This window comes from Amycolatopsis thailandensis, assembly GCF_042723255.1.
Classification (GTDB): domain Bacteria; phylum Actinomycetota; class Actinomycetes; order Mycobacteriales; family Pseudonocardiaceae; genus Amycolatopsis; species Amycolatopsis thailandensis.
Genome location: NZ_JBHXJK010000003.1, coordinates 27,663 through 80,877, shown reverse-complemented (window position 1 = coordinate 80,877; position 53,215 = coordinate 27,663). Strand labels below are relative to the sequence as shown.

The following is a 53,215-nucleotide window of genomic DNA, read 5'->3' as shown; positions in this document are numbered from 1 at the left end:
GCACATGCGGTTCGAGGTCACTGACCAACCCTTCCCGCTCGCGCAGGACCGGTCATGATCCTTCACCCGCTCTTCCACTGGTCCCCCACCGAACGCCGACCTCGGATCCAACGTCGCGGGCTGGTCCTGCGATCCCGCCCTGTCACGCACACCTTCCGCGCGGACTACCTCTGCTTCTCGACGAGCCCGTCGCAGGCGTGGGCGCTGTCGGCCGGCGTGTTCGGCGAGCGCGGGCAGGAGTGGGACTGCTGGCAGATGAGCCTCGACCGGCTCGATGAGGTCGAGGTCCGCGAGTTCTTCGGGAACCGCATCGAGGAGATCCGGGTCCGGAACGCGGTCCCGAAGTCCCGGCTGTGGCTGGTCGGCAGCCGCACCGTTCCGATCCGAGGGAGGCGCTGGTGAACCTTGACGAACTAATCGCGTGGCTGCGGAGGCAGATCGACGACGACGAGGAGATCGCTCGCGCAGCTGGAGCATCCCGCTGGCGGGCCTCGTCGGAGGAGACCGGCGACGGCCACAACGTCTACTTCGCGTTGAGCGCCGAGGACGAAGCCGACTCGTTCGCTAGTACCTACGGCGCGGAAGCGGACAAGGCCGAGCACATCGTCCGCCACGAACCAGTGCGTGTGCTGGCCGACGTCGCCGCCAAACGCCGAATCCTCGACGAGGTGGTCCCGAAGATCAACGCGATGGACGACAAGATCGAGGACGAGTGGGGCGACGGTGGCGAGGGTCCGCACGATGAAGCGTGGCTTCTGGCTCGCCTGCTCGCCCTGCCGTATGCCGATCGCCCCGGCTACTGCGAGGCGTGGCACCTGTGACGCGGGCTGGGCATCCCCGTACGCACGGGCACCACATCAACTCGTTGACCTGCGGGCAATACAAGCACCACATCTGCCATGGCTACTCAGGCGGCTACGACACCTACGTCTGCGGCTGCTGCTGCCACGACCTCGAAACCGACCCGGGATCCGTCACCGACGCCGACCGCGCCTGGATCGAACAGGTCAGGTCGCCGTCCCCGCAGCCGAGCGAAGGGAAAGTTCGATGACCCGGATGCGGCGCCTCGGACTACGCAAGCCACCGGCCGTCGAGGTGACAACTTGGGACTGGCGGAAGCGCGACTACCACCTCATCCCCCGCCCCGGCGGGCTGACCGCCATCGTCAGCTACTGGACCGACGGCGGCTGGGGCTCACCCCAGTTCGCTGGCCAGAACCCGACCGTCGGCGACTACGTGATCTTGCGGACCAAGGCCGAACACGGCACGCGCTACCGGATCACCTCGATCGAGGCACCGTCGCCCACGAACTCACCAACGCCAGGAAGGAATCAGATCATGACCGAACCCGATGGGCAGGAGTGCCGCCAGGTCGATGTCGAGGAAGGACAGGGCCGGTGAGGCACTCCAGACCAGAGTTCAAGGCGATCGCCGACCAGCACACGATCTTGCGGACGCAGGTCGGGTCCGGGGTGCACGGCACCGCGATCGCCGGAACCGACGACCGCGATGAGATGGGGATCTGTGTCGAGCCACCCGAGTATGTGATCGGGTTGAAGCCGTTCGAGCAGTACATCTTCCGGACCGCGACCGAACGCACCGGGGACCCGAACGAGCCGTCGACCGCCGACGACCTTGACCTGGTCGTGTACTCGCTGCGGAAGTGGCTGCGGCTGGCGCTCGCCGGGAACCCGACCGTGCTGATCCCCCTGTTCGTGCCGGACCGCGAGGTCGTGACCACGAGTCCGCTCGGTTGCTGGCTGCGCGCGAACCCGGACCTCATCGTGTCCCGGCTCGCTGGTGAGCGGTTCATCGGCTACCTGCGGTCGCAGCGCACCCGCATGCTCGAAGGCAAGGTCACCGGCCGTGTCTCGCGCCCCGCGCTGATCGAGCGCTTCGGGTTCGACACCAAGTACGCCGGCCACATGGTGCGACTCGGCGTGCAGGGCGTGGAGCTGCTGGAGACCGGGCGGATCACGCTGCCGATGCCGGAGCCGTGGCTGTCGTGGATCCGGGAGCTGCGGCAGGGGCAGCGGACGCAGGGCGAGGCGATCGACGCGGCGGCTGATCTGGAGGCGCAGCTGCTGCGACTGTTGGAGCACTCTGATCTGCCGGAGGTGCCGCAGTGGGAGCGGGCGAACGCGTTCTTGACTGAGGCCTACGGCTCGACGTGGGGTGCGTTGAAGCGCGGTGTGTTGTGACCGGGCCGTCTGGACCGCTGGATCCGAAGGCGTTCGGGCGGCGAGTCGCGGAGGCCCGCAAGGCGACCGGGATGAGCCAGGGCCAGCTCGCTGCTCGACTGGCCCGGAGTCGTGCGGCGATAACGAACATCGAGCGCGGGCGAGCACTGACGTCGATGACGTTGCTCACCGAGCTTGCGGTGGCGCTGAAGGTTTCCATCGATTGGCTGGTAGCGGGTGTGATCGTCGAGCCGCCGAACGAACTGCTGCTCAAGCTGCGTGAGATCCGGGGTCGATGGCAAGCCCTCCTCGACGCTAACCGCGAACTGGGGTGGCCCGAACTCGCCGACGTGGTCCGGCTACCACACGACTTCGTCCGCGACCTCGACTCACTGCTTGGCGTGACCACAAGCCACCCATCTACCGAGAGGACATGACGATGCCAAGCCGGGAAACCCGCATCACGATTACCTTCGGCGATCCGAACCGAAACGAGCCCGAGGCAACAACCTGGGACCTCATCCGAGGTGCTTTCGCTGCGCTCGTCGTCCTCGCCGCGTTCGGGATCGCCTGCTCACCGCCGCAGGACGAAGCCCTGTTCGGTACGTGGGCGGCGACGTTCATCTCGATGCTCGGTCTTGGGCTGGTGCTGCTGCTGATCGAGCTGTGGCTACTGCGGCGGCGGACTCGTCGGATGCAGTCCGAACGTGACGACCACGACGACTGAACATTGATCATCTGAAAGGAGTTCGTCTTGAGGTTCTTCACCATCGACTACCGCAAGGACCGCGGTGGACGACGTGGCACTCTCGTGAACCGCGGGCTGTTCCTGCACCAGACGCCGCGGCTGACGCCGTGGTGCCGGCTGTTCGGGCATCGCCCGGTCGTCGACGGCTACGACAGCACGTACGGCGCGAAGTCGGCGCGTTGGGTGGCTTGCCGTCGGTGCGGCGTCCGCCCGAATCCGCAAGGTCGGCTCGACGGCGACCTGGTGCTCGGGCAGGCCTACACCGGCCCCTACGGTCCGCCGCGCCCTGCGAAGAACGAGAAGAGCCTGGCGCCGATGCCGAAGTCGGACGGCGCGCATAGCCTGCCGGGGCCGTGGCCTGCGCACCCGACTGGCGAGGTCGGCGGACAGGTCGTTGTCGGCCACCAGATTAACGCGTTCGCTGCCGAGGTGACAGTCGGCTGCGCCGGGTCGGAGAACACCTTGTCGGCGCACGTCGGGATCCACCCTCTGTTCGGGCTGTACCTGCACACCGCGGGCCACGGCCAGTGGCTCCAGCGGCGGCTGAACGCGATCGGCTACGAGGACCGAGTCATTGGCGTGTCGATCGGCGGAGGACATCTGCGGTGGCAGGTGTGGACCACCGCGAACGCATGGTCCAGCAGCACGCCGCGCTGGCGCGACGGCTCTCTCAACCTCAGCATTCTCGACCGCGCGCTCGGCCCGAAGCGGTACAGCTACGAGGACGTCCAGACGGTGACCGGGCTGCTGCGGCTGCCGCACGGCGACGAACACCTGCTCACCCTCACACTGAAGCGGCAGACGCACGGGCGGACGCGTGGGCGGAAGACGTCGAGCTGGATCGTGGGGTGGAGCTGCCGGGACGGAATCCCCTACCGCGCGGGCGACAGGGTCGTCATGTCGTCCGCCGTCGACGTTCGAGACGAAGCCGTCGAGGACCGGGGATGGCCGGCGGAAGCGCTCGCCGCCATCGCGTACCGGATCACGAAGGACCGGACCCGGTACGGCTTCGGTCCGATCCCGGACATGCTCGTGCCTGGCGCCTGACCAGCCTGCCGGTTGCCGATATCGAACATGCGTTCTAGTGTGCCAGGCCGGAGGCCACCGCCCGAGTCTCCGGCCCAGCCACGCCAGGAGCAGCCATGCACGACGACCAGCCCACCGTGTGGAAGATCGCCATCCGCGATGATATCCGCGCCCACATGTGCACCTACCCATCCCCGCAATGGGCATCGACCGAAGCAGAGAAGGACTGGGTACTCGAACACCTCCTGCACCGACCACGAGAGGACTACACCGTCGAAGCGGTACCAGGCCCGATCCTGGACGCCATCCCGCGCGAGCAGGACCGGTTCGCCCGGGTCCGCAAACAACTCTGGCGCGAGAGCTTCGAACGCCGCTTTCCCGATCGCCCACTGCCGAAGAAGCTGCTCGACGAGAACAGCTGACCGCGGTTCGTGTAACACCCTGATGGGTCACGGCGACGTGGTCGGGAGACGTCGAAGGAGTACCTCGTGACCCGTCCCCAGGCGCCGCTCGGAGTTCTCCTCCTGCGGCTGATCATCCCGTTCGCCGTGCTCTTGGGCTACTGGCTGTTCCGGCTCCCACGCCTCACCGGCGAGCACGCCGGCGACAGCGCCACCGCGGTCGAATGGGTGCTCGCGATCGCCGGCACTCTCGTCGGGATCGGCGTCATGGTCGATGCGGGCTGGAAGCTGTTCAACAGGCTCGCGCCGCACCCCGACGAGGACCTGGTCGACGAAGCGGACGAACCCAAGCACCGCCGCGCGAGCTAGCGTTCACGCGGCCGCCGCCTGCCGATCCAGCACCTTAAGCACATCGGCGAGCCGGTACCGCCCGTCCTCCCGCGCCGTGATCTGCCCGCGATACCGCCACTTCCGGACGCGGCCCGCCCGAACCGGCGTCCCCCAGGTCCGGGTTTCGGTCTCGATCTCCCCTGGCGTCATCCACGTTGCCTCGACGTACCGGCGCGCCTCAGCGACCGCGTCGGCCCGGTTCAGCCACTCGCCGCACATTCCGCACTGCGCAGACACCCGGTCGAACTCGCACGAGACCGGGGAGCTGCAGCATGGGCACAAGCCGAGCGGTACGTGCGGCGGCTGCTCGACCATCGTCCAGGCGCGCTCCTCGAGAAGGTATGCGTAGTCGGAGCCGGTCCAGCGCCACCGTGCGAGCTCCTGCTGAAGTTCGAGGGCGTCGAGGTTGATCGGCGGCGAGCTGGCGAATCCGGTCTTCGTGCCGATCGCGCCGGGATGGCTAGTGACTGCCTGGCGGGCGACGACGTGACTCAAGAGATCGAGGATGTCGGTCATGCGGATGGCTCCTCTACCGGCTGCCAACGGATCTTGAGGCCAGGGTAAACGCGGTCGTCGAGATCCGATTGTTTACATCTGTGCGCGCTCGGTGTCGCGCGACTCTGTGGACGTTAGGCCAGGTGGGTCCGGTTTTTGTGGCAAACAACCTGTGGCAACTGCGGACCGTTATTGAACAGATGTTTGCGTGACCCATCGTGATCGCTTATGTTCCAAGGCAGGGGCCGATCTGTGTCTTGTGGACGATCGGTCTCGTGGGTTTGGGGGTCCTGGCGGCCCGGTTGAGCACGGCTGAGGCGCTCCACTGTCATGCGTCTCCCGCACAGGTCGTGCTCCCGGGTCGTTCGGGGTGGGAGGTGGATGTTGTGGGGGATGTACCGCAGACCCACTCGAACCCGGCTGAGCTGGCGGAGAAGCGCGCCGAGGCGTACCGGCTGAAGTTGCGTGGCCTGTCGGATCGGGCGGCCGCGGCCGAGATGGGTGTGTCGCACACGACGATCCAGAACTGGGTGAGGCAGGAAGCCGACGACATTGTGCTGCCGCTGGCCGCTGAGTTGCGGAAGGTGCAGCTGGAGCGGCTCGGCGAGATGCGACAGGCCGCGATCGAGGTGCTGGAGCGGTTCCACCTGACCGTGTCGCACGGGAAGGTCATCAAGGACGACTACGGGGATCCGCTGGAGGACGACGGCCCGAAGCTGCAGGCGATCGACCGGTTGCTCCGGATCGAGGAGCGGATCGCGAAGCTGATGGGTCTGGACGCGCCGACGAAGGCCGAGATCGAGGCGCGCGTGGAACCACAGCCCGCTGAGCTGCAGAAGATGCTCCGGCAGGCGCGGGAGCGGGTTGAGCAGGACGAGGCGACGCTGCGGGGGTGATCCTGGTGGCTTTCGCGATGCCGGCGAAGCTGAAGGCGTACTGGCTGGGTGAGGGTTTGGCGCGGTGGGCGTCGACGGCGACGCCGTACCGGTCGTTGGTGGCGGCGTTGCGATCGGAAGGCGTACCGGGGCGCATGGTGCATGGGGCGGCGGCGAACTTGTATCACGCGCATTTCGGGCGGTGGCCTGGTCGGCATGAGGGTGCGGAGCCGGGTCCGTGGGACAAGATCGCGGACCGGCATGCGAAGGCGAGAGGGCGGAAGTGAACGATGCATGATCCACTAGTTGTCGCCTTCGAGATCCGTCGCCCATGGCCGCGCCGCTCACCCTCCTACGACGATGACCGCTCGCGGGATGGGCGCCGCTGGCGGATCTCAAGGGGCGCGTTCTGGACGCTGGCCGGGCGCGGCTGGTACTTCCCGTCGATCATTACGGTCTGGCATCGCGAGCCTGGCGGCCGCGACTCGGGTGAGGTCTGCAAGCACTACCGACACATCGAGCGCCCCGACGGCCGGACCATCAAGACGACGCGCACGTGGCGTTGGCACCTGCACCACTGGCGTATCCAGATCCTGCCGCTACAGACGTTCCGTCGATGGGCGTTGACCCGCTGCGCATGGTGCGGCGGCCGTAGCCGCAAGGGCGATCGAGTCGATGTCTCGCACCAATGGGACGGCAGGCGCGGGCCGTGGTGGCGCGGCGAGCTCGGCCTGTACCACTCTGGCTGCTCCAGCGTCGAGCGGGCGCACATGCTGTGCTACTGCGCCGACCCGCTGTTTGACCACGACGGCTTCGGCCGCTGCGCGTGCTGTGGCGGACTGCGAGCGTGGCACCAGGAGCCGACCGACGCGCACCGGATGCTCCGCACGCTCGCAAAGGGCCAGCGGATCCCGGCGGCGATGTTGCCGCACCTCGAAAAGATCTGGGCCGACCTGCGCGCTGAGCGCGAGACCAACGCGAACTGATCGCGTGGCAGCACGCGCGGGGAGGCGATGTGAAGCTCTTCGGGGTGCTGGCGGACACGCAGGGCTGCGGTTGGTACCGGATGATCATGCCGTTCACGGAGGTCGCGCGCCGGAACCCAGGCTGGCGGCTTTACCTCGACGGGCTGATGCCGGACCGGGTCGACGGGATCGATGTGCTGGTCGCGCAGCGCACCTGCCTGCCGGAGCCCTCGGCGACGTTCCAGCGGCACTGCCGCGAAGGCGCGGTCCGGACGGTGCTGGAGCTCGACGACGACCTGTGGTCGCTGGATCCGGCGAACCGGGCGGCGGTGAAGTTCTACACGCCGGAGCTACTGGAGAACCTGCGCCGGAACGTCGAGCTCGCGGACGTGGTCACGACGACGACGGAGCCGCTCGCCGAGGTGCTGCGGCAGATGAACCCGAACGTAGTCGTGTTGCCGAACATGATCCCGAAGTGGCTGCTACACCACGATCGGCCGGTCACGAACGGGCGCGTCACGCTCGGCTGGGCGGGCGGCCCGGGGCATTCGCGGGACTTCGGCGAGATGGCCGCGCCGGTGCGTCGGCTGTTGCAGCATCCGCGGTTCCGGGACGAGGCCGAGTTCCACATGATCGGCGGTCCGGATTGGACGGACCGTGTGTCGTCGCCGCGGTCGACGACCCGGCATACCGGCTGGTTCCCGAACGTCGAGGACCTGTATCGGGCGCTCGACTTCGACCTCGGCCTGGCGCCGCTGCGCCCGACGCCGTTCAACGACGCCAAGAGCGACGTGAAGTTGCTCGAGTACGCGGCGCTCGGCATTCCGGCGATCGCGTCGGACACCGGGCCGTATCAGCGGGCCGAGGCTGCCGGGGCGCTGGCGCTGCTGTGCCGGACCGCGCGTGACTGGGCCGCCGCGCTGGAAGCGCTCGTCAACGACGCCGAGGCGCGCGACCGGATGGGCAAGGAAGCACGTGAGTGGGCGGCGACCCGCTCGATCGAGACCAACGCGCACTTGTGGGAATCCGCCTACGGCGCGAAGTGAAGTGAGGGAGTCAGGTCCCATGAGCATGATCTGGGCATTGAGTGATCTTTCCGAGGCGGAGCGGCAGGTGCTGGCGCAGGCGGCTCGCGTCGAGGTCGAGAAGGCCGAGGACTCGGACGCGGCGAAGCGTTGGGAGGACATCGCTGTCTCGATTGAGAACGGCGGCAAGGAGCCGCACAGCGTCAAGCCTGGTACCTACACGCCGCTGGACGGTGGTCCGCGATGACGGACTACACGCCGCGCGCCGCGTCCTCCCTTCTGTCCAGCGCTCTCGCTCGCCTCGACGTCATCCAGCCCGAGGGACTGCGCGATCCGGTGCGGGACATCCTGCGGGCGGGTATCGAAGTCTGCGTGTCGTCGCGGTCGCTGCTCGGGAAGCCGATCCAGTACACGATCAACTTGGCTCAGGCGATCATCGACGCTCCCCTCGGCGTCGAGCCGCGTAAGCCCACGTCGCTCAGCGACGGCCCGCAGTGAACCCCGTGGTGATCGTGCCGTGGGGCAGCGACGGCGGGCCCCGTGAGCGGGTGTGGAACTTCCTGCGGCCACGCTGGGAAGCGACTGGTCTGGATTTGATCGTCGCTGCGGACCCGCTGTTTGGGGAACCGATGGCGGACTTGACAGCCGACAGCGAGCGAGGCCCGATCAAGACCGTGAAGCACCCGTTTTCCGTAGCGCGGGCGATCAACCGCGCGGCCAGGCTCGCTCCCCCGGAGTACGACGCCTTCGTGCTTTTCGGCGCCGACCACGTTCCGGATTCTGCGGTGCTGGACCATGCACAGGCGATGCTCGGCCAGTACGAGTGGTTGCCGCTGTACCGCCGGATCGCGTACGCCTCGGAGCAGTCGACCGCCGAGTGGCTCCGCACGAAGCCGATCGACCTGATCGGCACCTGGTTCAAGGAGCCGCAGCTGTGCCCCGGTGTTCTTGCGGTCCGGCGGGAGTTGTTCGAACGGGTAGGTGGCATGGACGAGCGCTACGAGGGCTGGGGCTACGAGGACAACGCCTTCTACGAGACGCTCTGCCGGGCGGCCGCGCCTGGTCCGGTGACCAGCGCGGTGCTGCGCGAGCTGTGGCACCCGCGAGACCACAGGGACCTGAACAGCCCGAACCGGGCGCTCTACCTCGGAGGCTCGCGTGGCTGAGTACCGGCTGTTCGACCCGGCGGATCCGCCGGCGTGGCTGGATCCGGAGTGGTGGCGGGACACCCCGAACTGTGATCACCTCGGTCATCCGGCTGGTGTGCATCGCGCGCGGCTTGAGCACGTTGCGCGGCTGGCCGCCGACGTTGCCCGGCGGGAGCGGCTGGACTGGATCACCGACATCGGCGCGGGTGACGGTGCTCTGCTGTCGCTGCTTCCCGCCGCGATGCGGCGCCGGGCCTGCGGTTTTGAGATCATCACCGATTCGGTGAAGGTCGCCACTGCGGTCCGGGGTGTCGAGGTCCGGCAGGCGAATGTGCTTGTCGACGAGATCGCGTGGGGCGCGCCGTCGAACCTGGTGATCGCTACGGAGGTTCTGGAGCACCTGGCGGATCCGCACGGGTTCGTCCGGGACGTGCTGGCCCGGAACGCAGACTGGCTGATCGTCAGCTCGCCGTGGCGGGAGACCGCCGACTACCACGAGGACAACCACGCCTGGGCGTGGGACCGCGTCGGCTACCGGGCGCTGGTCGAACAGGGCGGCTTTGAGGTCGTCAAGCATGTTGACGTCGAGTGGTCGCAGGTGATCACGGCGAAGGTGGTGAGGTCGTGACGGATCCGGAGATCACGGTCGTCATCCCGACGATTCCGCCGCGTAAGGAGCTGCTGCGGCGCGCGGTGGACTCGGTATGGGCGCAAACCTTGCGACCGTACGACGTGCTCGTGCCGAAGGACATCCACCACCGTGGAGCGGCGGCGACCCGGCAGCTCGGCCTGGAGCACGTCAAAAGCGACTGGGTGGCGTTCCTGGACGACGACGACGAGCTGATGCTGAACCACCTGAAGGTCCTCGCCGCGGCCGCGCGGATCTTCAACGCGGACTACGTGTTCAGCTACTTCATGGTCAAAGACGGCACCGGGCGTGAGCGCCCGGAGATCGATCCGCTCGGCCACTTCGGCCGCGCCTTCGATCCGGACCAGCCGACACAGACGACGATCACGACGCTGGTGCGGACCGAGCTCGCTCAGGCGGTCGGGTTTCGGGAGCCGCCGCCCGGCGCGCTGATCAACGGCGAGACGTACGGCGAGGACTTCCAGTTCACCGTCGAGTGCGTGAAGGCGGGCGCGAAGATCGTGCACGTGCCGCGGCGGACCTGGTGGTGGCACCACCACGCCGGAAACACCAGCGGCCGACCAGATCGCTGGTGATTTACACAATCCCCCCGGCAACGGAGGGATTGTGTAAATCGCGGGCGGCCCCCGCCGTGCGGCTATCCGTTACAGGTGGTGACGAAGTGTTCGATCTCGACGCCTACCTCGCGGATCTGCCCGAGGAGTTGCTGCAGCTCTCTGAGGGGCGGCAGCTGCTGACCCGGCTCGACCCGCTGCTGTTCGCGCTCGTCTACCTGCCGCAACACCTGCGCGGTGAGGAGACCGGCGACGAGATCAGCTTCTCCCCCGCGCATCTGGAGTGGTGCGAGCTGGCGAAGCGGTACGTCCGGCCGATCTCCGGCAGCGAGCCCGGCGAGCTCCGGGACGCGATCATCGCGCCCCGCGGGCTCGGCAAGTCGACGTGGTGGTTCCTGATCATCCCGCTGTGGCTGGCGGCTCACGGCCACAGGAAGTTCGTCGCGGCCTTCGCCGCGTCCGGCACCCAAGCCGAGCAGCACCTCGCCACGTTCAAGGCCGAGCTGCAAACCAACGAGCTCATCCGGGCCGACTTCCCTGACCTGTGCGCACCGGCGCGCCGGCCGCGCGGGACGACTGTCGCGGACACCCAGAACCTCTACATCGCGACGTCCGGGTTCATCTTCTCCGCACGCGGCATCGACTCCGAAGTCCTCGGATTGAAGATCGGCCGCCGACGCCCGGACCACATCGTCCTCGACGACATCGAGGGCACCGAAGGCAACTACTCGGTGACCCAGAAGGAACACCGGCTGGCGACGATGCTGTCGGGCATCCTGCCGATGAACAACAAGGCCAGCGTGACGTTGGCCGGGACGGTCGCGATGCCGGGCGCGATCGTCGACGACATCGCGGCGAAGCAGCGTGGTGAGGAGTCGCCCGGCTGGGTCGAGGGCGCGCAGTTCGTCGCCCGCTACTACGACATCATCCAGGTCGGCGCCGACGGCGCAGAGCACAGTCTCTGGCCTGAGCGCTGGTCGATGGTGTGGATCAACAAGGTCCGGCATCACCGCTGGTTCGCGTCGCAGATGCGGAACGACCCTCTCGCCGCCGACAGCGCGTTCTGGTCCGGCGAGGACTTCGTCATCCGGACGGATCTGCCGCTGACGCACCACGTGCTCGCGATCGACCCCGCGGTCACGACGAAGGCCAAGTCGGACTTCACCGCGCTGGCGGTGGTCGGGTACAGCCGCCCGGCGGACGCGTGCCTGATCTGGGACGCCTGGCAGGTGAAAATCCCGCCCGGCGAGAAGCTCCGCGCGCGGGTGCTGCAGATCCTCGATGCGTACCCGGAGATCGCGGGCGTGGTCGTCGAGACGAACCAGGGCGGCGACACCTGGCTCGCGATCCTGCATGACCTGCCGGTGAAGGTCCGGACCGTGCACCACGACGAGCACAAAGAAGTTCGCGCCGGGTCGCTGCTGGCGAAGTACCAGCGCAGCCGGGTCTTCCACGCGAAGCGCCTGCACCAGGCCGAAGCACAGATGATCCGTTTCCCGCTCGGCGCGCACGACGACCTCGTCGACGCGATCGGCACCGGGGTCGAGGTGTTCCTGAAGAGCGACAAGCAGCTGCCCGGCGCCGGCGCCCGGGAGGCCGCCGCATAGAGAGGGGCCGATGTGAGCGACCTTCAGGACGGCCTCAACGAGATGACGAAGGCCGAGCCCGGTTACGGCAAGGCCGTGGCCTATTCGGACGGCCCGATCAGCGAGGTGTTCGCGTCGCGGCGGATCCGTCGACTGCTGCGCGAAAAGGGAGTGAGCTTTCAAACGCCCCTCGGTGATGTCGTGATCGACGCTGTCGCGGACAAGCTGCGGATCGAGGCCATCACCGCGGACACCGAGCCGCGAACGAAGATGATCGCGAACGTCGACGAGGACAACGGGATGGCTCTGGTGCGGCCGGCGGTCATGCGGCGCGCGTTGCAGCTCGGCGACTCGTACCTCATGGGGTGGCCCGTCATGGACAACGAGGGCGAACCAGTGCCGGGGAAGGTCCGGATCTCGGTGCATGACGCCCGAAACATGCGGGTGATCTACGACGAGGACGCGCCGGAGCAGCCGAAGTTCGCAATCCAGAAGTGGCAGATCGACACCACCGAAGGCAAGCGGGTCCGGGTCGATCTGCTCTACGCCGACAAGCTGCGGCACTACATCTCGAAGACCTCGAAGGCCGAACGCGCTGCGGACTTCATGGAGTATGCGGCGGATGGTCGCGAGGCCGAGGAGGATAACCCGTACGGCCAGCTGCCGGTGTTTCACTTCCACGGCACGGGGTTGCCTGGCGAGTACGGGAGGCCGGAGCACAGGTCGTTCTATGGAACGCAGGATAAGTTGATCAAGTTGACGTCGAGCGACATGGCCGGGGTCGACTTCGCGTTCCTGCCGCAGAGGGTGGCGCTGCGCGAGGCTGGGGCGAAGTCGTCCTCGCCTGCCGAGCTGGATGAGGACGAGTTCATGTCCTCTCCGGACGGTCAACGAACGCAGACCCGGGACGGGCAGCAGGTTTCGACGCTGTCGTCCGAGCCTGGTTCGATCTGGGATCTGATCGGTTACAAGGACGTCAAGCAGCTCGATCCCGCCGATCCGGACGTGATTCTCAAGCGGCGTGCCGAGTATCTGCGTGAGGGCGCGGTGGCCTCGAAAACGCCGATGCACCTGTTCGACCGGACCGGGCAGATCCCGTCCGGGGTCGCGCTGACGACAGCGAACGAGCCGCTCGACAACAAGTCCACGTCGCGTCGGACGTTCTTCGACTCGACGTGGCGTGCCTTCTACGCGTTCGTGCTGAAGATCCTCGGCGAGGACAACGCGGTCGTGACGCTCGCGTGGGCGCCGATCGAGTCGACCGATGAGAGCACGAAGCTGGCGCAGGCCAAGCAGAAGCAGGAGGTCGGAGTCGAGTTCGTGCAGACACTGACGGAGCTCGGCTACAAGGCCGAGGACGTGAAGCGCTGGCTGGAAGACGGCGACGGCGGCCTGCCGCAAAAGGTCGCGTTGCTCGCCCAGCTGGGCCAGGCCGTGTCGGCGTTCTCGACCGCGGTCTCCTCAGGCGTGATGGACAGTTCCGTGGTGCAGCAGGTGATCAGCAAGGTGATGGGGGACATCGATGACCAGTCCCCCGCCCCCACCTGAACGGGTCGCCGCGCATGACGCGGCCGCGCTCGCCGCCGAGGCCGCCGCCGTCGCTACGGTCGTCGCGGCCGTCGAGGCCGCGTTCGCCAGCGTGTGGCAGTGGGTGCTCGCCAGCTGGGCGCGGGTGTTCGGCTCGCCGGACACGGTCGGTGAGGGTGAACCTCTGCGTGAGCTGCTCGATGACCTGGCGGGCCGGATCGCCGCGGTCGACGTGGACCGGGTCGACGAGCTGCTCGACGGCGCGAGGCAGGCACGGAAGCTAGGGATCGAGCAAGGCGCCACCGAGGCGGGCATCGACTCCGACGGGGCACCGCTCGATATTGATCCCGCCACACCAGAGGCGATCGACCGCGGTGTCGAGCAGGCGAAGGAGAAGCTGCAGCGCGCCGCCGACGAACTGAAGCACGTCGAGAAAGCGAACCGTCAGGCAGTCCTCGACCGCGCGTCGATCGGGCGGCAAGCCGTGCCCGTGCTGACGCGGACCGCGCGGACGACGTTCAACGCCGAGCTCAACGGCGGCATACTCACGGCCGCGATCGCGGCCGGCGCGCAGGTGCTGTGGATCGCCGAGCGAGACGCCTGCCTGGCGTGCACCGCGTTGTCCGGCCATCTGGTCATCCCGGGCCAGGCATTCCCGGACGGCACACAGTTCGGTCGACAGCGTGGGGCGTTCGCGCCTGTCACGGCGCCGCCGCTGCATCCGCACTGCAGATGCCGGATCTCGCCCTGGAGTGGACACGACTCGACAGCCGCCGCCCGGTCCGCCGCCCTCAACTGGTCCGGGGCGATGGCGGATGCACGGCAGCGCGGCGACCAGGCAGCGATCGTCGGCGCGCGCCGCGGCGCAACAGCGGCGGCGAAGTCTGGAGCGACCGGCTACCCGGAAGCGCTGCGCCGCGAGGCCGAGCGCGCCGTCCTGCGCGGCGACTCAGCCTTCGACACCGAACACGCTCGACTCGGCGCCGCAGACCGACTGCTGATGCGGATCGGCACCGCCAAGAACTCGCATTCCCCATCCGGCTGGCAAGTCCCGGCGGCGGTGAAGGCGAAAACCCGAGGCGCGGTTCGCCGCGGCTCATTCAGCAAGTAGCCCGCGATGGGCTCATCAGTCAGGAGGACGCCTAGATGGCGATCAAGACGCTCAACTTCAGGTTCGCGCGCGTGGCGCGGGATGCTGGTGACGAAGCCGGTATTGGCGGGGGCGGTTCGGCGGGTGACGAAGGCACTGAGCAGGACACCATGACCGGCACTGACGACGGTGACGAAGAGTCCGACGACACCGTCGATGACGAGGACGGCGACGAGGGCGAGCAGGAGCAGCCCAAGCCGAAGCCGTCCACGAAGCCGTGGAAGCCGCCGACGCAAGCCGAGTGGGAGGCCACGCAGGCGAAGCTCTCCAAAACCAATGCCGAGTCCGCCAAGCGCCGCACCGAGCTCAGGACACTCAAGCAGAAGTACGAGACCGACACCGAGCGCGCCGAGCGCGAAGCCGAGGAGCGCGTCTCCGCCCGCTACAAGCCGACCGCCATCAAGGCCAGTGCCCGCTCGGCGCTCCTCGAGGCGAAGGCCAAGCCGGAGCGCGTCGGCGCGCTGGCCGGACTGCTGAAGATGGACGACCTCGACATCAACGAGGACGGTGAGGTAACCGGGCTCGAAGCCGAGGTCGGCCGCGTCGCCAAGGAGTACCCCGAGTTCTTCCTCTCCGAGGAGGAGGAGAAGCCGGCGTCGAAAACGAAGCCCGGCAAGGTCACGCCGAACGGGAAGCCCGCTCCTCCCAAGGAGAAGGCGCCTTGGGACTTGATCGCCGACCGCATCAACGGCTGATTCCATCCACGAACTCCCAGATCTGGACCTGCTGGGAGCTCGCTGGGAACTCGAACACCACCAGGTCCATGCCAGCCCGAGATGGGCATCTGCCGCAGCCCGTGAGGGACACGCGGCGTCCCTGATCATCCACAAGCGAAAGCGAGGCAGCGATGGCTGTCGCATTCACGGGTGCGGGCTGGATCCCGATCGAGACCAACCCCGAAGTCATTCAGAAGGTGCAGCAGGCGTCGGCGGTCGAGCAGTTCGGCCACCACGTCCCGATGGGCAGCAACACCAAGTACACCCCGCGTTCCGGCGGCGTGCACCTGTCTCGTTGGGGTCGGTCGCAGCCCGCTCCGGCGGACAACTCGCCTTCCGACTCGGTGCTGCTGAACTCGGACAAGATCGGCGGCAAGGTCACGATCGCCGAGGAGGACATGGCCGATTCCGCCGCGAACATCGTCAAGACGAAGAGCCTTGACGCTGGTGGCAGCTACGGCAAGCTGTTCGACAACATCTGCCTGGGCATCACGGTCGCGAAGGCCACGTCCGGCTGGGGCTTCGACAGCCTGTACTACCAGCTCACCCAGAACGACACGGTGACCGGCTACACGGCCAACAGCAACCTGACACTGGCCGGGTCCGGCGGGATCACCTACGACCTGCTCAACGCCGCGTTGGGCAAGTACGAGCAGGGCGACTACTTCGACCCCGCCGAGACGATCGTGATCGCCTCCCCCGCGTTCAAGCAGACGCTGCGCGGCATCAAGAACAGCAACGGCGACCCGATCTTCAACGAGTCGTCCAACGGCACCGCAGGCGGTGGCCAGGGCGGCACGATCGAGATCTTCGGGCACCAGGGCCAGTGGTCCATGGGCTGCAAGACCTCGACGACCGGGACCGACTCCCCGACCGGCGCGCCGTTCATCGTGTTCGGCAACCGGCAGTTCCTCCACGTCGGTGACCGGAACCCCCTCGCGGTGAACTTCCAGGACGCCGAGAGCGGCATCGGCGTCGACACCGACGAGAACGTGCTCTACTTCCGGGCCCGTAAGGCATTCGCCGTCGGCGCTCCGGGCGCGTTCTCGATGCTGGTGGCCGGCTGATCCGACGAGCTGTGATGGGGTCGCGCGGCGTGCTGTCGCGCGGCCCTGTCGCCGGAGGGAGCCCGCATGGTCGACACCTGGGCCACTGTCGCCGACGTCCTGAAATTCACCGGTAAGACGGTCGGCGAGGACAAGGTCACGATGGCGCAAGCCAACATCGATCTGGTGGCCGGGAGGCTACCGGCGGACGCTGAGAGAATCGGCGACCGCGATCAGCACTGGCTGAAGCTCGCCGTGGCCTACCAAGCGGCGTGGTTGACCGCGCAGCCGGATGTGTTTGAGCGGCTCGACGTGAGGTCGACCGGCCAGTCCAGCGCATCCGGCGAGGAAGGTTGGCTGCAACTCGCACCGTTCGCGAAGTGGGCGCTGAAACGCGTCTCTTGGCTCGGATCCCGGTCGCTGCGGGTCAAAGCGCCCTACGAGGGCTCCGATGCACAGCGGGTGGTGTACGGCGACGACAACGATCCCGGTACCTGGGTTCCGATCGGAGGCTGACGTGTGGGCGCTCGCGACCTGCCGAGCCTCGATCTATCGAGGCACCATCCCGGATCCCGACTATGCGGACCCAGTACCGAACAACACCACGCCCTTTCATGCCGACGTAATTGCGGCGATCGACGAGCGGAACTCCCGAGTGTGGGATCCGGCAACGCAGACCCCGCGCGTGGTGCGCGTGGTCAAAGGCACGGTTCCGTCCACAACGGACATTCAGACCGGTGACCGGCTTCGGGACGACACCAACGACGTTCTGTACCTGGTGCAGAACGTGACCAGGCCACGAGAAGCGGGCCGGTCACCAGACATCGTGCTCGCCCTGAAGCGGATCGGTGACGACGGGGGGTAGGCCATGGACTACCACCCAGAACCAGGCTGGCACGACAAGCTCGATTCCAGGCACATCCGCCGCTGGTTCGAGGACCTGGTCCTGGAAGTCGGGGTGGACGCCCAGCGCGGCGCACCGGTAGACACCGGCCGCCTGGCGAGGTCCATCGAGGTCGACGTGAACGGTGACGTCGGTCGAATCGGCAGCCCGCTGGAGTACGCGCCGTATGTCGAGGACGGCCACCGGGTCGCATACAAGGACCCGCGCACCGGCGAAACCGTGTTCACCGGCGACGTCGTGCCGCCGCAGCCCTACCTTCGTCCAGCGCTGTACCGGCGGCGCGGCGGCTAGAACCTGAAGGGAAATCAGTCATGGCAGAAGGGTTTTCTGTCGCAGCGGCGAACACACACCTGGACAACCAAGTGACGGCGTACCCCTATTTCAAACTGCATGTCGGCCCGCCAGGTCCGAACGGGACAGCGAACGCGGCCTCGGAGGCGACTCGCAAGAACCCCGCGTTCGCGGCGGCTTCCGGCGCCAGCAAGGCATCCAGCGTGGATGCCGTGTGGACGAACGTCGCCGCCAGCGAGGACTACACGCATTACACCCAGTGGTCTGCGGCGTCGGGCGGGACCTTCGGCGGCTCCGGCGCGGTCACCGCGAACGCGGTCACCACCACCGACAGCTTCACCATCCCCGCAGGGCAGCTCGTCCTCACCGTCCCGGTCGCCAGCTGACCGCCAGTCTCAGCGACCACGGGAGGGGGTGACTCGTGGCCAGCTACTCCGACGACTTCAACCGCGCCGACAGCTCCGACCTCGGCGCCGGGTGGGTCGAGGTTTCCGGCGACTGGTCGATCAGCGCCAGCCAGCTCTCCCCGGGAAACACTGGCGGGACGGTCATCCTCCGCGCCGCGACCGTGATGGGGTCGAACGACCACTCGGCGCAAGTCGCCATCGCCGCCACGACCGCGGCGAGCCAGGGAGTCTGGTGCCGAGGCAACACGAACATCACCAGCGGCTACCTGTGGCGCAACAACGGCACGTCGTGGGATCTGTTCGCCGTCGTCGGCGGCAGCTTCACCATGATCGGCACCTACGTTGCGGCCGCCGCACCGGGTGATGTCGCGAAGGTCCAGGCAGTCGGCTCGACGATCAAGGCGTTTGTGAACGGCGTCGAACGCGTCAGCGTCACCGACACCGGCGTCGCTACCGGCACCAACGTCGGGATCCGCTCCGAAGCTGCCGGGGCGCTCCGCTACGACAACTTCGCCGCAGCCGACGCCGGCGGCGCGGTGACGGGATCCGCGTCCGGAGTCTTAGGCGGGCTCACGGGTGCCGCGTCCGGGGTCCGGAAGGTCTCGGCCACGGCAGCGGCCACGTTCGGCGGGCTGGGCGGCTCGGCGACCGGCATCCGCACCGTGCTCGGCGCAGCCATCCTGAACGGCGGATCTCTGGCGGGCAGCGCCACCGGACGCCGGACGGTCGTCGGCTCGGCGCTCGGCGTCGAAGGTGCTTTGACGGGCCACGCGTCCGGCACGGTCACGGCCGGGAACGATGGGAATGGCCCGTACATCTACGCCTCTGACGAGGCAGTGACGCGGGCGTGGCTGGCCCTGCTCAACGGATTCTCGGCCGGGATGGTCGGGGAAACGCTGCCGCGCAACACCGAGAGCTGGGCGGATTCGGGGTTCGTGACCGTGGCGGTGGCCGGCGGTTCGACGGTGCCGGAGTTCCGGCTGGAGTCGCCGGTGATGGACGTGCGCGGATGGGCGACCACGTCGGGCACGGACGCGCCGCCGTGGAACAAGGCGCGCAACCTCGCGCTGGCCGTGCAGGCGGGAACCTACCGGCAGGAGCCGTGGTTCGTGGAGCTACCCGCGTGCAGTGAGAACGCCGTCGTGAAGACGGCCTACGTCCTCGGGAAACCGAGGCGGGCATATGGCGACTTCGGCGACTACGCCGTGTACGTCCTGGACCTGGTCGTGAACTGGGTTCCGGTGGCCAAGAGCACCCCGTGAGGGGAACCGACAGCAATCCCTTCGGGACGTTCGGTCCCCAATCCATTGTGGAGTGCCATCATGGCCGACACCAGCGGCTTTGTGCCGTCGAACCTTGTGATGGGTCCGGCGCGCCTGTACATCTACCGTTTCGCGTTCGATCCGACCCTGTCCTACGAGCCAGCGCTGACCGACATCAACATCGCACCGGCCGGATCTGCCTGGTACGACACGGGTCTGACGCTCGGCGGGTCGAACGTGTCGATCGAGCCGACGTGGACGCCGCTCACCGCGGACCAGCTTGTCGACAAGCTCGGCGCGCGGCTCACCGACCGCGACATCAAGTGCACGGTGAACTTCGCTGAGATGACCCGCACGAACCTCGCGTACGCGTGGAACATGACGGCCGGACCGAGCGGCGCGGCTTACTTGACGTCGGATCTCAACGCTGGGCAGGATGCCAACCGCGCGCCGTACCGGACGCTGCTGATCGACGGCGCCGGTCCCGACAAGGCCGACGGGACGGCGCAGAAGCGGCGGGCGATCCTGCGGAAGGCATTGCCGTCCGGTAACACCGCGCTGAACTGGGCGAAGGCCGATCAGCAGGTACTCGCCAGCGAGTTCCAGGCGTTCTTCGTGTCCGAGACGGTGTCGCCGATCCGGCTCGTCGACCCGAACGGCTAACACCCCAAGTCGCAGCCCCGTGTCGCAGGAACCTGACGCCCTGCGTCACGGGGCTGCCCCACCCCTTTCCTTTGTCCTGTCAGGAGGACCAATGTCCCGTTCCCGCAACCGTCGTCGCCGTCGCCCGGCAGGCCCACCACCACCTAGTGCGTCACTGGGGATCGTGCTCGACTCGGAAGAGAGCGAAGCCGAAGTCGAACGGATGCTCGCCGATCGAGAACCCTTGTTCACCGTCAGCGGCACGACCTACACCATCCCCAAGCAAGTGCCGGTCGCGTGGACGCTGCAGGCCTTCAACATCGCGATGACGGCTGGGGAAAAAGCTGCGATCACCTGGGCATGTGCGACGGTCCTGGATCCCGAGGCGTGGCTAGCGCTGCAGGAGTGTAGGACCCTCACCGCGAAAAACCTTGAGGCGGTGATGAAGGCCGTGATGGATAAGGTCATCCCGGACGGCATGCCGATCCCAAAAGCCTGAGCGCCGCCTGGCACGACCGACTGTCCACTCTGGTCTGGTTCATCGGTCACATGGATGACGTGCTGTCGGACATGTCGGTCTTCCATGGCGTCGACGACATCCGCCCGCTTCCCGCGTCGGTGTTCTTCCCTCGAATGTTCCGGCTGCCGACGTACCGCGGTGCCGTGGCGCAGGCGCTCGTTCGTGACCTCGACACACCTCCAGTACCGCACCGCGCGGAGCTCCCGCCATCGACGCCGCCGCCCGAGAAGCCCTACGAGGCCGAGCAGATCGCGGCCATGAACCGGTCGCAACTGTGGGGCCCGATGGGCCTGCAACAGCAGACAGGGGTCTTCGACCTCGGATAGGGGGTCGCGGTGGCCGACGACTTCAAGATGGCTGGCGCCTACGTCGAGGTCCACCTGCGGGACCACACCGAAGCTGACGAGAAACGCATCCGGACCCGACTGGAGAACGCGCCAGCTGTCACGGTCAAGACGTACCTCGACGACCCCCGGAACACCAAGTTCGTGAAGGAGCGGATCGGACGCTCCCCTGCCGCGAAGATCCGCACTGACGCCGACGTCGCACTGGCCGACGCGCGGATCCGGGAACTCGCCGCCCGGCGCACCGAGGCCCTCGTCACCATCGATGCCGACATGGGCAAGGCGAAGGCCCGAATCGCCGAACTCGAAAAGCAACGCGGCAATACGAAGCTCGACGTCGACGCCGAGATCTCGAAGGCGAAGGCGAAGATCGATTCGTTGAAGGCCAAGCGTAATCGGCTGGTCCTTGAAGCTGACGTCGACGAAGGCAGCATCCGCAATGCTGCCGACAAGGTCGACTCCGAGATGGAGCGCGTGGCGCGACGCGCGAACGCCAGCTTCGACGCGCTGATGTTCGCCGGTCTCTCGATCGGCCTGCCTGCGGCCGCGGCCGTCGGGGCGGTGGGCGCGACGGCCGCGATCGCGCTCGTGCCAGCCGCTTTGGTGGCGCTCAGTGTCGCGACGTTGAAGAACAACAAGGACATCAAGGCCAGCTGGGAAGACACCACAGACCGGATCGTGACCCGCGCCGGCGACATTGCACGGGTCATGGGCGGTCCGATCCAGAAGGCTGCGACCGACGTCGGCGAGACGTTCACCCGGCTCGAACCGCAGCTCGAGAGGGCGTTCGATGGCGCTGCGCCGTCGGTCGATGAACTGGTCGGCTCGGTCACAGACCTTGCCAGTGAAGCCATGCCTGGTCTTGTGGTCGCAGCCGCGAAGAGCGAGACCGTGCTCAAGGGCGTGCGGGACATGTCCCGGGACACAGGCGCTGGTCTGTCGGACATGTTCTTCGCGATCGGATCGGAATCGAAGGCCGCAGGCACCGGCGTCGCGCAGTTCGGCGACATCACCCGCGACATGCTGGGCTTCGTCGGCGAGTTCTTGGCGAACCTCGCGTCCGGATCGACTGGCACGCTCCCCCAGTTCCGCGGCACCCTGCTGCAGGTCGAGGATGTCGTCCTCTCGCTGACCGGCGAAGGGATGCCGGCGTTGCAGGGCGCGACGTCGGGCTTTCTCGGGACCGTGTCGGGTGGCCTTTCGATCGTGAGCGGCCTCGTCTCGATACTCGGGCACCTTCCGCCGCAGGTCACTGAGCTCGGCGGGGCGATGCTGGCGGTGAACAGTTTCGCGCGCCTGTTTGGTACGTCGCTCGCCGAGACTGGGTTCGGGCTGCGAGCGTTCTCCTCCACGGTCGACGCCGCCGGGAACCGGACGACACCGTTCAAGGAAGCCATGGCCGACGCCGAGCGGAACGGCAGCAGCAAGTTCCGTGCGGGCATGTCGACGCTGGTGTCGTCCGGGATCAACCCACTCGGGATCGCACTGGTCGCCGGCGGCGCGCTGCTGGACCTGTGGGGCAAGAAATCGCAGGAGGCAGCCACCAGAGCAGCGGAGCAGAAGCAGTCGGTGAACGACTTGACGCGGGCTTACATCGCCGACGGCAACGCGGTCGGCGCGAACGTCCGCGCCACCACGCAAAAGGCACTCAGTGATCAGAACGCGTACCGCAACAGCCAGGTATTCGGGCAGTCTCTGACGCAGGTTTCCTCAGCGGCGCTCGGGAACAAGGACGCGCTGAACACCTACAACGCCACCGCCAAGGACTACATCCGCGGTCTGCTGTCCGGATCGGACGCGAACCGCGAAATGATCGGTACGGTCCTGGCGCAGGCCGACGCGTTTGCTAAGCAGGGCGGCAACGCCACGGACGTCGTGGATGGCCTGTCGGCCGTACGGCTGCATTCGCTCAACCTCACCGATGCACAACGTAACTCGCTGATCGCGACGCTCAACGGCATCTCGGCAGTGAACGGTGAGGCGCGGGCGCAGGCAGAGGCCGCACAGAAGGCCAAGGCGCTCGCCGACGCACAGGATCAGGTCGCGTCGATCGTCGCGCGCGGCACCACCCCCGCGATGTACTCGGCTCAGGCCGCGTCGAACGACCTCACCGCCGCATGGGAAGCGCTGAACACGGCGGGCGGCGATGTGGCGGCGAAGGGCAAGGCGCTCATCGACGTGATGCTGAGGCTGTCCGGGCAAACCCCGAGCGTCGAGGAGGCGATGCAGGCCTGGAACGACAGCCTGCGTGGAATTGGCGAGTCCTTCAAGGGCTTGAACCTGAAGGGCCACAGCAAGGATCTGATCGACGCATCCGGAGCGATTAACACCACATCCGAAGCTGGGTCGAAGCTCCAGGACACCGTGCAAACCGCGGCAACGCAGATGGCCAGTTACGGCCAGGCGCTCAAGGACGCAGGTACCCCGGCGGACGAGATCCGCAAGAAGCTTGAGGGGATGGAGGGCGATTTCGCCAAGCAGTTGCGGGCGCTCGGTCTCAACGACAAGCAGATCCAGCAGTTGGTCGAGCACTACGGGCTGATTCCGGACAAGATCCTGACGAACCTGAAGCTCGAAGGGGACGTCGAGGCGCAGAAGCAGCTGACCGACATTGTCGGGAAACTCAAGGACATCCCGCCACAGAAAGGTTTGCGGGTCGAGGCGCTGACCGACACCGCCATCAAGGCGCTGGCGGATCTCGGGTACTCGGTGGTCAAGCTGCCGGATGGAACGTTCCAGGTGTACGCGAATACCGAGCCGGGGCGTACAGCCGCGCAGAAGCTTCTCGGCGACATCGGAAACAGCGACGCGACGACCATGGTCTACGCGAACACCCAGCCCGCGGGTGAGGCGGTCAACAACTGGAAGAACACCACCTCATCCACTGAAGGCCGAACAACCACGTACACGAACGACGACCCGGCAACTGGGGTTGTCCGGCAGTGGAAGGTGACCACAGACGCGACCGGCGCTCGAACGGTCACCTACTCGAACATCGATCCGGCCACCGGCGCTGTGCGGGTGTGGAAGCAGAATGCCGACGGCACATGGGCTGAGACTCATGCCCGCGCAGACGTGGGTGCTGCTGAGGCCTCGCTCAACCATGCCGCACGGGACCGGACCGCTTTTATCCGGACGATCACAGTCGGGACCCCCGGAGGGGGCACGAACGGTGGCAGCCTGACCGGCAGGCCGGTCTGGAACGCACAGGGAAACATCCTGAAGTTCTACGCAGGCGGGGGTTTCGAGGGCTTGACGCCGATGGCGTCGCTGGCGTCGATGGTGCCCTCGGATACGTGGCGGGTCGTGGGCGACAACCCGCGGTTCCCCGAGGCCTACATCCCTATGGACCCGACGTCGAGACGGTCGCAGGCGTTGCTTGACGAGGCGAACACACGCATGGGTCGAACCGCGGCCAGCAGGAACATGACGATCAACAACAACGTCACGATCCACACGCAGGCCTATGAGCCTCAACGCGTCGCGGCCGCCGTCTTCTCCGAGCTCGCCTGGCAGATGAGAGGGGGGTGACCTGGTGCCGACTCGGGTGATCTGGCCGACGTACACGATCGGCACGTGGGCGGCCAATGTGGACGATGACCTCGGTTGCCGCTGGGTGGTCGAGAAGCAGACCCTGAACGACGGCATTGGCCGGAAGACCCACACCTCCGAACGACCGTTCGGGATGGGCGCCTACCGGAGCCGCTCCTACCCCGCGGCGCGGACTGGCCTGATCCAGGGCTACTGCCAGGCCCCGGACCGGGCCAGCCGCGTTACGGCACGTGACCGGCTGATGAGCCTGTTCCCCGCCGGGGGTCAAGCGCTGCTGGTTGTCGACGACGGGGTCGCACCGAGGCAGCTGCTCGTCGAGCTCGACAGCGACGTCCTGAAGTGCGATGTCTGGAAGACCGGTGAAGGGATCGATTGGCAGCTACCGCTGATCGCGACGGATCCACGCTGGCTCGACACGACGATGCAAGTGGCTGGGCCGTTCACGGTCGGTGGCGTGGTAGCCGATGGCCTCGACTGGGGCAGCGGCGGTCTGGATTGGGCGAACGGCGGCCTGGACTGGGGTAGCAGCGGGAACGGTGGCGTGTTGTCGCTGACGAACCCCGGCAGCGCGCCGACGTGGCCGGTCTTCACTGTCGTCGGCCCGCTTGTGAACCCGGCGCTCACCAACCCGGTGACAGGCGACGTGATCGCCTACACCGGCACCGTCGAGGCAGGACAGACGCTGGTGATCGACACCAGCCCGTTTACCCGCTCGGTCGCGCTCAACGGCGTCGACCGCTCCGGCCTTCTCGCTTCGGCGCAATGGATCGAGATCCCACCTGGCGGGCAGGTGACTGTCCAGTTCTCCGGCGCCGGCGCGGGAACGGTCACCGCGTCCTGGCGGTACGCCTACAACTGAGAGGGGGCCTGATGCCCACCAACGCGGTAGCGACTGGCTTCTGGTCCGCGATGCCTGGCGGCTCGCGCGTCAACTCCGCCCGTCAGGGGCGCGCTCTGCTCCAGGCCGTCTATCAGAACAACGACACCACCCCGATGAACGGCACACGCTCCGGCGTCGTGCCGACGACGTGGGACTCGGTCAACCTTCGTTTCACCGACCTTGCCGTGGCGGTCACGTCCGGGCTGACGATGAGCGTCGCGCCCGGATCATCGGTGGCGCACCGGTCTGGTCAGGGACCGTACGAGGGCTGGCTGCTCGCGGCGGCGTCGGTGACATGCGACCCCGCGCCGGCCACGAACCCGCGCAACGACCTGGTCGTGATGCGCTGGTACGACTCGGGTCTGGGCGACACGTCGCCGGACGGGAACCCGTGCCGGATCGAGATCATCACCGGCGCGCCGGGTGCAGTGCCCGTCGACCCAGTCACGGCGAACAGCCTGGGTGTCATCACGAACTGGGCGACCGCGCCGGTTCCGGCGCAGGCGGCCGGCGGCGGGATCGGGATCGTGCTCGCGCGGGCGCAGGTGTCGACCGGTGGTGTGATCACCTTGACCCGTCTGCGGCGCTCGGTCGGTGTCATCGGCGGAACTCGCGTGCTGATGGAGGGCGACAGCGACACCGCGGGCTCTGTGGGTGACACCCGCTACAACCCCGCCACCGACACGTTCGAGGTGCGCGACAGCGCCGGGAACTGGCGGAAGATCCGCTTCGGTCCGGATGTCGGCGGAGAGTGGCGCGACGCACGCACCACACCTCCCCTTATCGGTGGCGCGACGAAGCTGCAGTTCGCCACGAGCGTCGTCTCGGCCAACGGGCTCACGTTCAACGGCACGGACACCTGGACGTGCCAGACGGCCGGGCCTTACAGCTTCTTCGGTCAGCTGCGCTCGAACTTGGCCGTGAATGGCGGCATCTGCGTGGGTGCCACGACCTACAGCGACGCGACGCACATCCTGCCGTTCCTCGGCTTCACGAACGGCACCGACTACGCGATCTCTGGTACGGCGTACCTGAGCGTGGGGCAACAGTTCTGCTTCTACTTCTACAACAACGGGGGGGCCACCTCGATCAACAACGGGTTGCGTAACGCCATGGCGAAAATCTGGAAGCAGCAGGCAGCCGCCTGATGGGCACCGAGCGCGAGTACACCGCGGTCGTCTACTCGACCACCACGGGCAGGGTCTTGTACGACCTGGACCTGGACGCCGAGCCCGAGTGGTCAACGCGGGTAAACGACGTCGGCGGCGGCCGGATTATCGTGCCGTTGCCCGGTGACGAGAAGACGGCCCGCGTACGCGAGTGGTGTGTGCCCTGGCGGTACTCCATCGGCGTGCTACGCGGCGACACCGTCTGCCAGGGCGGACCGATCGTGCCGTACTCGCCGGACGATGACAAAACGAAGCTCGTCGTTGCCTTCAAGGGCTTCTGGGAGCTACTCAATCGTAGGCTGCTGCACAACGAGAACTGGAACCCGGCGACTGCGAAGATCACCGACCCGTCAGCGGACCTATCTATCACCGACAGCCTGCCGAACATCGGCAGGACGATCGCAGATCATGCATTGGGATGGCATCACCGCCCCGGATCGGACTTGCCACTCGACCTACCCCCCGTTCTTCCCGGCGGCGGGACGCACGTCAGGAACTACCGAGGCTACGAAGCAGCGTACGTCGGGCAGCGCTTGCAGGAGCTCACCCAGGTCGACGGCGGCCCCGACATGCTGTTCCAGCCGTACCTGACGACCTCAGGCGGTTTTCGGTACATCCGGCACCGGATGCTGATCGGCAACCCACTGCTGACCCAGCCGGGCGCTCCGTTGAGGTTCGACTACAACTCGACCTTGGTGTCGCTGAGCATCGCCGGAGACGGATCTGCCTTGGCGAACACCGCGTTCGTGAAGGGAACAGGGAACGAAGCTGGCACCCTGTTCGGATACGCCACCGACACGACGCTGATCGACGCCGGATGGCCGGCGCTGGACATGGTCGACACGAACCACACATCGGCTGATCAGCAGTCCACTCTGGACGGCTGGGCGAAAGCCGACATTCAGCTGTACGGCAGCCAGCCGGAACAGTGGCAGGCCGTCGTGCGCGCGGACGCCGACCCGCCGCTCGGCTCGTACACCCCGGGGCACTTCGCGGACTACAGCGTGAAGGGGCACCACTGGCTGCCGTCCGGGATCTACTCCTACCGGATCCTCGGCGTGTCTCACAGCGGCAGCACACCGCGGGGCTGCGTCGACCACCAACTACAGGCGGTTCGTGCCGCGTAAGGAGCGCGCACAGGATGGTGGCCAACCAGCCGATCGAGCGGCCGAACTCGCAGGACTACCTCGTCAACGAGCTGCGCGATCTGCGCCGGACCATCGAGGAGTTCACGCGGTCCAGCAAGTTCCCGTTCTCCATCGGGCACGGCGGCGTCCCGGACTTCACCGTGCTGCCCTCGGAATCCGGCGACGGCACCGCGGACCTGTCGGTCTACTACGGCGACGGGAACCCGCTGCTCGTCACCCGCACGGTCGCGGGAAAGAAGGTATTCGCGATCCGGGACACGCTCGTCGGCGGCCAGCAGCCGACGCTGTTCGGCACTGATCCGATCGCCGGGTACGGGCTAGCGACGCCGTACACGCAATACTCGATGTATCCCTACGATCCGCCGGACCTCGGCCACGGAAGCGCCACGTTCTATCCGATCTGGACCGGGAACGCCCAGCATTTGAACCCGGCGGTCCAGGCGTCGATTTTGCTGAAGCTCGTGTCGACGGCGCCGAACACGACGATGCAAGCCCGTTGGCACCTCTACGACCTCGTGACCGGCTACTCGACCTATGCGGCGGTGCAGTCGCTGACGAACGTCACCGCGGGCACCAGCTACGCCAACAGCGCACTCCAGGCCACAACGGTGCCACAGTCGGAGATCGGCAAGTCGCTGATCGTCGACCTCGAGGCGAGGATCTCCGTCGGCGCAGGCACCGCGTACGCGAGTCCGAACTACTTCGTCGGCTCGGGCAAGGGCCTCGCCGACTCGATTGGAGGCTGGTAATGACCGATCCCACCCCTGATCCTGCACTGGATCCCGAGTTCCCGACCGAAGGACCGGACGACGACACCCGACCCCCTGTGGTGCTGGTGCCGTCCCCGACCCGTCAGCCGATGCCGCAGATCCCGCCACCTCCACCCGAACCGACCATCGCCGAACTTGCAGAGGCCGACGGCGAAATCCAGCAGTCCGCTATCGACGGCGAGTAGAGCGGGAGGGTCTGCATGGTCTCTGTGCGTATCCCGCCTGGGTTCCTCGCCGCGCACGCCGTGATCCTCGGTACTGGGTACTTGCTCGGCCCGGACAGCTGGTCGTCCGGCGGAACGTTCACCGTGGTCCGCGACCTGGGCATCCCGATCCGGATCTGGGGTGCGGTGTTCCTGCTCGCTGGTCTGCTACTCCTCATCCAGCGTCGGACTTTCGGACACATCCTCGCGCTCGGCTCTTTCACCTTCTGGGGCGCCGGGCTCGCCGCAACGCTCTTCACCGGCCAGGCCACCGGGTATGGAGGACCCGCGCACGTCTTGCTTCTCGCGCTCGTACATGGCCTCGCGCTGTGGCAGCGCAGCCAAGCCCGTCTTGACCAGCACCGCGGGCAAGACCAATGACGCCGAGCACGAGGGGGTCACATGGTCCTCGCCGCCGACGCGGCTTCCACTCCGCCGTGGCTCGCGCTCGCCCTCGGCGTGTTCACGCTGCTCGGCGTCATCGCCACCGCCGCAGGCCCCGCCATCGTCGAGCGCATCAAGAACGCGGCCGGGAAGCAGAAGGACCCGAAGCCGGAGAAGCCCGACCCGCCCGCGCCGTCGACACCGGCGGTGGTCCAGCGAACTGACCAAGCACTGGACCTCGTCGAGAAAGCCATGGTCGACGCCCAAGCCGCGCGGGACAAAGCGCAGGCCCGCGTCGAGACACTCCTTCAACGGATCGACGACCTCGAAGCCGAACTCTACCGCCGAGATCCACTGTGGAATGGGGGCTCGAATGGGCAAGCAAGCTGACGCGCCCCTGGACGCTGCTCGTGAAGGCGTTCACGCCCTAGCGGCGGCCGCGCCACGTGAGGCACGGACTCAAGCTCGCGCGGTCGCCCGGGAGGAGTTGCGGCGCTTCTGGCCACGGGTAATCGTCGCGGTCGCGTTCGTTACAGCCCTGATCGTTCTGGTGGGCGGCGTCTTGGTCAGCAACCTCTACGGCAGAGTCGCGGCGACCGACGCGGACGTTACGCGGCTGCAGCAGGCGCAGGAGGCGAAGGTGTCCGGCGATCGCGCGAACGCCGAGCTGGCGCAGCGGGGTCAGCCGCAGGTTCCGATCCCAGTGCCGGGGACCACCTCGGACACCGACGTGATCGTGTCCGCCGCGGCCGCGCGGGTTCTGGCGTCCTTGCCGGATCCACAGCCGACCGCTGCGGAGCTCGGCGCGGCGATCGCGCGGTACGTCGCCGAGCACCCGATCACTCCCGCGCAGCCAACGCCGGGCCAGATCTCGTCGGCGCTGGCGGGCTACTTCACGACGAATCCGCCGCCGAAGGGCGAGATGGGCGAGACCGGTACGAGCGGTATCCCGGGCGCGGACGGCTCGAAAGGTGAGAAAGGTGACCGCGGGGAGAAGGGCGACAAGGGAGATCCGCCGACAGTCGAGCAGATCCAGGAGGCATTCGCCCAGTACGTACGCGACAACCCCGACGTCCTCTGCCCGCTCGGCGGCAGCTTCATGCAGCTGCGGCTTCGTCTGGAGAACGGCGGCGCCGCGGACACCTACCAGTGCGTCGTCGCTACCTACCCGCCGCCGGCGTCATCCAGCACGCCGGTGCTGCCGCTCCCCACCATCTGACCGGAGGGAACCACGGTGCCCACAACAGAAGATCCGAGCGACCCGCGGCTCACACGCGGCGTCGACAGCATGCCCACTGACCAGGCCGCCGCCTACCTGGTCCTCTCGGACGAGGAACGCGCGAAGGGCTTCGTCCGGCCGCTACGCCGCTCCTACGTCCATACACGCGGCGAACAGCCCTGTCAGTCCGTCACCACGATGACCCAGGCGATCGCCGAGACGTACGCGACGGACCCGCACTTCTACGGCGCCACCTACTGCGTGACCTGCCGCATGCACCTGCCGGTCGGCGAGTTCGTGTGGGACGGCACCAGCGAGGTGGTGGGGTCATGACCGATTTCGACCCGCAGCGCGCCGCGTTCGTCGGCGCCAGCTCCGAGGACTGGGCGGCGCAGGCCGCGCTTCTCGAGGGCGCTGTCGTGCACGACCCGAGCGATCCGGACGCCGCGCCGATCCGCACCCGGGAGGAGTGGGACGCAGAGGGCTGGGACGCCGAACGACAGCCGCCGAAGACCGTCGCCGAGGCGCAGGCCGCGCTCGCCGGCCGGATCGCCGACCCGAACGCGCCCGACACAGCCGTGGTCGCTGGTGCCTACGACGAACTCGAGGAGGGCTGATGGCGCTATATATCCCTTGGCTCGCCGACGCAGCGCGCAGCACCGGCTATCCGGTCGTCGAGATCCCGGGCTGGCGCAGCCGCGGACACGGCGGCATGCGGCTTGTCGAGGGCGTCGTCGGGCACCACACAGGTACACCCAGGTCTGCACCTGGCGACTACCCCAGCCTGAACGTCGTCACGAACGGCCGCAGCAACCTCCTGGGACCGCTGTGCAACCTCGGGCTCGGCAAGACCGGAACGATCTACGTGGTCGCTGCTGGGCTGGCGTACCACGCGGGCGCGTCACGTTTCGTTGACTCGCAAGGCCGTGTCGTGTTCGTCGACCTCAACGACGAGTTCGTGGGAATCGAGGCCGAGAGCGACGGCAGCGGCACCTGGTCGGACGCCCAGCTCGATTGCTACCCGAAGCTCACCGGGGCGCTGCTGAAGTACATGACCCGCGGCGTCGAGCGCTACGTGAGCCACCGAACGTGCGCGATCCCGGCTGGCCGGAAGCCGGACCCGACCGGGATCAGCGACGGCTGGATGCGACAGCACGCCGCCCTGGCGATGGCTGGTGGTGGCAGTGGCGGTGGCTCGAAGCCTGCGCAGCCTCCAGAGCCGCCGAAAAAGCGGAACGAGCAGCACGAGGAGTACATGATGGAACCTTTGATCCTGGGGCCGACCAAGGACGGCGGCGCTGAGCAACTTCAGCTGGTGCACACCGGCGCCGCGGCCGTCCTGAACGTCATCCCGCTGACCGACCTGGCCGTGTTCTTCGGCAATTCCAAGCCGGAACCGCCCGTGTACTGCTGGGGAACCAGCAGCGGCGGGGGCATGGGCGGCGGGCAATCCACGATTCCTGGTCGTGACGATCGCCGCGCGGAACGGAACAAGCCTCAGCAGTACGACATCCCGGCGGGCACCACGCGGATTGCCACCAGCTATTCGACCAACGGGAAGTTCGCGGTTCAGATCGTGCCGCGCGCTCTGCTGTAAACGATCAAGTACGAGTTGGAGGAAGCGATGGACGAAGTTCGGTACCCGCTCGCGGCTGAGAGCGCCAGGACAGGCGGCTGGTTCGCTGGGCTGTCCGGTCTGGTGGGTGTGGCGGTCGTGGTCGGGTTCATCACGCAGGACCAGGCGAACGCCCTGAACGTCACGCTGGTCGCGATCGGCGCGCTGGTGACGACGGTGTCGCCGTTGCTGGCCGCGTTCGGCATCCGGCGGAAGGTGGAGCCGCTGGTCACACCGGTGGCTGAGCCGCGCAACGACAGCGGTCAGACCCTCACGCCGGCGTCCTGAGGCGCACCGTCGATCGGAACCGTAGAGGAAGGAGCCCGCTGTGAGCGAGCAGAAAGAGGACACGACCGCCGAGGTCGAGATCGATGCCGCCGGGAACCAGGTCGAGCGCCATCCGGCCGATCCGCGGTTCAATCCCGCGCACCCGACCAACCCCGCGTGGCGATCCGGGCCGCCGTCGCCGGACATGCCGGCGGAGGCGGGGATCGTCGCGATGTTCCAGGCACCGGATGGCCCGATCAGCGCGAGCGACGTTCACGTCGAGCCGCCGCCTCCCGGGCCGGAGTCCGAAGTAGAACAGGCCGAGTCGCCCGAAGATGCCGTGGACGACGCCAGCACAGCGAAGGCGCGACGCCGCCGAAGCTGACGAACGCCCCCACCGTCTGTGCGTCGAGCACGGTCAGGTGGGGGCGTTTTCGCGCATCATCAGCGCGCTGAGAGCGTCTGTCCTTTTGGGATCGAATCCATGGATTACCCATGTCTTTCGCGCTCTCCACTACGCTCCGTTGCGCTCCGTTGCGCCCCGCTCTGATCGAAACAGGGGGTGGCCTTGTCCCCGGTTGGCTCCGCTATGCTCCGTTACGCCCCAAGCGGTCAAGAACTTCTTCTTCGTCCACGAGAAGCTGACGAACGTCGACGGCACCAACCTCGCCGAAGTGACCGCGCCGATCCTCACCGCCAAGACCAAGAGCGGCGGCTGGCCGGGTTCACTCCTCGGCATGGGGAAGACCGACGTCACCGGCTGCGAGGACCAGAACTTCGCGCCGAAGGACTTTTCGGTCAAGGGGGCGGTCTTCGAGTCCTGCCGTCTGCACTTCGGCGTCGCGTCGGACCCGATCGCGTCGCTGGCGTACACGACCCAGCCGTACGAAAGCGCCGATTCACGCGCCGTGACCTGGCGGAACAAATAGTCCGGCCGGTTTCCCGACCTCGGTCGGACTGCACCCGGTCAAAGCGCGGAACTCGCGGATGAGGTGCGCCTGGTCGCTGTAGCCGCCCAGGTGCGCCACCCCCGCCCAGGAGAGGGACGACGCCCGGTTCACCAGCGCCATCACGCGGTTGAGCCGGGTGATCCGCCCGACGATGCTGGGATTCAGGCCGATCTGCTCGCGGAAGCGGGTATTGAGATGCTGCCTGCTCCAGCCGATCTCCTCCGCGAGGGCGTCGATACGGACCGGGCCCGCCGCGAGCCGGTCCCACGCGAACCGGACCGCCGGCGCGAGTTCGGGACCGCGAGCGAGCCTCGAAATCAGGTACTCGTCCAGCAGTCGGAACCTCTCCGGCCAGTCCGCCGCCTCCGCGAGCCGTTCGGTCAGCGGCCCGGACGGCATCAGGTCGGCCGCCGCGATCGCCGAATTCGTCAACTCGCGTAACGGGATCCCGAACAATCCGTACGCACCGAGAGGCGTCAGGGCGACGGCGATCCCTCGCGAGACCCCACCTTGCTCCGCGAGCAGCGGCCTGTCCCGCAATCCCAGTACGGGTGATTCCGGGATCGCGCCTTCCCCGTCCGGACGGCTCGGGACTTCGAGGTCGATCACCCAGATCAGGACGGACAACGGAGTGATCTGCCACGAAGTCGGCCCGGCGTCGGGCAGGTCGTGCGCGACGTAACTCGAGACGTGGGCAGCGAGGCCGGGATGCGGCGACCGGAGAACCCGTTCACCGGGCGCGCGGACGATGTCCCGTCGCGGCACCACGAGACCCCACCCGCCCATGCGGTCATCTTACTTTCGTTCAAGACCGGGAACGTGACTCTGCCTAGCGTTCCATCCATGAACAAGATCGGGAGCTTCAGAAGTCCCGCGGCCGAGAAGCGTTACTTCGCCGCCTACGACCGAGCCATGGCCGAATGCCCGGAGCCGGGCGAGGTCTTCGACATCAGGACACACCATGGCATCACTCGCGTCTACCGCTACGGCGACGGCCCGCCGATCGTCCTGCTTCCAGGACTCATGGCGACTTCAGCCTGTTACGCGGCACTGCTTCCGGCCCTGGCCGAGCGGCACACGATCTACGCGATCGACACTCTCGGCGAGGCGGGCGGAAGCGTGCAGAAGGCGCCGTTCGAGGACATCCGCGACCGCGCCAGCGCTCTCGACGACGTCTTCGAACACCTGGGTCTGTCCGAGGTACACATCGTGGGCGGCTCGACCGGGGGCTGGCACGCGGTCAATCAGGCGATCCACTTTCCCGGCAGGCTGGCGTCCATCGGGCTCCTGGACCCGACGACCGTTTCGGCACCGTTCGCGCGGAAAGTGTTCTGGTACGGCCTGCCCGCCGCCGTATTCGACAGCGAACGCCTGTGGCGGCGTTTCGTGACGTGGTCCGCTGGGGAGGACATTCTCGACCAGCCCGCCGCCCGGCTGATTCTCGCCGGGATCCGGTGTTATCGGGCACGAGTGCCGTTCCAGGTCTGCCCGGGCGAAGAGGCGTTGCGGTCCCTCGAAGTCCCCACGCTCGCCTTGTTCGGCGGGCGAAGCGCCGTGCACGATTCGGCCGACGCCGCGGCACGGCTGGAAAGTCTGCTCCCCCAGGCCGACGTCGAAATCCTGCCCGACGCGGGCCACTACCTCTACCTGCGGCCGGAGGATCGCGACCGGATCGTCGACCGCGTCCTCAAGTGGGTCGCTTAGGCCACCCGTGCGGCGGCCTGCGCACGCGCGGCGGCCAGGCTGGCCTGGCACGCGACGATCAGCCGGTCCGAGGCCGCGCTTTCGCCATGGCCGCACCCGGGGCAGGACATCGTGACGGTGCCGGACAGTTCGTCGACCGAAACGGTCAGCGCGATCGCGCAGGAACGGCACCACCGATGCCGGGTGATCGGGTTGACGTGCATCGGGGAGGCGACGCACTGGTGGATCCAGCGGCCGTGCACGTGACAGGTCATCCGGTCGTCCGGGGACAGGCGGCCGACGTCTTCCGCGTCGTCCTCCATCGCCAGCAGAACCGGCAGAGTGCGGCTCACCGGGTTCAGCCGCGTGATAGAGGCCAGTGTCGTGGTGTTCATCGCTTTCTCCTTCCGGCTCTTATCAGGACGTCGATCGGGGAGCGCCAGATACGACACGGCCGGGCGGCGTTTCGCGAAATACCTCCCCCTGCCGGGTGAGTCGATCTTGGTCGATTCCAAACCGTTACCCCATTCGGGTTAACGACGCGTATCTTTCGGATCATGACGGCCATTCTCGCCAAACTGTCCACATCGGACGGTCGTGGCCGCCCCCACCTGCTGCTTCCGCCCGCCGGCGGGACAGTCCGGGCGTTCGGTCCGCTCGCCGGAACAGCCGGTGCGGACGTCTGGGGCGTCGAATATCCCGGGCACGGGGACCAGCTCGCAGAGCCGCCGGCATCGTCGATCGAGGAACTCGCCACGCTTCTGGCCGGTGCGACGTCGAAGGACTGGTTTTCCCGCACCGTGACGATCGGTTTCGGAATGGGTGCCTTCGTCGCTCTGGAAACGGCGCAGCGGCTGGGCGTCTCCCCGGGTGCGCTGATCGTCGTGGACGCGTGTGCTCCTCAACGGCGCTCGCCGGACAAGAACGCCAAGGCGGGCGCGTCGGCCATGGGGCGGGTGTTCGGCCGCACGGGGCTCACCCCCGTCGCGGGCTACCGCGACTCGCCCGAGAGCTGGGAGTACGCGCTCGACCTGCTGCTCGGCGATCTCCAGCTGGTGAACGCCTACCGCGGGCCCGCCAGGACACGGCTCGCGTGCCCGCTCGCGGCGATGCGCGGCACCGACGATCCGGCGTCCGCCTCGGGCGACGACGCCACGGGCGGCTGGCGGGTGTGGACGTCCGGTCCGTTCGTGGGCCGGGTCGTCCCCGGCGGGTATCTCGGCGTACTCGAATCCGGCCGGGAGATCGAGTTCTGGGGCCGGATCCACCGGCTGGAAGCCGCCTTCCTCGACGTCCAGCCGGACGTCGCCTAGGTTGCGTCCCAGCCGGATGACGTACAGCGGTGACGTCGTCCGACGGTCGCCGCGTCCCGCACCGCGCCCCTAATTTCATCCCGTACCAGGCGTTACGCGGGAGGAATCAGGATGCTCAGCAGGAGAAGGTTCGCACAGGCCGTCATCGCCGCGTCAGCGGGAGCCACTGTGGCGGGCTGCTCGGCCCAGCCCGCGGCAGCCCCGGCGGCGGCACCTGCCACCACCGGCGGGAACACCTCGTTCGGCCCCCTCAAGCAGATCGACGCCGGGGAACTGAGCATCGGGTACGCCGAAGCCGGTCCCGCCGACGGTCCGGTGGTCGTCCTCCTGCACGGCTGGCCCTACGACATCCACAGCTACGTCGACGTCACCCCGCGCCTGGTCGCGGCCGGGTACCGGGTGATCGTGCCGTTCCTGCGGGGCTACGGGCCCACCCGGTTCCTGTCGAAGGACACTTTCCGCAACGGCCAGCAGTCCGCGATCGCCGCCGACGTCGTCGCGCTGCTGGACGCCCTCAAGATCGAGAAGGCCGTCTTCGGCGGCTTCGACTGGGGTGCCCGCACGGCCGTGATCATCGCCGCGCTGTGGCCCGAGCGATGCAAGGCGCTCGTCTCGGTGAGCGGCTACCTGGTCACCAACCGGGAGACGAACAAGGAGCCGCTCTCCCCGGCCGCCGAACTCGGCTGGTGGTACCAGTACTACTTCGCCACCGAGCGCGGGATCCTCGGCTACACGAAGAACCGCCACGATTTCAACAAGCTGATCTGGAAGATCGCGTCGCCGAAGTGGACCTTCGACGACGCGACCTACGACCGTTCGGCGGCCTGTTTCGACAATCCGGACCACGTGGCCATCGTGATCCACAACTACCGCTGGCGGCTCAGTCTCGCCGACGGCGACCCGAAACTCGACGCCCTCGAACAGAAACTCGCGCAGGGGCCGTCGGTTTCGGTGCCCACCATCACGATCGGCAGCGACTTCGACGGCCCGAACACCGACGGCAAGGCCTACCGGTCGAAGTTCTCCGGCAAGTACGAACACCGGATCCTGAACGGGATCGGCCACAATGTGCCGCAAGAGGCGCCGGCGGAGTTCGCCAAAGCGGTCATCGACGTCGACAAGTTCTAGCGACCACCGGTGAGGTGTTCGAGGGCCAGCTGCGACAGACGGATGAACCCGTACCCGCGTTCCGCCGCCTTGTCCGGGTCGAAGTCCTCGAACGCCGACCGGTCCGCCAGCAGATCCGCGGCCGTCTCTCCCTCGTTGAGCGTCGGCGTCGCCAATTCCGGGACGAGGGCGGCTTCGAGTGCGGCCCGCACCTCGGGATCGGCACGGAAGGCCCGCGAGCGTTCGGCGAACAGCAGGTAACTGGCCATATTGGCCTCGGCGCTGGCCCAGACGCCGTCCATGTTCTCCGTGCGCAGCGGCTTGTAGTCGAAGTGGCGCGGCCCGTCGTAGCCGCCGTTCTCCAGCAGGTCGACCAGGAAGAAGGACGAGAGCACGTCGCCGTGCCCGAACACGAGGTCCTGGTCGAACCGCGGACCGCGCTGGCCGTTGAGGTCGATGTGGAACAGCTTGCCCTGCCACAGGGCCTGCCCGATGCCGTGGACGATGTTGAGCCCGGCCATCTGCTCGTGCCCGACCTCCGGGTTCACGCCGACGATCTCGTGGTTGTCCAGCGTGGAGATGAACGCGAGCGCGTGCCCGACGGTCGGCAGCAGGATGTCGCCGCGCGGTTCGTTCGGCTTCGGTTCGAGCGCGAGGCGAAGGCCGTAGCCCTGGTCGATGACGTACTGCGCGAGGAAGTCGATGCCCTCGCGGTAGCGGTCCATCGCCGCGCGGACGTCCTTGGCGGCGTCGGTCTCACTGCCTTCGCGACCGCCCCAGAGCACGAAGGTCGACGCGCCGAGCTCCGCCGCGAGGTCCAGGTTTCGCAGCACCTTCCGCAGCGCGTAGCGGCGGACGTCGCGATCGTTGCTGGTCAGGCCGCCGTCCTTGAAGACGGGGTGACTGAACAGGTTCGTGGTCACCATCGGCACGACGAGTCCGGTCTCGGCGAGCGCGCCCTGGAAGCGCTTCAGGTGCCGCGCGCGTTCCGCGTCGGCCGAGCCGAACGGGACGAGGTCGTCGTCGTGGAAGGTGATGCCCCAGGCGCCGAGTTCCGAGAGCCGGTGCACGGCTTCGACCGGGTCGAGCGGTCCCCGGCTCGCCGGACCGAACATGTCGTTCGCCTGCCAGCCCACGGTCCACAACCCGAAGCTGAACTTGTCCTCACGCGTCGGTGCCTGAGCCATCTCGCCTCCACCAATTAGTTTGATGCCTGAACTTATCGACGCGTCCGGCGGCGGGTCAAGCCTTTCGTTCAGGCATCGAACGAATACAATCGCGCGATGATCGGCACGCGCCCGGCTGGACAGCACACCGTGCGGCAGCACAACGCCGCCCTCGTCCTGCGCGCGATCGCGGACGGCCCCGGCACTTCACGGGCAGGTCTCGCCGCCGCCACCGGGCTCACGAAAGCCACCGTGTCGAGCGTGGTCGACCGCTTGATCGCGGCCGATCTCGTGGCCGAAGGCGAGCCGGAACAGCGGGTCGGGCCCGGACGGCGCGGCACCGTCGTCTCCCTCTCCCCCACCGGCCCGCACGGACTCGGCATCGAGATCGGCGTCGACTACCTGGCGTCCTGCCTGGTCGATCTGACCGGCGCCGTCCGGGCGGAAGAGGTCCGGTACGCGGACAACCGGACCTCGCGCGTCTTCCAGCGCGTGTCGGCGTTCCTGCGCCGGGCGAGGAAACAGGCGGAGGAACTGGGTGTGCCCGTCGGCGGTGTCGGCATCGCGGTCCCCGGGCTGGTCGAATCCGGTCTCGTGCGGCTCGCCCCCAACCTGGGCTGGCGCGACGTCGACCTCGCGGACCGGCTCGGCGGCACCTTCACCGTCGCCAACGAAGCCAACTTCGCCGCTCTCGCCGAACTTTGGCACGGTTCGGAGTTGCCGGATTTCGTCCACGTGTCCGGGGAGATCGGGATCGGCGCGGGAATCGTGCTCGACCGCGCGCTGTTCGAGGGCGTCCGGGGTGCGGGCGGCGAGATCGGCCACCTGCCGGTCGCGCCCGGCGGTCCGCCGTGTTCCTGCGGCGCGAACGGCTGCCTGGAACGCATGGCCGGGCAGGAGGAGATCCTGCGGCTGGCGGGCACCGAAACCGTGGACGCCCTGATCTCCGCGCTGGAATCCGGTGACAGCGCAGCCCTGGCAGCGGTCACCACGGCCGCCGGGCACCTCGGCGTCGGACTGTCCACTGTGGTCAATCTGATGGACGTTCCGGCCGTGGTGCTAGGCGGAACGTACGCGCGACTCGAGCCGTGGCTTCGTGAGCCACTCCTCGCCGAACTCGAGCGCCGCGTGCCCAGCACGGCATGGTCGCCGGTGCGGGTGATCCGATCGGCTCTCGGCACTGGCGCCGCCGTACGTGGCGCGGCCGGCTCGGTGATCCGCGGCATCCTCGCTGATCCCGAGCACCATCTCACGACTCACTGGCCATCCGATCAGGACGTTCCGGGTCGTTGACGTCAGGCAGCAACGGCGCGATCGCCTGCGCCCGCTGTTCGATATCGGGTCGCTCGACGCGCCGCGCGTAGTCGATGAGGGCCTCCCGGTCCGCCAGCGGAAGCCACCCCTGCTCGCTCCCGGTCTCCAGCCGCACGAGGTGCTGCACCAGCTCCACCGACTCGGCACCGAACTCCCGCATGCGGCGCGTCAGCAGCTCCGCCGCGGCGAGGTAGCCGTTGTTCCACGCGTGGACGGCCAGCAAGTGCGCTGTCGCGGCGAGGATGTCGCCGAGGTGGAAACCGCCCTCCGCGGCGAGATGCCCGGCGAGCCGGAAGCTGCGTCTGCCCTCGCCGACCGGCCCCTCCTCGCGAATCGCTTCGAGCAGTGCCCCGATCTGCCGTGTCAGGTAGTCCTGACCCGCGCCCTCCACCGTCACCGCATTCCTCCACCCAGTCGCCGCGATCGTAGGAAGGTGTCAATGGGGAGTAGATCAGATACATCTAATGCCGAACCGTTACCACCCGAATGGAGTGGTCGGCGATGCCTCTCGGTCAGCACGGCCACCCGTCCGCCGACCTCAGGAGCAGGACACGCGCCACGATTCCTCCGCCTCCGCCATGGGACCCGCCTGTATTCGGCGAGAAGGCGGAGAGCGTTACAGGGTCCCGGGCGACGTCTGCGGAACGTCGCCCGGGACCCACTGGCGCGGCAAGGGGTCAGCTGGTGGTGGCGGTGTTGATCGCCCGTGCGTAGTCGGCGGCCGTGCCCTGCGCCGAGCACTTCTTCATGTCGTCGTACAACCACATGAAGCCGCCGGGGATCCCCGCGGACGACTTCCACGACCGCATCTTGCTCTCCACTTGCGCGGGCGAGTCTCCCGACGAGCAGCCGGAGCCATTCTTGCTCCACAGTCCCGGATCCACCGGCATGCCGAGCGACCGCGACCACGTCGCCGGGTTGTTGCCGCTCCCGCCCGCGTAGGCCTGCAAGTACACGCGATCGACCAAGGCGCCGAGGCCGTTCTTCACGCCCTGCCAGTACGAAACCGCGGCGTACGGCGCGAGGGTGAAGTTCCGGTAGCCCATGGCGTTCGCCATCCGCGCGAAGGTGACGGTGGAGTCGACGTCGTAGTGCGCTTCGTCGTCGTTGTTGATCGCGTCCGCGCCGGTGGCGTTCTTCAATGCCTGGAAGTTGCGGTACAGGATCGTGCCGCTGCCGGTGCCGTCGCGGGTGATCAGCTTGTCGATGGCTTCCCAGTCCGGCGTTCCCCAGGCGCCGACCGAGACCTCGATGCGGTTGACCGACGTCGGCGCCTGCTTCAGTGTCCGCAGCCGCGCGGGCCAGCCGGCGTCGCCGACGTACCGGCCGCCTGCGACCACCAGGTGGTCGTTGTAGTACAGATCGCCGTTGTCGTGGACGTGGATGCTCCACAGGATGACCGTGGTGAAACCGGACGAGCGCAGGGTGTCCATGACGCCCTGTCCGTCCTGATAGAACGGTCCCCCGCCGTAGATCGCGGATCGCCCGGCCGCGGCGGGGGTCGCCGGGGCTTCGGCGGCACTCGGCCGACCCGTCGGGACGATCGCGAGACTCGCCGCGGCGACCACCATGGCCACCGTCGCACGCACCCAGGTCCACCTCATCAGGTCAGCTCCCTTCGGCCCGACTCGGAGAGTATGAGATTTTCCAACGGCGAAGCCAGGTTTGTTCGGTGACCTGTCCGGTGGAATAGACCATTCAGCTCACGCCATCAGGACGACCGTGGTGTAACGACCGCATTCAGAGGACTAAATGCGGGCGCCGCCGCCCTGCTGTTCCTCGAAGATCAGCCAGGTCCGGGTCGACCGCACGCCGTCCAGCGCCTGAAGCCGTTCCAGGACGACGTCCCGCAGCGACGCGTTGTCCGGCGTCCGCACCAGCAGCAGGATGTCGAAATCGCCACCGACCAGTGACACGTGCTCGACGAACGGGATCTCCCGCAGCTCGGCGGACATCGTGCGCCAGGACGTCTGCTCCACGGTGATCAGGATGTACGCGCTCGTCCCCAGCCCGGCCCGGCGCGGGTCGATCCGGGCGTGGAAGCCGGTGATGACGCCTTCGGACATCAGCCTGTCGAGCCGCGCGTAGGCGTTGGTGCGCGAGATGTGCAGTCGTTCCGCCAGCGCGCGGATCGCGAGCCTGCCGTCGGCGGACAGTTCGGCGAGGATCGCGCGGTCGATGTCGTCGAGGGCAAGGACCGTTCGTCCCGGATCCGCCGCGTGAGCCACGCCACTGTTGGACGTTTGGCTCGACTGAACCGATTCTTCGGACAGTTTGTCGCTCATTTCGCCTGCCTCTTGAACACCAGGACTTCGGAAACCACCATCTCAGCATCATATGTCTGCGAAAGGTGGTGCTGCGCATGTCGCGTGAGACCCATGCCGCCGCGTTGCTGCCGTCCGGAATCCCGGTGCGGTTCCTCGCCGAGGACGGCACGCGCGTCGACGAGCACGGCGGCTACGCCGAGCCGCCGTCCGACCGGCTCGTCGAGGCCTACCGGCTGATGGTGCTCGGCCGCCGGTTCGACGCGCAAGCGACCGCGCTGACCAAACAGGGCCGTCTCGCGGTTTACCCGTCGAGCGCCGGCCAGGAGGCCTGCCAGGTCGCGAGCGCGCTGGCGCTCACCGAAGCCGACTGGCTCTTCCCCACCTACCGCGACTCGGTCGCGCTGGTCGCCCGCGGGCTCGAACCGGGCGAGATCCTGACGCTGCTTCGCGGCGACGCGCACTGTGGCTACGACCCCGCCAAGACCCGTGTCGCACCGCAGTGCACCCCGCTGGCCACCCAGACCCTCCACGCGGCCGGGCTCGCCCACGCGATGCAGCGCCGCGGCGAAGACGCCGTCGCGTTCGCGCTCATCGGTGACGGTGCCACCAGCGAGGGCGACTTCCACGAGGCGCTCAACTTCGCGGCCGTGTTCAAGGCGCCGGTGGTGTTCTTCGTGCAGAACAACGGCTTCGCGATCTCGGTGCCGTTCGAGAAGCAGAGCGCCGCACCGGCGCTGGCCTACAAGGGCGTCGGCTACGGCGTCCACTCCGAGCAGGTCGACGGCAACGACGCCGTCGCGGTCCTGTCCGTGCTGGACGACGCCGTCGCGCACGCGCGTGCCGGTCGCGGGCCGGTGCTGGTCGAGGCGCACACCTACCGCATCGACGCGCACACCAACGCCGACGACGCCACCCGCTACCGCGACCAGGCCGAAGTCGAGAAGTGGCGCGCGGCCGACCCGGTCCGCCGCCTCGAAACCTACTTGACCAGCCGGAACCTGTTGTCCGAGAACGATATCGAGCGGTTCCGGGCGGAGGCTGACACGTTCGCGGCCGGGGTGCGCGACACCCTGAACGCCGACGTGGAGCCGGATCCGATGTCGCTGTTCGAGCACGTGTACGCCGTTCCGACCCGCCAACTGGCCGCTCAGCGCGCGCTGGTCGCGGCCGAACTGGAAGCCGTGGAGGGCTGATGACCGAGATCTCGATGGCACAGGCGCTCAACGCCGCCTTGCGTGACGCGGTCAAGGACGACGATCGCGTGCTGATCTTCGGCGAGGACGTCGGCCCGCTCGGCGGCGTGTTCCGGGTGACCGACGGCATCACCACCGACTTCGGTGAGGAACGCTGTTTCGACACGCCGCTGGCGGAGTCCGGCATCGTCGGTTTCGCGGTCGGGATGGCGATGGGCGGGTTCCGACCGGTGGTCGAAATGCAGTTCGACGCCTTCGCCTACCCCGCTTTCGAGCAGATCACCTCGCATGTCGCGAAGCTCCGGAACCGCACCCGCGGCGCGCTGTCGCTGCCGATGGTCATCCGGATCCCTTACGCGGGCGGGATCGGCGGCGTCGAGCACCACTGCGATTCGAGCGAGGCCTACTACACCCACACACCGGGCCTGCGCGTCGTCACGCCGGGTACTCCTCAGGACGCCTACGACCTGCTGCGCGATTCGATCGACTCACCGGACCCGGTGATCTTCCTCGAACCCAAATGCCGCTACTGGTCGAAGGAAACCGTGTCCTTCACCAGGAACGGCGTGGCGATGGACCGCGCGGTCGTGCGCCGCGAGGGCAAGGACGTCACGCTGATCGCGTACGGCCCGATGGTCGCCACGGCGCTGGAGACCGCGGAAGCCGCGAAGGCCGAGGGCTGGGACGTCGAAGTGGTCGATCTCCGGTCACTGAGTCCGTTCGACGACGAGACCGTCGTCGCTTCGGTGCGCCGTACCGGGCGCGCGGTCGTCGTCCACGAGGCCGCCGGGTTCGGCGGCTACGGCGCCGAAGTGGTCGCGCGGGTCACCGAGCAGTGCTTCCACCAGTTGCACGCGCCCGTCCTGCGGGTCACCGGGCTCGACATCCCTTATCCGCCACCGAAGCTGGAGCGCCATCAGCTTCCGGACGTCGACCGGATCCTGGACACCGTCGCCCGGCTGCAGTGGAACGACGAACCGGTGGTGGCCGGTGCCTGACTTCCTGCTCCCGGACCTCGGCGAAGGGCTCACCGAGGGCACCATCGTCGCCTGGCTCGTCGCGGAAGGCGACACCGTGGGAGTCGACCAGCCCGTCGTGGAAGTCGAGACCGCGAAGGCAGCGGTCGAGGTGCCGGTGCCGTTCGCCGGCGTCGTCACGCGCCTCCACGGCGAACCCGGTCAGTCGCTGCCGGTCGGTGCTCCCCTGCTCACCATCGGACCCGCGTTCACCGAACCCGGAGTGACGACCGCGAGCGAAGGCAGCGGCAACGTCCTCATCGGCTACGGCACGACCACCACGACGAGGCGCCGCCGGACGCGCACCGTCGTCACGGCCACTCCCGAGAAGCCGTCGAAAGCACCGGGCGTGATCTCGCCGTTCGTCCGCAAGATGGCCTCGGACAACAAGATCGACCTGACGAGGCTGACCGGCAGTGGCCCCGGCGGCATCATCCGGCGCGCCGACGTCGAAGCGGCGCTCACCGTTCCCGAGCAGCGAGACGGCGAGACCCGGATCCCGCTGACGGGAGTCCGGAAGGCCGTCGCCGACAAGCTGACCACCTCGCGGCGCCAGATCCCCGAGGCGACGGTCTGGGTCGACGTCGACGCGACCGAACTCGTCACCGCGCGCAAGGCACTGAACGCGTCGGCACCGGATCGCCCGGTGAGCCTCCTCGGCCTCGTCGCGCGCTTCGCCGTCGCGGGCCTGCGGAAGTACCCCGAGCTGAACTCGCGGGTCGAGGGCGACGAAATCGTCCAGCTGCGGGACATCAACCTCGGCTTCGCGGCGCAGACCGATCGTGGCCTCGTCGTCCCGGTCGTCCGTGACGCGGGTTCGCTGTCCACAAGGGAGCTTTCGGCGGCGATCGGCGAGCGGACCGGACAGGCCAGAGACGGAAAGCTCGGCCCGGCGGGCCTCACCGGCGGCACGTTCACGGTGAACAACTACGGCGTGTTCGGAGTCGACGGCTCCGCCGCGATCATCAATCACCCGGAGGCGGCGATCCTCGGCATCGGCCGGATCATCGACCGCGCCTGGGTGGTCGACGGCGCGCTGGTGGCACGGAAGATCTGCGAGCTCACCCTCGCTTTCGACCACCGGGTGTGCGACGGCGGGACGGCAGGCGGATTCCTGCGGTTCGTCGCGGACTGCGTCGAGTCGCCGGTGACCGCGCTCGGAGATCTCTGAGCGGGCCGCACAACCCGCGGTTGTGACCCGCCAACGACACGTTGTTCGACTCGCGCGTCGCGGCTTGCTTTGATCTCGCGCGTGAGTGGGAGATCGCTGGGACGACGATTCGGCTGGCTTTGGGCGGCATACGCGGCGAGCGCGTTCGGTACGAGGTTCGCGTTCGACGCGTTCAGCCTGATCGCCATCGTGGCGCTGGGCGCGGGCACCACCGAGGTCTCGCTCCTGGCGTCCGCCGGTCTCGTCGTGGGCGCGGTGGTCGCGCTGCCGCTCGGCCCCTGGGTCGAGTTCCGCCGCAAGCGGCCGGTGATGATCGCGATGGACCTGATCCGCTGCGTCGCGCTGCTGACCGTTCCTGCGGCGTACGCGATGGGGCTGCTCGGTTTCGGGCAGCTCCTCGCGGTGTCGGTCGTCGTCGCGGCGGCCGACATCACGTTCCTGGCGGCCAGCGGGGCTTTCCTGAAAACGCTGCTGCCCCGCGAAGACCTGCTCGTCGCGAACGCCCGGTTCGAATCGACGACCTGGACCGCGACCGTACTCGGCCCGCCGCTCGGCGGGTTCGCCGTCGGCCTGTTCGGACCGGTGATCACGATCGCGGCCGACGCGGTCAGCTACCTGCTCTCCGCGGCCGGGATCCGCGCCGTCGGCGGTGCGGAACCGCCACCCGCGAAACCGGACGGCCCTCGGCTGACCGGCCGTGACCTGCGGGAAGGCTGGCGATTCATCCTCACCCATCCGCTGTTGCGGCCCCTGTTCGTCAACACGATCGTGGTCAACGGCCTGATCGTGGCGACCGCGCCGCTGATGGCCGTGCTGATGCTCGGACAGCTCGGCTTCGCCCCATGGGAGTACGCCGTGGCCTTCGCCGTTCCCTGTCTGGGCGGCCTGATCGGATCGAGGCTCTCCCGGAGTGCCGTCGCCCGGTACGGCCGGGACCGGGTCCTCTTCGTCACCGGTCGGCTGCGTGTCTGCTGGCCCGTCGGGCTCGTCTTCATCCAGCCCGGTGTTCCGGGGCTGGTCCTGGTCATCGTCGTCGAATTCGCGCTGATCACCTGCATCGGCGTGTTCAACCCGGTGCTCTCCACCAGCAGGCTCGAACTCGTGCCCCTCGACCGCGCGGCACGCACGCTGTCGGCCTGGTCGATCGCCGGGAAGCTCACCACCGCGGGCCTGACCGCGCTGTGGGGCCTGCTCGCCGCGTTCACCGGCCCGCGCGCCGCCGTCGGCATCGCCGGGGTGCTCATGCTCGCGACGCCACTCCTGCTCCCCCGAAAGCGTCGGACCCCTGTGCCAGGATCGGAGCATGTCGATCAAGAGAGTGGTCACGGACCTCGAAACCCGGACGCTGGAGCAGACGAAAGCCTTCTACGTGCGGGTTCTCGGCTTCGAGGTGGTGATGGACCACGGCTGGATCGTGACACTGGCGGATCCGGACCGGCCGGAGGTCCAGCTGAGCCTCATGACCCATGACGAGACGGCGCCCGTCGTGCCGGTCGCCTCGATCGAGGTCGAGGACGTCGACGCGGCGTACGCGGCGGCCAAGGCCTCCGGAGCGGAGATCGTGCACGAACTGACCGACGAGGAGTGGGGCGTCCGGCGATTCTTCGTCCGGGATCCCAGCGGCCACGTGGTCAACGTGCTCTCCCACTGACCGCCGTTCGGCTCAGTTCGTTGGGCCTGACGGCGGGTTTCATCAAAATTTCATGACGCATCCCTATCGTTCGAACACGCACCGTAGTCGAACGGAAGGGACGATGAATGTGAAGAAGTTCAGGGGGGTCCTGGCGGCGGCCGCACTGGCCACCGGGCTGATCGGCGCCATCGCGCCGTCTGCCCAGGCCGAGACGGCCGACCAGGCGCGTTACTACATCCTCATCGGCGGCACCTGCGACGGAGCCGCGACCGTCTACAACGACGCCTGGTTGCGAGGCGGGATCAAGAAGGTGGTCCACTACCCGGCAGGGGCCGCTGGAGCACCCAACTGCGACCAGACACCGATGGACCAGAGCGTCGCGCGCGGGCACGAAGAGGCCCGTCGCGTCGTCCAGAGTTCCTTCGACGAAAACCCCGGCGCGGAGTTCGTCGTCGTCGGCTACTCGCAGGGCGCACTGGTCGCGAACAAGGTGCTGAACGACATCGCCGACGGGAAACTGGCCGTCGACAGGTCCCGCTTCAGGGCGAAGATCTTCGCCGACCCGATGCAGCCCGTCGGTCCGCCCGGACGCGGGATCAGCGCGGTGCTCCCGGCGGGCACCGGGGCGCCGTCGCCGTTCGGCGGCTACGTCTCGTTCGGTCCGGGCCGCACCGATTTCGGCGGTATCCCGTACATCCGCTACTGCATCGAGACCGACGGCGTCTGTCACTTCGACACCTTCGAAGCACCCGGCGGGTATTTCGCCCAGCACCTTTGCTACCAGTGGGCCCGTCCCACCGATCACCGCTCGATCATGGAGGACACGATCGCGGACGGCGTGTACACCAACGGTTCGCACGCGCTTCCGCGGCAGAACTGCCGTCCGCCGCATCCCGTGGCGTGACCGGCTGAAGACCGGTGTCGCCCGGCGCCCGATCGCCGGCCGACAGCGAATCGGCGGAGCCGCCCGGGCCGGAGATCCGGCCCGGGCACTCCTTTCACTTGCAGAAGGCAGTGTCCACAGTGGCCATGACGGCCTTCGAACCCTTCTCCGCGTCGCCGAAGGTTCCTGGCATCGCTGTCACCGCGAGCCCGACGGTGCGGCCGTCTTCCGTTGCGCCGCCCCGTGTTTCGAAGCCGTGGATGTCCCCGCCGTGGCCCCAGTACACCCCTCCGCAGCTGAGCGGGTTGCTCATCAGGCCCAGGCCGTACTTCGTCCCCGGGAACAGGGGCGCGTCGACCGTCTTGCGCATCTCGGCCAGCTGCGCGGCGGGCAGCAGCTTCCCTTCGAGTAGCACCCGGAAGAACTTGCCGAGGTCGCCCGGCGTCGAGATCAGCTGACCGGCGGCACCGCCCCAGGACGGATCCAGCTCGGTCGCGTCGATCACCTTGCCGGTGGCGGCGTTGCCGATGGCGTATCCCCGCGGGTGCCGCCCCTGGATGGTCTGGTCGCCGATCAGCGGCCAGTAGGTGTTCTTCAGACCGGCCTTCTTGATCACGCGTTCGGTGATCTGCTCGTGGATCGGGCGTCCGGTCACCTTCTCGATCACCATGCCCGCCAGCAGATAGCCGGTGTTGCTGTACTCCCACTTGGCTCCGGGTGCGAACTTCGCCGGATGGCTCAGCGCCGCGGCGAGCAGTTCGTGGTTCGGGACGTACCGGTGCTGCACCTTCTCGAAGTCCTCGAGCCCGAGGTACTCGGTGTAGTTCGGCAGTCCGCTCGTGTGCTGGAGGAGGTGCCGGATGGTGATCTTGCCGGCGTCGATGCCCTCCCCACGCACGATCCCGGGAAGGTACTTCTCGATCGGCGCGTCCAGTTCCACTTTGCCTTCGGCCACCAGCTGCAAGACCGCGACCGCGGTGAACGTCTTGGTGTTGCTGCCCGCCCGGACCGTGCCGTCCCGGGGGACGGGGACCTGGCGATCGATCCGCGAGGACCCCGCGACCAGCGACGTCGTACGGCCCCCGCCGGTCACGGAGGCCAGCGCGGCCGGGAACTTCTCCTGGCGCACCAACGAGTCGAGGCTCTTCTGAAGCTCTTGCCCCTTGGCCGGGGCCGCGTCCGCCGTGGTGGTCCACACGGTGCCCAGCAGCCCCGCAACCGTCAGGACCACAACCCCCTTGCGTACTGTCATCCGTACTCCTTGCTCGATCGGTTCGACACCGACGACACTGGTCGAATCGGGCACGAAGGTCAGGAGTGCAGGCTGCCGGATCCCGGGTAGCGCTGGCGCTACCCGAGCGAATATTTTCGGACCGGAATTCGTCCCACCATTGTCCGCACGGGACGCGGCTCGCTAAAGTCAGTTCGATAAGTGGACTAGACCACCCGAGGCCGGGAGGCGACGATGCCCCTCGACGAACAGCAGACCTGGGCACTACTGCGAGAGCTGGACGAACCCGGCCACTGGGAAGTGCCCCACGACTTCGACGGACCGGCCGCGCGGGCGCGCTTCGAGCGGCTGTCCGAACGGCTCGACCTGCGTTTCGACTGCACGTGCGAGGTCGATCGCCACGTCCAGGACGCCAGTCATCTCGGCAGGATCGTGATCCCGGCGAGCGCGACGTCCGCGCAGGACCAGGTGACCGTCACGGTCAGCAACTTCGGCGGGCTCGTCGCGGTGACACTGGGGAATCCGGGCAGCTACGACGAAGACGAGGAGCGGGAGCTCTTCCCGGCGCGGGATCGAAGACGGGTCGAGGACGAACTGGAAGCGCTCGGCTACCTGCCCGTCCCCGAACACCCGCTATGGACCAAGTACACCGGGATCAGCGGATTCGACGCCCTCTATCCGCCGGACCGGCCACCGTCGTGGTGGGACCGGTTCTTCGACTATCTCTAGACGTTGCTCGGCACGAGCGCGCCGGCGAGTTCCGCCGCGTTCCGCGCACTGACGAGCACCTCGTCGAAGGGGAGCCCGGCGGCCTCGCGATCGATCGCGATCCGCAGCGCCGGGACTCCCCTGCGCACCGACACGAGCTGCCGGATTCCTGTCCCCAGCCCCCAGTAACCCACCTTCAGCACTCCGCTGACCAGTACTCCGGCCCGGCCTCCCCGCGCCCGCCCCACCGGCGCGTCGACGAGTTCGACGGCCCTGATCGCCGCCCGCGGCACGACCGCTTCCTCGCGCCACACGGCCAGCCTCTCCCAACCCGGGAACCGCACTCGCACGCCGCCGTCGGCGATGTCGATCGTCGCCATCCTGACCACCTTCCCCTGATAGCTAGCTGATGTAGTTGTTATAGCAAGTGTATAGCAGATATCCTTGTCGGGTGTTGCTGACTCTCGACCTCGACAGCGAGGTTCCGATCTACCAGCAGATCCGCGACCGGATCGTCGAAGCCGTCGCCGATGGCGCCCTGGCCGAGGGCACCGCCCTGCCCTCCACCCGGCAGCTCGGCGCCGATCTCGGGATCAACTTCCACACCGTCAACAAGGCGTACGACCTGTTGCGGACACAGGGGTTCATCCGGATCAACCGCAAGACCGGCGCCGTCGTCCGGCGGGACGCGTCGTCCGGTCCGGCGGAGGACGGCTACGCGGACGAGTGGCAGGAACGCCTGCGCACCCTGCTCGCCGAGGCCGTCGCGCTCGGCCTCGGCCCGCGCGAGGTGACGAGCCGGTGCGAGACCGTGCTGGACTCCTTCGCGGTGAGCGCGCGGCGATGACCGGACCGATTTGGCCGCACCTGGCCCTGATCGCGTTCGTCTCGGCCGCCTTCGGCTCGGGCCCCGCACTGGCTCGGCCCACGCTTCCCTTCGGTGTCCGGATTCCCGCCGGGCGCGCCGGCGAGCCCGCCATCGCCCTCGCGCGCCGTCGCTACAACCGGGGTATCGCTGCGGGCGCGGTCATCGCCTGCGCCGTCGTCCTGACCGGCTGGACCGCGCGAATCGACCTCGTCATCGCCAGTCTCAGCGCGCTCTACGCGCTGCTCGGCGGCCTGGCGCATCGTTCGATCGTCGTCGCGAAACGCGACGGCGGCTGGTACGCCGGGACACGGCAGGCTGTCGCCGCCGACACCTCGCTGCGCTCGGACCCGGTTCGTCCACAGTGGATCCTTCTGACGCCGTCGGTGTTGCTGGCCGTGGTCACGGCCGTCATCGGCCTGGTCAAGGGCACGACGAGCTTCTCCACCGTCTTCGCGCAGGCCCTGATCGCCGTCCTGGTGGCGCTGCTGACCGTCGCGATCTCCCGCGCCCGTCCCGAGATCGACGCCGCGCAGCCTGCCGCGTCGGCGTCGCGCTATCGGGAGTATCTGCACGGCGTGCTCAGCCTGCTGCTGGTGTCCGCCGGCTGCGCCAACGCGACGTTGCTCGTCGTTTCGCTCCAGCTGTGGGAGGTCGTCGAAACGACCGTGCCGGTCACGATCGTGGCCTATCTTCCCCTGCTCGCCGCCTTCATCGCCTGGATCGGTTTCTCCGTCAGGACCGGCGACGCCGGGCACCGGCTGTCCCCCACCGCCGACGAACCCGAAACCCGGTACGAACAACGCGACGACGACCGCCACTGGTACGCGGCCGGGATGGTCTACCTGAACCGGAACGATCCGGCGCTGCTGGTGCACCGGCGGGTCGGGACCTACTGGACGCTCAACCTCGGGCGTCCGGTGGCCTGGCTGGTTCTCGCCGCGGTCGCCGTCGTCGGGGTGCTCGCCGGATTCGGTGTCGTGACCCTCCCGGCGAAAGGCTGATCACCGGGTGTGATCGGAGGTGCCCGGGCCTCTCGTTACCCTGAGGCAATGACGTCGCAGAAAACCCCTCAAACGATGAAGCCCGCGACAGCGGCGAAGAAGCTGGGTGTGTACCTCGAAGCCACCCCGGCGGAGTTCCAGGAGGGTGTCGTCTCCCGCGACGAGTTGAACGCGTTGCAGACCGAACCGCCCGAATGGCTGCGCGACCTGCGCCGCAACGGGCCGCACCCGCGTCCGGTCATCGCGGCGAAGCTGGGCATCTCCATCAGCGGCCTCGCGCGGGGCGGGATCACCGACGCCCTCACCACCGAGCAGATCGACGCGGTCAAGACCGAGAACCCCGACTGGCTGAAGCGGGAGCGCGAGACCCAGGCCGAGGTCCGCAAGGAAGAGGCCCGGGTGAAGGCCTCCCGCGGCGAGGGCTAGCGGCGGCGTTTCCCGCCCTTGGGAGCGCCACGCCGCCCGGGCGGCGGCTTCCGGCCGCCTGCCTGGGGGCGGTTGCTCTTCGCCGGGGTCTTCTTCTCCGGCTTTTCCTGGGCCTGCTGCCTGCCCCGGGTGCTGTTGACGGTGCGGCCGCGGACGATCCCGATGAACTGCTCCATCAGGTCGCTGGTCTCCTCGTCCGGCCAGGACAACGCGACCCCGGACTCCGGCGTGCCGGAGATCGGGCGGTAGGTCAGGTCACGCCGGTGGTGCAGCCGCGCGAGGGATTGCGGGACCACGAGGAGCCCGACACCGGCGGCGACCAGCTCGATGGCGTCCGCCGTGGTGGCGGGGCGCTCCAGCGCGGGTTTCCCGGGCGGGGTGTCCCAGTCCAGCGTGTCGTCGAGCGGATGCAGCACGACGTCGTCGGCGATGTCGTCGACGGAGACCTCGTCCGCGGCGGCGACCAAGTGGTCCTTGGGGACGACCACGACGGTCGTCTCGGTGTAGAGCGGGATCGCGTGCAGGCCCTCGCGGTCGATCGGGAGGCGCAGCAGGACGGCGTCCACCTCGCGCTCCCGGACGAGCGCCGGGGCGTCGGCGGCGGTCGTCTGGACGAGGTCGAGCGGGACGTCGGGCGACCGCTCGGCCCAGATCCGGACCCACTTCGAGGGCGTCACGCCGGGGGCGTACGCGAGTTTGAAGGAGGCGGGGGTGTCCGGGCCGGTCATGGGGGCAAGGTTACCGGGCGTGATCCGCCGCCACCTTGACCCCGCGCGGTCCGACGAGGCGGCGGCGTTGCGAAAGCCACTTTCGCAACGTTGAAGGTTGTGAAAGCCACTTTCACAACATCCCAGGCAGGCACGCCGGTACATGATGGCCCCCTTCCTTGCGCCTAGCGCAGTGAAGGGGGCCATCACGTACTTCGCCGAGGCGTCGTGACTGCTGTGACTGCTGGTGCTTCTGGGACGAACATGGCGATCCGCAAGTCCGTGAAGGCCTCCTTCACTACCTTCACGGTCAGGGTCTCGGCAAAGTCGAATGAACGCAGGCCGATGCCGCTCTTGATGATTCGAACGGGACCTCCGGACAGGGCAGACGACCTGAGAGCCTGAACTGTGGTGTCCACAAAGGACCCCGGATTACCGAAGTGTGTCCACTTGAAGCATATATGTCCGGTTTTACCGGTGGGTCGTGAGCGGTAAAGAGGGTTCTAACCCTCTTTACCGC

71 protein-coding genes (1 of these 71 running past the window's edge) are annotated in these 53,215 nt (G+C 67.9%); 61 read left to right on the top strand and 10 right to left on the bottom strand.

What is annotated here, in order from left to right:
- From ACFWMR_RS02025 to ACFWMR_RS01975, 11 genes are all read left to right on the top strand, one after another.
- Window positions 1-58, top strand: the final stretch of a protein-coding gene (locus tag ACFWMR_RS02025; RefSeq protein ID WP_378376231.1) for a hypothetical protein. Its footprint begins 185 nt before the window's first position; only the last 58 of its 243 coding nucleotides appear in the window; the start codon falls outside the window, past its left edge; it ends in the stop codon at window positions 56-58.
- On the top strand, window positions 55-402 hold the full coding sequence (locus ACFWMR_RS02020; RefSeq protein WP_378376229.1) for a hypothetical protein: 348 nt from the start codon (window positions 55-57) through the stop codon (window positions 400-402). The genes ACFWMR_RS02025 and ACFWMR_RS02020 overlap by 4 nt, the downstream gene beginning before the upstream one ends.
- Window positions 399-821 (top strand): DUF6221 family protein, encoded by a 423-nt coding sequence (locus tag ACFWMR_RS02015; RefSeq protein WP_378376227.1) that lies wholly within the window; start codon window positions 399-401, stop codon window positions 819-821. Before ACFWMR_RS02020 ends, ACFWMR_RS02015 begins: the two co-directional genes overlap by 4 nt.
- Complete coding sequence (locus ACFWMR_RS02010; protein ID WP_378376225.1) at window positions 809-1,051, top strand: hypothetical protein; 243 nt, start codon at window positions 809-811, stop codon at window positions 1,049-1,051. Before ACFWMR_RS02015 ends, ACFWMR_RS02010 begins: the two co-directional genes overlap by 13 nt.
- On the top strand, window positions 1,048-1,401 hold the full coding sequence (locus ACFWMR_RS02005; protein ID WP_378376223.1) for a hypothetical protein: 354 nt from the start codon (window positions 1,048-1,050) through the stop codon (window positions 1,399-1,401). The genes ACFWMR_RS02010 and ACFWMR_RS02005 overlap by 4 nt, the downstream gene beginning before the upstream one ends.
- Window positions 1,398-2,201, top strand: a complete 804-nt coding sequence (locus ACFWMR_RS02000; RefSeq protein ID WP_378376221.1) for a nucleotidyltransferase domain-containing protein — start codon at window positions 1,398-1,400, stop codon at window positions 2,199-2,201. Before ACFWMR_RS02005 ends, ACFWMR_RS02000 begins: the two co-directional genes overlap by 4 nt.
- Window positions 2,171-2,617 (top strand): helix-turn-helix domain-containing protein, encoded by a 447-nt coding sequence (locus tag ACFWMR_RS01995; RefSeq protein ID WP_378376219.1) that lies wholly within the window; start codon window positions 2,171-2,173, stop codon window positions 2,615-2,617. Before ACFWMR_RS02000 ends, ACFWMR_RS01995 begins: the two co-directional genes overlap by 31 nt.
- Complete coding sequence (locus ACFWMR_RS01990; RefSeq protein ID WP_378376217.1) at window positions 2,614-2,907, top strand: hypothetical protein; 294 nt, start codon at window positions 2,614-2,616, stop codon at window positions 2,905-2,907. Before ACFWMR_RS01995 ends, ACFWMR_RS01990 begins: the two co-directional genes overlap by 4 nt.
- 27 nt (window positions 2,908-2,934) lie before the next feature.
- The gene (locus ACFWMR_RS01985; protein ID WP_378376215.1) at window positions 2,935-3,975 is read left to right on the top strand and encodes a hypothetical protein; all 1,041 of its coding nucleotides are present in this window, start codon (window positions 2,935-2,937) and stop codon (window positions 3,973-3,975) included.
- A gap of 95 nt (window positions 3,976-4,070) precedes the next feature.
- Entirely contained in the window at window positions 4,071-4,376 is a 306-nt protein-coding gene (locus tag ACFWMR_RS01980; RefSeq protein WP_378376214.1) for a hypothetical protein, read from the top strand.
- Between the two features lie 66 nt (window positions 4,377-4,442).
- Complete coding sequence (locus ACFWMR_RS01975; RefSeq protein ID WP_378376212.1) at window positions 4,443-4,724, top strand: hypothetical protein; 282 nt, start codon at window positions 4,443-4,445, stop codon at window positions 4,722-4,724.
- Between the two features lie 3 nt (window positions 4,725-4,727).
- On the opposite strand, the gene ACFWMR_RS01970 is transcribed toward ACFWMR_RS01975, so the two are convergent.
- The gene (locus ACFWMR_RS01970) at window positions 4,728-5,261 is read right to left on the bottom strand and encodes a hypothetical protein (protein WP_378376210.1); all 534 of its coding nucleotides are present in this window, start codon (window positions 5,259-5,261) and stop codon (window positions 4,728-4,730) included.
- 365 nt (window positions 5,262-5,626) lie between these two features.
- Between ACFWMR_RS01970 and ACFWMR_RS01965 the strand changes: the two genes are divergently transcribed.
- The 36 genes from ACFWMR_RS01965 to ACFWMR_RS01790 all read left to right on the top strand — a co-directional run bounded on the left by ACFWMR_RS01965 (window position 5,627) and on the right by ACFWMR_RS01790 (window position 32,987).
- Window positions 5,627-6,136 (top strand): helix-turn-helix domain-containing protein, encoded by a 510-nt coding sequence (locus ACFWMR_RS01965; protein WP_378376208.1) that lies wholly within the window; start codon window positions 5,627-5,629, stop codon window positions 6,134-6,136.
- A gap of 269 nt (window positions 6,137-6,405) precedes the next feature.
- Window positions 6,406-7,101 (top strand): hypothetical protein, encoded by a 696-nt coding sequence (locus tag ACFWMR_RS01960; protein WP_378376206.1) that lies wholly within the window; start codon window positions 6,406-6,408, stop codon window positions 7,099-7,101.
- Window positions 7,102-7,130: 29 nt separating this feature from the next.
- Window positions 7,131-8,126, top strand: a complete 996-nt coding sequence (locus ACFWMR_RS01955) for a glycosyltransferase (protein WP_378376205.1) — start codon at window positions 7,131-7,133, stop codon at window positions 8,124-8,126.
- Window positions 8,127-8,145: 19 nt separating this feature from the next.
- Window positions 8,146-8,352 (top strand): hypothetical protein, encoded by a 207-nt coding sequence (locus tag ACFWMR_RS01950; RefSeq protein ID WP_378376203.1) that lies wholly within the window; start codon window positions 8,146-8,148, stop codon window positions 8,350-8,352.
- A complete protein-coding gene (locus tag ACFWMR_RS01945) occupies window positions 8,349-8,603 on the top strand; it encodes a hypothetical protein (RefSeq protein WP_378376201.1) in 255 nt (84 codons plus the stop codon). The genes ACFWMR_RS01950 and ACFWMR_RS01945 overlap by 4 nt, the downstream gene beginning before the upstream one ends.
- A gap of 131 nt (window positions 8,604-8,734) precedes the next feature.
- Entirely contained in the window at window positions 8,735-9,271 is a 537-nt protein-coding gene (locus ACFWMR_RS01940) for a galactosyltransferase-related protein (protein WP_378376200.1), read from the top strand.
- Entirely contained in the window at window positions 9,264-9,881 is a 618-nt protein-coding gene (locus ACFWMR_RS01935) for a methyltransferase domain-containing protein (RefSeq protein ID WP_378376198.1), read from the top strand. Before ACFWMR_RS01940 ends, ACFWMR_RS01935 begins: the two co-directional genes overlap by 8 nt.
- A complete protein-coding gene (locus ACFWMR_RS01930) occupies window positions 9,878-10,477 on the top strand; it encodes a glycosyltransferase family 2 protein (RefSeq protein ID WP_378376197.1) in 600 nt (199 codons plus the stop codon). Before ACFWMR_RS01935 ends, ACFWMR_RS01930 begins: the two co-directional genes overlap by 4 nt.
- 86 nt (window positions 10,478-10,563) lie before the next feature.
- Window positions 10,564-12,063, top strand: a complete 1,500-nt coding sequence (locus ACFWMR_RS01925; RefSeq protein ID WP_378376196.1) for a hypothetical protein — start codon at window positions 10,564-10,566, stop codon at window positions 12,061-12,063.
- Between the two features lie 12 nt (window positions 12,064-12,075).
- Complete coding sequence (locus ACFWMR_RS01920) at window positions 12,076-13,590, top strand: hypothetical protein (protein WP_378376195.1); 1,515 nt, start codon at window positions 12,076-12,078, stop codon at window positions 13,588-13,590.
- On the top strand, window positions 13,565-14,680 hold the full coding sequence (locus ACFWMR_RS01915) for a hypothetical protein (protein ID WP_378376193.1): 1,116 nt from the start codon (window positions 13,565-13,567) through the stop codon (window positions 14,678-14,680). The genes ACFWMR_RS01920 and ACFWMR_RS01915 overlap by 26 nt, the downstream gene beginning before the upstream one ends.
- Before the next feature lie 35 nt (window positions 14,681-14,715).
- Entirely contained in the window at window positions 14,716-15,414 is a 699-nt protein-coding gene (locus ACFWMR_RS01910) for a phage scaffolding protein (protein WP_378376191.1), read from the top strand.
- Window positions 15,415-15,566: 152 nt separating this feature from the next.
- Window positions 15,567-16,502 (top strand): phage major capsid family protein, encoded by a 936-nt coding sequence (locus tag ACFWMR_RS01905; protein ID WP_378376189.1) that lies wholly within the window; start codon window positions 15,567-15,569, stop codon window positions 16,500-16,502.
- Between the two features lie 66 nt (window positions 16,503-16,568).
- Window positions 16,569-16,997, top strand: a complete 429-nt coding sequence (locus tag ACFWMR_RS01900) for a hypothetical protein (protein WP_378376187.1) — start codon at window positions 16,569-16,571, stop codon at window positions 16,995-16,997.
- 1 nt (window position 16,998) lies between these two features.
- Window positions 16,999-17,346 (top strand): hypothetical protein, encoded by a 348-nt coding sequence (locus ACFWMR_RS01895; RefSeq protein WP_378376186.1) that lies wholly within the window; start codon window positions 16,999-17,001, stop codon window positions 17,344-17,346.
- A 3-nt stretch (window positions 17,347-17,349) separates the two neighbouring features.
- Window positions 17,350-17,676 carry an HK97 gp10 family phage protein gene (locus ACFWMR_RS01890; protein WP_378376184.1) on the top strand — a complete coding sequence of 109 codons (327 nt, stop codon included), beginning with the start codon at window positions 17,350-17,352 and terminating at the stop codon, window positions 17,674-17,676.
- Window positions 17,677-17,747: 71 nt separating this feature from the next.
- A complete protein-coding gene (locus tag ACFWMR_RS01885; protein ID WP_378376182.1) occupies window positions 17,748-18,062 on the top strand; it encodes a phage tail fiber protein in 315 nt (104 codons plus the stop codon).
- Window positions 18,063-18,097: 35 nt separating this feature from the next.
- On the top strand, window positions 18,098-19,345 hold the full coding sequence (locus ACFWMR_RS01880) for a hypothetical protein (RefSeq protein ID WP_378376181.1): 1,248 nt from the start codon (window positions 18,098-18,100) through the stop codon (window positions 19,343-19,345).
- Between the two features lie 60 nt (window positions 19,346-19,405).
- Entirely contained in the window at window positions 19,406-20,008 is a 603-nt protein-coding gene (locus ACFWMR_RS01875; RefSeq protein WP_378376179.1) for a hypothetical protein, read from the top strand.
- Between the two features lie 163 nt (window positions 20,009-20,171).
- Window positions 20,172-20,486 (top strand): hypothetical protein, encoded by a 315-nt coding sequence (locus ACFWMR_RS01870; protein WP_378376177.1) that lies wholly within the window; start codon window positions 20,172-20,174, stop codon window positions 20,484-20,486.
- Between the two features lie 50 nt (window positions 20,487-20,536).
- A complete protein-coding gene (locus tag ACFWMR_RS01865) occupies window positions 20,537-20,833 on the top strand; it encodes a hypothetical protein (RefSeq protein WP_378376176.1) in 297 nt (98 codons plus the stop codon).
- Window positions 20,834-20,842: 9 nt separating this feature from the next.
- The gene (locus ACFWMR_RS01860; RefSeq protein WP_378376174.1) at window positions 20,843-24,382 is read left to right on the top strand and encodes a hypothetical protein; all 3,540 of its coding nucleotides are present in this window, start codon (window positions 20,843-20,845) and stop codon (window positions 24,380-24,382) included.
- 4 nt (window positions 24,383-24,386) lie between these two features.
- Entirely contained in the window at window positions 24,387-25,262 is an 876-nt protein-coding gene (locus tag ACFWMR_RS01855) for a phage distal tail protein (RefSeq protein ID WP_378376172.1), read from the top strand.
- An 11-nt stretch (window positions 25,263-25,273) separates the two neighbouring features.
- Window positions 25,274-26,431 carry a hypothetical protein gene (locus ACFWMR_RS01850; protein WP_378376170.1) on the top strand — a complete coding sequence of 386 codons (1,158 nt, stop codon included), beginning with the start codon at window positions 25,274-25,276 and terminating at the stop codon, window positions 26,429-26,431.
- Entirely contained in the window at window positions 26,431-27,579 is a 1,149-nt protein-coding gene (locus ACFWMR_RS01845) for a hypothetical protein (protein ID WP_378376169.1), read from the top strand. The genes ACFWMR_RS01850 and ACFWMR_RS01845 overlap by 1 nt, the downstream gene beginning before the upstream one ends.
- Window positions 27,580-27,593: 14 nt before the next feature.
- Complete coding sequence (locus ACFWMR_RS01840) at window positions 27,594-28,349, top strand: hypothetical protein (protein WP_378376167.1); 756 nt, start codon at window positions 27,594-27,596, stop codon at window positions 28,347-28,349.
- Window positions 28,349-28,555: a hypothetical protein gene (locus ACFWMR_RS01835; RefSeq protein ID WP_378376165.1), complete on the top strand. Its 207-nt coding sequence runs from the start codon at window positions 28,349-28,351 to the stop codon at window positions 28,553-28,555. The genes ACFWMR_RS01840 and ACFWMR_RS01835 overlap by 1 nt, the downstream gene beginning before the upstream one ends.
- A 15-nt stretch (window positions 28,556-28,570) precedes the next feature.
- Complete coding sequence (locus ACFWMR_RS01830) at window positions 28,571-28,954, top strand: hypothetical protein (protein WP_378376163.1); 384 nt, start codon at window positions 28,571-28,573, stop codon at window positions 28,952-28,954.
- Window positions 28,955-28,975: 21 nt separating this feature from the next.
- On the top strand, window positions 28,976-29,347 hold the full coding sequence (locus tag ACFWMR_RS01825) for a hypothetical protein (RefSeq protein WP_378376161.1): 372 nt from the start codon (window positions 28,976-28,978) through the stop codon (window positions 29,345-29,347).
- Window positions 29,348-29,507: 160 nt separating this feature from the next.
- Window positions 29,508-30,176 (top strand): hypothetical protein, encoded by a 669-nt coding sequence (locus ACFWMR_RS01820; protein WP_378376159.1) that lies wholly within the window; start codon window positions 29,508-29,510, stop codon window positions 30,174-30,176.
- A 15-nt stretch (window positions 30,177-30,191) separates the two neighbouring features.
- Entirely contained in the window at window positions 30,192-30,509 is a 318-nt protein-coding gene (locus ACFWMR_RS01815) for a hypothetical protein (protein WP_378376158.1), read from the top strand.
- Window positions 30,506-30,793 (top strand): hypothetical protein, encoded by a 288-nt coding sequence (locus ACFWMR_RS01810; RefSeq protein ID WP_378376156.1) that lies wholly within the window; start codon window positions 30,506-30,508, stop codon window positions 30,791-30,793. The genes ACFWMR_RS01815 and ACFWMR_RS01810 overlap by 4 nt, the downstream gene beginning before the upstream one ends.
- On the top strand, window positions 30,793-31,773 hold the full coding sequence (locus tag ACFWMR_RS01805) for a peptidoglycan recognition protein family protein (RefSeq protein ID WP_378376154.1): 981 nt from the start codon (window positions 30,793-30,795) through the stop codon (window positions 31,771-31,773). Before ACFWMR_RS01810 ends, ACFWMR_RS01805 begins: the two co-directional genes overlap by 1 nt.
- A gap of 27 nt (window positions 31,774-31,800) precedes the next feature.
- A complete protein-coding gene (locus ACFWMR_RS01800) occupies window positions 31,801-32,079 on the top strand; it encodes a hypothetical protein (protein ID WP_378376152.1) in 279 nt (92 codons plus the stop codon).
- 40 nt (window positions 32,080-32,119) lie between these two features.
- On the top strand, window positions 32,120-32,443 hold the full coding sequence (locus tag ACFWMR_RS01795; RefSeq protein ID WP_378376150.1) for a hypothetical protein: 324 nt from the start codon (window positions 32,120-32,122) through the stop codon (window positions 32,441-32,443).
- A gap of 193 nt (window positions 32,444-32,636) precedes the next feature.
- Window positions 32,637-32,987 carry a hypothetical protein gene (locus ACFWMR_RS01790; protein WP_378376149.1) on the top strand — a complete coding sequence of 117 codons (351 nt, stop codon included), beginning with the start codon at window positions 32,637-32,639 and terminating at the stop codon, window positions 32,985-32,987.
- On the opposite strand, the gene ACFWMR_RS01785 is transcribed toward ACFWMR_RS01790, so the two are convergent.
- The gene (locus ACFWMR_RS01785) at window positions 32,958-33,794 is read right to left on the bottom strand and encodes a helix-turn-helix domain-containing protein (RefSeq protein ID WP_378376147.1); all 837 of its coding nucleotides are present in this window, start codon (window positions 33,792-33,794) and stop codon (window positions 32,958-32,960) included. The genes ACFWMR_RS01790 and ACFWMR_RS01785 overlap by 30 nt on opposite strands.
- A gap of 57 nt (window positions 33,795-33,851) precedes the next feature.
- Between ACFWMR_RS01785 and ACFWMR_RS01780 the strand changes: the two genes are divergently transcribed.
- A complete protein-coding gene (locus ACFWMR_RS01780) occupies window positions 33,852-34,712 on the top strand; it encodes an alpha/beta fold hydrolase (protein WP_378376145.1) in 861 nt (286 codons plus the stop codon).
- Here the strand turns inward: ACFWMR_RS01780 and ACFWMR_RS01775 are convergent.
- Window positions 34,709-35,086, bottom strand: a complete 378-nt coding sequence (locus ACFWMR_RS01775) for a hypothetical protein (RefSeq protein ID WP_378274884.1) — start codon at window positions 35,084-35,086, stop codon at window positions 34,709-34,711. The two genes, ACFWMR_RS01780 and ACFWMR_RS01775, sit on opposite strands and share 4 nt — an antisense overlap.
- Before the next feature lie 162 nt (window positions 35,087-35,248).
- Between ACFWMR_RS01775 and ACFWMR_RS01770 the strand changes: the two genes are divergently transcribed.
- Entirely contained in the window at window positions 35,249-36,004 is a 756-nt protein-coding gene (locus ACFWMR_RS01770; protein ID WP_378376144.1) for a thioesterase II family protein, read from the top strand.
- A gap of 111 nt (window positions 36,005-36,115) precedes the next feature.
- Window positions 36,116-37,132 (top strand): alpha/beta fold hydrolase, encoded by a 1,017-nt coding sequence (locus ACFWMR_RS01765; RefSeq protein ID WP_378376143.1) that lies wholly within the window; start codon window positions 36,116-36,118, stop codon window positions 37,130-37,132.
- Here the strand turns inward: ACFWMR_RS01765 and xylA are convergent.
- On the bottom strand, window positions 37,129-38,298 hold the full coding sequence (gene xylA, locus ACFWMR_RS01760; RefSeq protein WP_378274887.1) for a xylose isomerase: 1,170 nt from the start codon (window positions 38,296-38,298) through the stop codon (window positions 37,129-37,131). The genes ACFWMR_RS01765 and xylA overlap by 4 nt on opposite strands.
- A 96-nt stretch (window positions 38,299-38,394) precedes the next feature.
- Between xylA and ACFWMR_RS01755 the strand changes: the two genes are divergently transcribed.
- Window positions 38,395-39,570: an ROK family transcriptional regulator gene (locus tag ACFWMR_RS01755; RefSeq protein ID WP_378376142.1), complete on the top strand. Its 1,176-nt coding sequence runs from the start codon at window positions 38,395-38,397 to the stop codon at window positions 39,568-39,570.
- Here ACFWMR_RS01755 and ACFWMR_RS01750 read toward each other — a convergent pair.
- The 3 genes from ACFWMR_RS01750 to ACFWMR_RS01740 form a co-directional block, all read right to left on the bottom strand.
- Complete coding sequence (locus ACFWMR_RS01750) at window positions 39,527-39,988, bottom strand: hypothetical protein (RefSeq protein ID WP_378376141.1); 462 nt, start codon at window positions 39,986-39,988, stop codon at window positions 39,527-39,529. The two genes, ACFWMR_RS01755 and ACFWMR_RS01750, sit on opposite strands and share 44 nt — an antisense overlap.
- Window positions 39,989-40,268: 280 nt before the next feature.
- Window positions 40,269-41,195, bottom strand: coding sequence for a lysyl endopeptidase (locus ACFWMR_RS01745; RefSeq protein WP_378376140.1), 927 nt, complete (start codon window positions 41,193-41,195; stop codon window positions 40,269-40,271).
- A gap of 144 nt (window positions 41,196-41,339) precedes the next feature.
- Window positions 41,340-41,819, bottom strand: a complete 480-nt coding sequence (locus tag ACFWMR_RS01740; protein WP_378376380.1) for an Lrp/AsnC family transcriptional regulator — start codon at window positions 41,817-41,819, stop codon at window positions 41,340-41,342.
- 134 nt (window positions 41,820-41,953) lie between these two features.
- Between ACFWMR_RS01740 and pdhA the strand changes: the two genes are divergently transcribed.
- From pdhA to ACFWMR_RS01710, 6 genes are all read left to right on the top strand, one after another.
- Window positions 41,954-43,051, top strand: a complete 1,098-nt coding sequence (gene pdhA, locus ACFWMR_RS01735; RefSeq protein ID WP_378376138.1) for a pyruvate dehydrogenase (acetyl-transferring) E1 component subunit alpha — start codon at window positions 41,954-41,956, stop codon at window positions 43,049-43,051.
- Complete coding sequence (locus ACFWMR_RS01730; protein WP_378376136.1) at window positions 43,051-44,049, top strand: alpha-ketoacid dehydrogenase subunit beta; 999 nt, start codon at window positions 43,051-43,053, stop codon at window positions 44,047-44,049. The genes pdhA and ACFWMR_RS01730 overlap by 1 nt, the downstream gene beginning before the upstream one ends.
- On the top strand, window positions 44,042-45,238 hold the full coding sequence (locus ACFWMR_RS01725; protein WP_378376134.1) for a dihydrolipoamide acetyltransferase family protein: 1,197 nt from the start codon (window positions 44,042-44,044) through the stop codon (window positions 45,236-45,238). Before ACFWMR_RS01730 ends, ACFWMR_RS01725 begins: the two co-directional genes overlap by 8 nt.
- A gap of 81 nt (window positions 45,239-45,319) precedes the next feature.
- Window positions 45,320-46,708, top strand: a complete 1,389-nt coding sequence (locus tag ACFWMR_RS01720; RefSeq protein ID WP_378376132.1) for an MFS transporter — start codon at window positions 45,320-45,322, stop codon at window positions 46,706-46,708.
- Window positions 46,608-46,889 (top strand): VOC family protein, encoded by a 282-nt coding sequence (locus ACFWMR_RS01715; protein WP_244199624.1) that lies wholly within the window; start codon window positions 46,608-46,610, stop codon window positions 46,887-46,889. Before ACFWMR_RS01720 ends, ACFWMR_RS01715 begins: the two co-directional genes overlap by 101 nt.
- A 103-nt stretch (window positions 46,890-46,992) precedes the next feature.
- On the top strand, window positions 46,993-47,775 hold the full coding sequence (locus ACFWMR_RS01710) for a PE-PPE domain-containing protein (RefSeq protein ID WP_378376131.1): 783 nt from the start codon (window positions 46,993-46,995) through the stop codon (window positions 47,773-47,775).
- A gap of 94 nt (window positions 47,776-47,869) precedes the next feature.
- Here the strand turns inward: ACFWMR_RS01710 and ACFWMR_RS01705 are convergent, their stop codons facing one another.
- Window positions 47,870-49,006 (bottom strand): serine hydrolase domain-containing protein, encoded by a 1,137-nt coding sequence (locus tag ACFWMR_RS01705; RefSeq protein ID WP_378376129.1) that lies wholly within the window; start codon window positions 49,004-49,006, stop codon window positions 47,870-47,872.
- Between the two features lie 213 nt (window positions 49,007-49,219).
- Between ACFWMR_RS01705 and ACFWMR_RS01700 the strand changes: the two genes are divergently transcribed.
- Window positions 49,220-49,714 (top strand): hypothetical protein, encoded by a 495-nt coding sequence (locus ACFWMR_RS01700; protein ID WP_093933615.1) that lies wholly within the window; start codon window positions 49,220-49,222, stop codon window positions 49,712-49,714.
- Here ACFWMR_RS01700 and ACFWMR_RS01695 read toward each other — a convergent pair.
- Window positions 49,711-50,073 carry a hypothetical protein gene (locus ACFWMR_RS01695; protein ID WP_378376127.1) on the bottom strand — a complete coding sequence of 121 codons (363 nt, stop codon included), beginning with the start codon at window positions 50,071-50,073 and terminating at the stop codon, window positions 49,711-49,713. The genes ACFWMR_RS01700 and ACFWMR_RS01695 overlap by 4 nt on opposite strands.
- A gap of 71 nt (window positions 50,074-50,144) precedes the next feature.
- Between ACFWMR_RS01695 and ACFWMR_RS01690 the strand changes: the two genes are divergently transcribed.
- The 3 genes from ACFWMR_RS01690 (at window position 50,145) to ACFWMR_RS01680 (ending at window position 51,988) form a co-directional block, all read left to right on the top strand.
- On the top strand, window positions 50,145-50,540 hold the full coding sequence (locus tag ACFWMR_RS01690; protein ID WP_093933617.1) for a GntR family transcriptional regulator: 396 nt from the start codon (window positions 50,145-50,147) through the stop codon (window positions 50,538-50,540).
- Entirely contained in the window at window positions 50,537-51,562 is a 1,026-nt protein-coding gene (locus ACFWMR_RS01685) for a DUF1648 domain-containing protein (RefSeq protein ID WP_378376125.1), read from the top strand. Before ACFWMR_RS01690 ends, ACFWMR_RS01685 begins: the two co-directional genes overlap by 4 nt.
- A gap of 75 nt (window positions 51,563-51,637) precedes the next feature.
- Window positions 51,638-51,988, top strand: coding sequence for a DUF5997 family protein (locus tag ACFWMR_RS01680; protein WP_093933645.1), 351 nt, complete (start codon window positions 51,638-51,640; stop codon window positions 51,986-51,988).
- Here ACFWMR_RS01680 and ACFWMR_RS01675 read toward each other — a convergent pair.
- Complete coding sequence (locus tag ACFWMR_RS01675) at window positions 51,985-52,716, bottom strand: LysR family substrate-binding domain-containing protein (protein WP_378376124.1); 732 nt, start codon at window positions 52,714-52,716, stop codon at window positions 51,985-51,987. The genes ACFWMR_RS01680 and ACFWMR_RS01675 overlap by 4 nt on opposite strands.
- Between the last annotated feature and the right edge of the window lie 499 nt (window positions 52,717-53,215).

What these genes read in the sequence shown, in the direction of transcription:
- ACFWMR_RS01945 (WP_378376201.1), top strand. Translation starts at nt 8,349, where the DNA reads ATGACGGACTACACGCCGCGCGCCGCGTCCTCCCTTCTGTCCAGCGCT.
- ACFWMR_RS01695 (WP_378376127.1), bottom strand. Translation starts at nt 50,073, where the DNA reads ATGGCGACGATCGACATCGCCGACGGCGGCGTGCGAGTGCGGTTCCCG.
- ACFWMR_RS01810 (WP_378376156.1), top strand. Translation starts at nt 30,506, where the DNA reads ATGACCGATTTCGACCCGCAGCGCGCCGCGTTCGTCGGCGCCAGCTCC.
- ACFWMR_RS01835 (WP_378376165.1), top strand. Translation starts at nt 28,349, where the DNA reads ATGACCGATCCCACCCCTGATCCTGCACTGGATCCCGAGTTCCCGACC.
- ACFWMR_RS01875 (WP_378376179.1), top strand. Translation starts at nt 19,406, where the DNA reads ATGGCCGACACCAGCGGCTTTGTGCCGTCGAACCTTGTGATGGGTCCG.
- ACFWMR_RS01850 (WP_378376170.1), top strand. Translation starts at nt 25,274, where the DNA reads ATGCCCACCAACGCGGTAGCGACTGGCTTCTGGTCCGCGATGCCTGGC.
- ACFWMR_RS01675 (WP_378376124.1), bottom strand. Translation starts at nt 52,716, where the DNA reads ATGACCGGCCCGGACACCCCCGCCTCCTTCAAACTCGCGTACGCCCCC.
- ACFWMR_RS01940 (WP_378376200.1), top strand. Translation starts at nt 8,735, where the DNA reads ATGGCGGACTTGACAGCCGACAGCGAGCGAGGCCCGATCAAGACCGTG.
- ACFWMR_RS01785 (WP_378376147.1), bottom strand. Translation starts at nt 33,794, where the DNA reads ATGGGCGGGTGGGGTCTCGTGGTGCCGCGACGGGACATCGTCCGCGCG.
- ACFWMR_RS01905 (WP_378376189.1), top strand. Translation starts at nt 15,567, where the DNA reads ATGGCTGTCGCATTCACGGGTGCGGGCTGGATCCCGATCGAGACCAAC.
- ACFWMR_RS01805 (WP_378376154.1), top strand. Translation starts at nt 30,793, where the DNA reads ATGGCGCTATATATCCCTTGGCTCGCCGACGCAGCGCGCAGCACCGGC.
- ACFWMR_RS02020 (WP_378376229.1), top strand. Translation starts at nt 55, where the DNA reads ATGATCCTTCACCCGCTCTTCCACTGGTCCCCCACCGAACGCCGACCT.
- ACFWMR_RS01900 (WP_378376187.1), top strand. Translation starts at nt 16,569, where the DNA reads ATGGTCGACACCTGGGCCACTGTCGCCGACGTCCTGAAATTCACCGGT.
- ACFWMR_RS01950 (WP_378376203.1), top strand. Translation starts at nt 8,146, where the DNA reads ATGAGCATGATCTGGGCATTGAGTGATCTTTCCGAGGCGGAGCGGCAG.
- ACFWMR_RS01680 (WP_093933645.1), top strand. Translation starts at nt 51,638, where the DNA reads ATGAAGCCCGCGACAGCGGCGAAGAAGCTGGGTGTGTACCTCGAAGCC.
- ACFWMR_RS01700 (WP_093933615.1), top strand. Translation starts at nt 49,220, where the DNA reads ATGCCCCTCGACGAACAGCAGACCTGGGCACTACTGCGAGAGCTGGAC.
- ACFWMR_RS01865 (WP_378376176.1), top strand. Translation starts at nt 20,537, where the DNA reads ATGGATGACGTGCTGTCGGACATGTCGGTCTTCCATGGCGTCGACGAC.
- ACFWMR_RS01980 (WP_378376214.1), top strand. Translation starts at nt 4,071, where the DNA reads ATGCACGACGACCAGCCCACCGTGTGGAAGATCGCCATCCGCGATGAT.
- ACFWMR_RS01845 (WP_378376169.1), top strand. Translation starts at nt 26,431, where the DNA reads ATGGGCACCGAGCGCGAGTACACCGCGGTCGTCTACTCGACCACCACG.
- ACFWMR_RS01745 (WP_378376140.1), bottom strand. Translation starts at nt 41,195, where the DNA reads ATGAGGTGGACCTGGGTGCGTGCGACGGTGGCCATGGTGGTCGCCGCG.
- ACFWMR_RS01890 (WP_378376184.1), top strand. Translation starts at nt 17,350, where the DNA reads ATGGACTACCACCCAGAACCAGGCTGGCACGACAAGCTCGATTCCAGG.
- ACFWMR_RS01710 (WP_378376131.1), top strand. Translation starts at nt 46,993, where the DNA reads ATGAATGTGAAGAAGTTCAGGGGGGTCCTGGCGGCGGCCGCACTGGCC.
- ACFWMR_RS01705 (WP_378376129.1), bottom strand. Translation starts at nt 49,006, where the DNA reads ATGACAGTACGCAAGGGGGTTGTGGTCCTGACGGTTGCGGGGCTGCTG.
- ACFWMR_RS01970 (WP_378376210.1), bottom strand. Translation starts at nt 5,261, where the DNA reads ATGACCGACATCCTCGATCTCTTGAGTCACGTCGTCGCCCGCCAGGCA.
- ACFWMR_RS01990 (WP_378376217.1), top strand. Translation starts at nt 2,614, where the DNA reads ATGACGATGCCAAGCCGGGAAACCCGCATCACGATTACCTTCGGCGAT.
- ACFWMR_RS01730 (WP_378376136.1), top strand. Translation starts at nt 43,051, where the DNA reads ATGACCGAGATCTCGATGGCACAGGCGCTCAACGCCGCCTTGCGTGAC.
- ACFWMR_RS02005 (WP_378376223.1), top strand. Translation starts at nt 1,048, where the DNA reads ATGACCCGGATGCGGCGCCTCGGACTACGCAAGCCACCGGCCGTCGAG.
- ACFWMR_RS01685 (WP_378376125.1), top strand. Translation starts at nt 50,537, where the DNA reads ATGACCGGACCGATTTGGCCGCACCTGGCCCTGATCGCGTTCGTCTCG.
- ACFWMR_RS01915 (WP_378376193.1), top strand. Translation starts at nt 13,565, where the DNA reads ATGACCAGTCCCCCGCCCCCACCTGAACGGGTCGCCGCGCATGACGCG.
- ACFWMR_RS01830 (WP_378376163.1), top strand. Translation starts at nt 28,571, where the DNA reads ATGGTCTCTGTGCGTATCCCGCCTGGGTTCCTCGCCGCGCACGCCGTG.
- ACFWMR_RS01770 (WP_378376144.1), top strand. Translation starts at nt 35,249, where the DNA reads ATGACGGCCATTCTCGCCAAACTGTCCACATCGGACGGTCGTGGCCGC.
- ACFWMR_RS01910 (WP_378376191.1), top strand. Translation starts at nt 14,716, where the DNA reads ATGGCGATCAAGACGCTCAACTTCAGGTTCGCGCGCGTGGCGCGGGAT.
- ACFWMR_RS01780 (WP_378376145.1), top strand. Translation starts at nt 33,852, where the DNA reads ATGAACAAGATCGGGAGCTTCAGAAGTCCCGCGGCCGAGAAGCGTTAC.
- ACFWMR_RS01960 (WP_378376206.1), top strand. Translation starts at nt 6,406, where the DNA reads ATGCATGATCCACTAGTTGTCGCCTTCGAGATCCGTCGCCCATGGCCG.
- pdhA (WP_378376138.1), top strand. Translation starts at nt 41,954, where the DNA reads ATGTCGCGTGAGACCCATGCCGCCGCGTTGCTGCCGTCCGGAATCCCG.
- ACFWMR_RS01840 (WP_378376167.1), top strand. Translation starts at nt 27,594, where the DNA reads ATGGTGGCCAACCAGCCGATCGAGCGGCCGAACTCGCAGGACTACCTC.
- ACFWMR_RS01755 (WP_378376142.1), top strand. Translation starts at nt 38,395, where the DNA reads ATGATCGGCACGCGCCCGGCTGGACAGCACACCGTGCGGCAGCACAAC.
- ACFWMR_RS01825 (WP_378376161.1), top strand. Translation starts at nt 28,976, where the DNA reads ATGGTCCTCGCCGCCGACGCGGCTTCCACTCCGCCGTGGCTCGCGCTC.
- ACFWMR_RS01775 (WP_378274884.1), bottom strand. Translation starts at nt 35,086, where the DNA reads ATGAACACCACGACACTGGCCTCTATCACGCGGCTGAACCCGGTGAGC.
- ACFWMR_RS01765 (WP_378376143.1), top strand. Translation starts at nt 36,116, where the DNA reads ATGCTCAGCAGGAGAAGGTTCGCACAGGCCGTCATCGCCGCGTCAGCG.
- ACFWMR_RS01800 (WP_378376152.1), top strand. Translation starts at nt 31,801, where the DNA reads ATGGACGAAGTTCGGTACCCGCTCGCGGCTGAGAGCGCCAGGACAGGC.
- xylA (WP_378274887.1), bottom strand. Translation starts at nt 38,298, where the DNA reads ATGGCTCAGGCACCGACGCGTGAGGACAAGTTCAGCTTCGGGTTGTGG.